Consider the following 57,142-nt stretch of genomic DNA (forward strand, 5'->3'; position numbering starts at 1 on the left):
CCGCTGATCCTGCTGCCGCATACGCTGTCGGAGATTAGCGGTCCGGCGTTCGGTCATAGCGCCGTGCAAGCCGGCGATTCAGATCTGACCTTGCGGCATGAGGGCGAGCCGCTCGGCGAGCGGATCATCGTGACGGGCCGGGTGCTCGACGAGGATGGCAGGCCGGTGCCGCATACCCTGATCGAGATCTGGCAAGCCAACGCGGCCGGGCGCTACGTCCATCTGCGCGATCAGCATCCCGCCCCGCTCGATCCGAATTTCACGGGGGCCGGCCGGGCACTGACCGATGCGGAGGGGCGCTATCGCTTCGTCACGATCAAGCCCGGCGCCTATCCCTGGCGCAACCATCACAATGCCTGGCGCCCGGCCCATATCCATTTCTCGCTATTCGGGCCGAGCTTCCTCTCGCGCGTGATCACCCAGATGTATTTCCCGGGCGATCCGCTCTTCGCCTATGACCCGATCTTCCAGTCGATCCCGGATGCGAAGGCGCGCGAGCGCCTGATCTCGCGCTTCGATATCGACACGACCGAGCCGGAATGGGCGCTGGGCTACCAGTTCGACATCGTCCTGCGCGGTCGCAACGCGACGCCGCTCGAGGAGCCGCATGATGACTGAGCGCAGGGCCGCCTTGGGCCTCACCCCCTCGCAGACAGTCGGTCCCTTCTACGCCTATGCGCTGACGCCCCGCGCCTATGGCGGTTCGGAGCTGGTCAATGAGCGGGTCGCGACTGATGGCGTTCCGGGCGAGCGCATCACCATTCGTGGCCATGTCCTCGATGGTGATGGCGAGCCGGTTCCGGACGCCATGATCGAGATCTGGCAGGCGGATGCGGATGGACGTCATAATGCCGGTGGCAATGCCGGCTTCACGGGCTTCGGCCGGGCAGAAACGTCGCCGGAAGGCTTTTTCCACTTCGAGACGGTTCGGCCGGGCTCTGTGCAGGGCCCTGACGGCACGAAGCAGGCGCCGCATCTCGCCGTTTCGGTCTTCGCGCGCGGGCTCCTGCTCCGGCTGGTGACTCGCATCTATTTCTCGGACGACTCTGCCAATGCGGCCGATCCCGTGCTCGCGCTGGTCCCGCATGAGCGCCGTGAAACGCTAATCGCGCAACGCGGCCCGGACGGCGTCTTCCATTTCGACATCCGGCTGCAGGGCGAGGGCGAGACGGTCTTCTTCGACGTCTGAGCCTGTGCGACGCGCGCGGGCTTGACCCCGGCTTGCGGGCCAAGGAGATAGTCGGGTCAGTGCTTTGCTTCGCCCGCGCCTGACGCGGCAAGGCAGAGCTATCACTGACGCCGTGCCGGAGCCCGCCATGCCGAAACCCTTGATCGCGCTCGACTGGGGCACCACCCGCGCCCGCGCCTTCCTCATCGGCGAGGATGGCAGCGTGATGGATCGGCGGATTGCGGACCAGGGCATCCAATCAGTGCCGGCCGGCGGGTTCCCAGCGGCTTTCGAGGGGATCGCCGGTGATTTCCGCCGCAAGCGGCCGGATGCCGCGATCGTGCTCGCCGGGATGGTCGGCAGCCGTAATGGCTGGGTCGAGGCGCCTTACGTCGCGTGCCCGGCCTTGCCCGAGGCGCTGGCAGCTGCCGGCATCGCGGTGACGCTGGAGGACGGAACAGGCGCGACCGTGCTGCCCGGCCTTTCCTGGGACGATGGTGCCTTCGACGTGATGCGTGGCGAGGAAACGCTGATCGTCGGCCTTGGTCTCGATGACGGAATCGCCTGTCTTCCCGGCACCCATTCGAAATGGGCCGAAGTGCGGGCCGGACGGATCACGCGCTTTGCCAGCTTCATGACCGGCGAGATCTATGGCCTGCTGCGTCAGCATTCGATTCTGGCGCGCCTCGCCGAAGAGCCGTCGGGAGACGACGCAAGCACCGGTGCCGCGCGGGGCTCTGCTGCAGCGGCGCGGCCAGCCGGGTTGCTCAATGCAGCCTTTGCGGCGCGCACCGAGGTTTTGGCGGGGCGGATGAAGGGCGGCGCAGTCGGCCCCTATCTCTCGGCGCTGCTGGTCGGTCAGGAGATTGCCGGCGCACAGGCGCTGTTCGGACGGCCAGTCACCGTCGATCTGGTGGCCGATGGAGCGCTTGCCGCAAGCTATCGAGCGGCATTCGAGGCGGCGGGCCTGCCGTTCCGGATCACGACGCCGGAAGACGCCTTCATTGCGGGTGTGAAGCGCCTCGCTGCGAGGCTGCTGGCGTGATCACCGTCTTCGGGTCGCTGAATGTCGATCTTGTCACGCCGGTCGAGCGCCTGCCGGGCGCCGGCGAGACGGTGATGGGCCCGGGCTATGCGCTGCATCCCGGCGGCAAGGGGGGCAACCAGGCGCTTGCCGCCCGTAGGGCAGGCGCCGAGGTGGTGCTCGTCGGGGCTGTCGGGCGCGATGCCTTTGCCGAGATCGCCCTGTCGCTGCTGGCCGCCGACGGAATCGATCTCGCGCTGGTCGAGCGGGTCGAGGCGCCGACGGGCGCTGCCTTCATCGCGGTCGATCCGGCCGGTGCCAATCAGATTGTCGTGGCGGCCGGTGCGAATGCCCAAGCCAGGGCCGATGGCTTGCTTGACCTGCCACTTGGCCAGCGCAACATCCTGCTCTTGCAGCGAGAGGTTCCGGAGACGGAGTGCATCGCGGCGGCCCGGCTGGCGAAGCAGGCCGGCGGGCGCGTCATCCTGAATCTGGCGCCTGCCGGTTCGCCTGCTCCCGAACTGCTCGATTGCTTGGACATGCTGATCGTCAACGAGCACGAGGCGCTGGTGCTTGCCCGCGCATGGGACTGGGCTGAACGCGAGCCCGACGCCTTTGCGCAGCGCGTCGACGCCGAGCGTGGCATTGCCTGTGTCGTGACGCTCGGTGGCGAGGGCGTCGTCGGCTGGCATGGCGGCGTTCGCCGCCGCCTCGAAGCGCCGAAGGTCGAGGTCGTCGACACGGTTGCCGCCGGGGACAGCTTCGTCGGGGCCTTCGCGGCGGCGCTTGATGCCGGCTATGGTTTTTCCGGCGCGCTCCAGCGCGGGCTCGCGGCGGGCTCGCTCGCCTGCACGGTGCCGGGCGCACAGCCAAGCGTGCCGCGGCAGGCCGAGATCGAGGCCCTGGCTGGCGCCGAGTTCCTCTGAGATGTCCTCAATCCGGATGACGATACGTTAAGTCTGTTTGGATTCGTCACCCGCAAGCCCAGGCAAATCCGCCAATCCGTGTGTTCGCATTCATTCTTCCGCAGTGTCCTCGGGGCAGCATTCCGGGAACGTGGAGGAGGCTGGAAACAGATGGCGCAACGGCCCATCATCTGGGCGCTCGGGGTAGCCTTTGCCGTCGGTTACGGCGCGATGTCTTACGGCACGCGTCTGGCCGGGCATTTCGGGCATGATGACACGCCGGGCATGGCCGCCGTCGCGACCGGCCCGCAGCCTGGTTCGTCGCCAGCTCCCGCGGCCCGACCGAGCGAGCCTCCCACGGTCACCGTGGCCGCAGATTCTCGCGGCCATTACATGGTCCACCCGACTATCGATAACTACCGCGTCAGGATGCTGGTCGATACTGGCGCGAGTTTCATTGCGCTGACGGAGAGCGACGCTCTCGGGCTCGGCATCCGCCCCGCACCCTCCGACTACAAGATCACGCTGCGCACAGCCAACGGCGTCGTACGAGGCGCCCGGGTGAACCTGCGCGAGGTCAGGCTCGGCGCTATCATCGTGCGCAATGTCGAGGCCATGGTATTGCCCGCCGGGGCGCTGTCCGTCAGCCTGCTTGGAACCTCTTTTCTGAGCAAGCTCAAGGGCTACGAGGTCCAGACCGGCCGCATGATCCTGCGCGGCTAGGCGGTCTCCGGCGTTCCCTAATCCGCCGCGATCCGTTATGCCAAGGATCCGTCAAGACGGCGTCGCTGCCGTGTCACGGTCAGGCTGCATTCATGTGGCTTGATGCTTCGTTCGCCCTGCTTGTTCCCTTGCAATGGATGACTTGATGTTCCCGAAGCCGCTGCCTGAGCTGTTCCCGAATACCTTCGAGTATGAATCCCTGCCGATGGTGAAGCCGACGGGGTTCCGCGAATATGACGCGCGCTGGTTCTTCGGCAAGGAACTGAACCTGATGGGCGTGCAGGCCGTCGGCATGGGGCTGGGCACGCTGATCAAGCGCATGGGCATCAAGCCCGAGATCGTCACCGGCCATGATTTCCGCGGCTACTCGTCATCGATCAAGATGGCGCTGGTCACCGGCCTGATGGCGGCGGGCTGCAAGGTCCATGATATCGGCCTCGCCATGTCTCCGATGGCCTATTTCGCCCAGTTCGCGCTCGACGTCCCCTGCGTCGCGATGGTCACGGCTTCGCATAACGACAATGGCTGGACCGGCGTGAAGATGGGCGCGCAGCGCCCCGTCACCTTCGGTCCCGACGAGATGGGCCAGCTCCGCGATATTGTGCTGGCGGCCGATTTCGAGCTTTCGGGCGGCGGTTCCTATGTCTTCGTTCCGGATTTTCCGGCCGTCTACATCAAGGACCTAACCAACCGACCGAAGATCACGCGCAAGCTCAAGGTCATCGCGGCTTGCGGCAACGGCACGGCCGGCGCCTTCGCCCCGCAGGTTCTGGAGGCGATCGGTTGCGAGGTCATCCCGATGGATGCCGAGCTCGACCACTCCTTCCCGCGTTACAATCCCAACCCTGAAGACATGAAGATGCTGCATGCCATGGCGGATGCCGTGAAGCAGCACGGCGCCGACGTTGCGCTCGGCTTCGACGGCGACGGCGACCGCTGCGGCGTGGTCGACAATCACGGCGAGGAAATCTTCGCCGACAAGATCGGCGTGATGCTGGCGCGCGACCTCGGCAGGCTGCATCCCGGTGCCCAGTTCGTCGTCGACGTGAAATCGACCGGCCTCTTCAGCACCGACCCCGAACTGCAGAAGCTCGGCGTGAAGACGGACTACTGGAAGACCGGCCATTCCTACATCAAGCGTCGTGTCCGCGATCTCAACGCGCTGGCGGGTTTCGAGAAGTCGGGCCATTTCTTCTTCAACGCGCCGGTCGGGCGCGGCTATGACGATGGTGTCGTCACGGCGCTGGCGGTCATCGACATGCTCGACCGCAACCCGGATAAGTCGATGGCGGAACTCTATGCTGCCGTTCCCAAGACCTGGGGCACGCCGACCATGGCCGCCAAATGCGCCGACGAGATCAAGTACGAGGTCAGCGATCGCGTGACGAAGCGCATCGAGGCGATGCAGACCAAGGGCGAAACTATCGCCGGCCAGAAGATCCGCGACGTGATCACCGTCAACGGCGTCCGCGTCGTCAACGAGGATGGCACCTGGGGCCTGGTCCGCGCCTCCTCAAACAAGCCGGAGCTTGTCGTCGTCTGCGAAAGCCCGGTCTCGGAAGCACGCATGCGCGAGATGTTTGCAGCCATCGACGGCGTGCTGCGCGAGAACCCGGAAGTCGGCGCGTATAATCAGACGATCTGAGGCTGGCGAGCCCGGGCAAGGGCCGTCCCGGAGCGAGCGACCTCGTATCGGGACACCCCACTTGCCGCAGAGCTTTTCAGCGGCGAGTGCCCGCAACAGCTCAGGGGCAGGCGGTTGTCGTGGCGGCGCTGCCAGTCCCCTTGATTCGCACGACCTGCTCGATGTTGAGCGTGCCTGTTTTCGCGGCCATGCGTGGGCGCATGTAGATCCTGTTGCCACCCAAGGTGAGGGCGCTTTTGACCACCAGGTCGCCGAGCAAGGGTTCATAGACGTAGCTGGCTTCGGCCATGATCACAGAGGTCTTGGGAATGAGCAGTCCGTCCGGCAATGTGATGTTTGCCGGCGGAGCGGTCGTGTTTTTCTGTGCGCTCCAACACAGCTTTGCCACACCCTTGTCGTCCACGACGACACTGGCGATGGTCATCTTTAGCGTCGTTGGCGTGGAGATGGCGCCCATGATCATTTGCCCGACCGCAAAGGCCAGGTCGGCATCGTTATCGTCCAGTGCGGTCTTCCGTGAGGCGAGATCGACGAGGGACCGGTTCAGTTGGGTCACGCGGCGATCGGCCATGGCGGCCTGCCCGAGCTCGACAACGCCATAATACAGCACGAGCATCACGGGCAGGATGAGAGCGAACTCGACAGCGGCGACGCCCCTTCCATCCCTTTGGAGGCGACGCCTGAGGCGGCGAAGCGCGACCCTGTTGCGGCGGATCGAGACGAACGGCCTCATGGTGTCTCACCTGCCTTAGGGTTCGTTTCGGAACGTCGCGATAGCCATGATGGCGCGTTCACCACCATCGATATTGGCAAGCGAGTTTGACCAGCCGCTCAGGTAGAGCGAATAGCGTAACGCCGCCCATACGACGACGACCTGGTTTGTTCCAGGCTGATTGTAGCTGAAGCCGCTGGTGTCCAGCGTCCTCCCGCTGAGCGGATTGCGCTTGGCCATATCGGCCAGAGCCTCCGCGGGTGTTGCATAGCCCCGCACGTCGACACGCAGCTTCTCGCAATCGACGAGTGCCGGAGCCTGTGCACAGACCTCGAGCCTGAACGCTTCCGTGGACGTCTTGGCGGCGTGCGGCAAGGGGTTGGAGGGGGTGCTGTAGATTGCAACTGACTCTCCAGTCAGGAGCGTCCGCGACGCCTGCGTTACGGCATCTTGGAGCACCTGGTTTGTCCATAGCATCAGCGCCGTTTCGATGATCGTGAACACGACCAGAAGGAACGGCATCGCGACGAGGCCGAATTCGACGGCAGTTGCACCATTCTGGTTGCTGGAAAAGCCGTTGGATCCCAACGGTGGGTTCCTGAGGAGGCGTCGGGCGACGCGTCCGCGCGATCTGGAAAGAGATGTGACCATGACCAGTTAAGCCAACCATCCGGATACGGATGCCGCGAGGGGGCTCCGCTCTTCAGTGGGAATACCCTAGCGGGAAAGCATTGCCGACTTGTTAGGGCTTTGCTCAGCGAGGCCGCACCGGCGTTAGCGAAACTTTCACCTTGAGCGGCGCGACCGCTATTTATCGCTGCCGCTGGCGAGAGCATTGCGTCTGGTCGTCTGCCCGCCGACGTCCCCGAAATATTTGGTTGCGTCTCCGAGTTGCACGGTCGGTTGGCAGGTCGGCGTGCAGGAATAGCTTTCCCGTTCCATGCCGCGCTGGACCGTGAGAATCGAATCCGCGGCCGCGCTGACGCGCACGAGCGATTCAGCCAGCAGGCTGCCGCCGGCATCGAGCGCGATGAGATTGGTGACGCCGAAGCTCTTGCCCGTCACCACCATCACCCCGTTCCTCTGCACGGAAACATCGGCTATCGCCGGATTGCCGACGATCACGGTCTGGGCCTTTTCCGGCAACCTGACGAGCTTGGCGTGATCGACCGTAACGGCGACCGTCTCGGGCCTGGCTGGCTCTGGCGCGGATCGGGCCGCGGGCACGTTTCCCAACAGGATCGCGCCGGACGCGGCCATGGCCAGCGCTCCGCGGCGCAGGCGGAGGGCACAGCTGAGGACAGTCGACATGGTGGCGCCCTAGGTTTCCGACATCTGGAATTAAGCCGAAAATGATGAACCGAATCCTAACACTGCCTCACAGGCACGTTTATCGAGGCGGTGATTCCCAAAGGGTGAGATGCACTCTCGTCTCAGGTCATGCTTCTCTGCGAGGTAAACATCAGCCGAACTGCTGAATTCAATTATGTGGATACGTATAGTCGCCGTTAAATTCAACTATGAATTGATATTTAACATGGTGACGGCTTTTGAGTTCAATAAATCTGGCGTTAACCATCCAGGAAATGTATGCAAAGAACATCGAATGCTTTGTTTCGTTTAACTGATCCGCAAGAGCTTCTGGGTAGTGTCCGTCTTGTCGCTGACCGAAGCCGTTCAGAGCGAAGGCAGCAGTCAAACCGTGGTGCAATAGGAGTTCCGTCATGAAGAATCTGTTCGCTCGCTTTGCCAAGGACGAATCCGGCGCGACCGCCATCGAATACGGCCTGATCGCGGGCCTGATCGCCGTCGTCATCATCGGCGCCGCCACGATTCTCGGCACGCAGCTCGCCCTGCTGTTCGGCCGGATCAGCACCGCGCTGATGACCATCGCCTGAATCCCTTTCTGCCTTACGCAGCGAACGCCCCGGCTCGTCCGGGGCGTTTTGCGTCCCGGTTCCCGCTCGACCGCCCAGATACTGCTTTTACAGGGTTGGGTGCGATGCTGACGCATCGTTCGTGAAGCTGCATTGCCAGGAGACCATTCGATGTCGCTCCCGTTGCTGTTCCTCCTCGTCCTCTTTCCGGCGGCGATGGTCTATGCCGCTGCGAGCGACCTGCTGTCGATGACGATTTCGAACCGGCTTTGCCTCGGCCTCGCCGTGCTTTTCGTGCCCAGTGCTCTCGTCATCGGCCTGCCCTGGCTTCAGATTGCCTGGCATTTTGCCGCAGGGGGCCTTGTTCTTGCGATATGCTTCGGCCTGTTCGCCGCGGGCTGGATCGGCGGCGGGGATGCCAAACTGGCTGCCGCCACGGCGCTCTGGTTCGGCTTTGGGCAGTTGATGCCCTATCTGTTTGTGGCTGCCATGTTCGGCGCCGTGCTGACACTCATCGTGATCAAGCTGCGTACAGTACCCTTGCCGGCGCTGGGGGAGAACTGGCCATGGTTGCGCCGGCTTCATGAGACTAATCAGGGCGTGCCCTATGGAATCGCCCTTGCCTGCTCGGCGCTCTTCGTGTTGCCGGACACGGCGATCTGGCGTGCTGCCATCGGCCTCTAGGTTCTGAACCCATAAAGGTTGTAATGGTGGGTTTGGGTTGGTTCAACGTTTCCGAGAGGAGGCGTTGATGGCGCGATACGATCTGAGTGAGATGGAGTGGCGATTGATCGAGCCGCTTCTGCCGAACAAGCCGCGCGGCATCGCCCAGGTGGGCGACCGACGTGTCAGTATCGGCGTTTTCGTCCTTGGCTTCGGCTAGCGGCCCCCGTTTTCGACACAGGAATTGGGAATGCCAGCGGCGCGGGCGATCTCGTGCCAGTTCCGAGCATAGGCAAACCCGGCATGGGGTCTCGCCGATGATCAGCGGGCCAATGCGGCGCTTGGCCGGAATCTGCTGCGACTTCGGCTTTGAGTGCGGCGACGGCGGCCTCTCCCCGAACGCTTTGGAAATCCTTCGCTTTCGCGATCGACGGCGCCTGGAATGCCGTCGAGAAGCTCCGCTCGCTGCGGCTCCGGCATGGTCATGCTCGCGCAAGGGATCTCAAGTCGGCTGCGCCGGCCGATTTTGCCGGGGCTGGGCAACGACCGGGGACATCTCGCGCCCCCAAAAAAATTTAACCATCGCGATTGAGTTCGGCTTAAATCTTCAGCTGCATAGTGCCACCGCAACGTAAGGTGACACTATGACGGCGGCGGATACGACACTGGCGCGGCGATCCAATCAGCTTGTCCGGTCTATCATCATCGGACTTCTGCTGATCGACTTGGCCTGGCTACCCTTCTCGGCTATCCGCCTCAATGCCGTTTCACTCTTGGTGCCGCTTGTCGCGGCCCTCGTTCTGACATTCGTCGCCCATCTCTACCGCGAGCGGAGGGCGGAGCATAAGCTCGCCGATGGCTTGGATTGCTCTGCTCAGATCGTCGGCTTCTTCGCCGTCGGGGCATTATTCTCCTATCTGCTCGCCTCTCTCGGTTTTCCCCTGCAGGATTCGGTCCTGTATGAAGTCGACCGTACTCTTGGGCTCGACTGGATGGCCTATCTCAAGGCCGTTAATCAGCGTCCGCTGCTCGGCCTGCTGTTTCAATTGGCCTATGACAGTTTCATCCCACAAGTCTTGATCTTGATCGTGACACTGTCGTTCACCGGGCGGGGTAGCGCCGCGCGTGCGATGATCCTGGCAATGATCCTCGCCGGGTTTGTGACGATCCTGATCTCGGGCTTCTTTCCAGCGATGGCGATGTTCGTCCATCTGAACCTGAGTCCCGCCGACTTCCCCCATCTGTCGCCGTCCGCAGCCTTCGTGCATGTGCATGATATGCAGGCCTTGCGGTCGGGCGCTCCCTTCGATCTCGACCTGGCGAAGGCTCAGGGAATCATCACCTTTCCATCTTACCATGCGGCGCTCGGGCTCCTGATGCTGCTCGGCGGGCTCGCACACCCGGTGCTGCGCTGGCCAGTCGCCGCTGTGAACCTGACGATGATCGCGGCGACACCGATCGATGGCGGCCACTACTTTGTCGATGTCGGCGCAGGTCTGATCATCGCCGGGGCCTGCTACCTGTTGGCGCACCGCCTCCTGCAACCCGCATCCGGTGATGCGACCCGGTTCGTTCCGGTGGTCACGACTGCGGAAGTCGCAGAATCCTGAAGCGCGATTCGCGCGCGCCCCGATCCAGTACTCTATCTCATTCCGAGCTGAATTCGGGGAGGAAATGATGAAAGTTACGCCGGGTTAACCATAATTTGACGAATCCCCGGTCACGATCCCCTCCGAGAGCCAACGCAGCTTGGCTGAGGATCGGCGTACATGAGTCCTGCCCGCATCATCATCCTGGTCGTCGCGCTCATTGCGGGGCTTGGCGCAGCGTTGCTGATCCAACGCCCCAAGGCGCCACCGGCACCGGTGACACGCTATGAGCCGGCGCCGACCGTTCCGGTGCTGGTTGCGGCAGCCGATATCCCGGTTGGCAACACGCTGGCCGCTGGCGACATGCGCTGGATCGACTGGCCTGCAGACAGTGTTCCGGCCGGGGTCATCCGCAAGAGCGAGGCACCCGAGGCCGAAACGGAATTGGCCGGACAATTGGCGCGCTTCGCGGTGTCGGGCGGAGAACCGATCCGTCGCGAGAAGCTGATCAAGACCGACGGCACCGGTTTTCTCTCGGCGGTTCTGCCGGCCGGCAAGAGGGCAACCGCGATCGGCACCGACAGCCGTGGAGCCAATACGGCGGGTGGCTTCATCCTGCCGAACGACCGGGTCGACGTCATCCGGACCTATCAGGAAGCGGGGGGCGGCAACGCGAATAGCGGCGGCGAGAGCTTCATCAGTGAAACGATCCTGACCAATGTCCGGGTGCTGGCGATTGGTCAGAACATTCAGGAACGCAATGGCGAGAAGGTCGTCATCGGCGAGACGGCGACGCTCGAGCTCGAGCCGCGCCAGGTGGAGATCGTCGCTCAGGCGCAGCGCAACGGCACACTTTCGCTCGCATTGCGCAGCCTCAAGGACGCCGGCGATGCGGGGCGCCCCGACACCGAAGGCGGCCTGACCCTCGTCCGCTACGGCGTCACCAGCAAGAGCGTGAAGCCATGATCCCGAAACGCGTTCGCCTGTCCGTCGCGGGGTCGGTTCTGGCGCTGCTGCTCGGCATGCCGGCCATGGCTCAGTCGACGGAGCCCGCTCCGGTTCTGAATGTCGGTTCCAGCGAGCATGCCATAGCCCGCAAGCTCACGCTCTCGATCGGCCGTTCGTTGATCGTCGAATTGCCGCGTGACGCGAAGGAAGTCTTCGTCGCCAACCCCAAGGTCGCCAACGCGGTCGTCCGCTCGGCGCGCAAGCTCTTCATCATCGGCATCGCCGACGGTTCGACCTCGATGTTCGTGATCGATTCCGAAGGTCGTCAGATTTCGGCGCTCGAGATCGAAGTCGGGCGGGATCTCAACGTGCTGCGCCAGACGCTCCGTGCGGCCATGCCCAGAGCCCATATCGAGGTCAAGCCGGCGGGCAACTCCATCCTCCTGCTCGGCAATGTCGCCAATGCGTCGGAAGCAACCCAGGCGGTCGACATCGCGAACGCCTTCGTTGGAACGGCCTCCGGCATCTTCTCCTCGTCCAAGGGCGCCGTGATCAACTCGCTGACGATCCGCGATCGCGATCAGGTGATGGTCAAGGTTGTGATCTCCGAGGTTTCGCGCAAGGCGATCAAGCAGCTCGGCATCAACTCGTCCGGCGAGTGGAAGCTCGGCAATTTCTCGCTCACGCCGTCGATCGAGAATCCGCTTCCCCTGCAACCTCAATCCCTGGCCGCGACGGCGATCGGCGCGGGAATCGGAAACTCGACCAATTTCACCCTGCGTGCGCTTGAGCGGGCAGGCCTCGCTCGCGTTCTGGCGGAGCCGATGGTCACTGCGATCTCCGGGGAAAGCGCCAAATTCACGGCCGGTGGCGATGTCCCCGTGCCCAACGGCTATTCCTGCGACTCGTCGGGGATCTGCACGCTTGGCATCAGCTATAAGCCGGTCGGCGTTTCCCTGAACTTCACCCCGATTGTCCTGTCCGACAACAAGATCAGCATGCGGATTGCGACCGAAGTGACGGAGCTCGATTTCGAGAACCAGCTCCGGCTGAGCAATACGAGCAATATTCAGCGCGGCACCAATACCCGGGAATCCGTGAATGCCCCCGCCTTCCGCGTGCGCAAGTCCGACACCACTGTCGAACTGCCGTCGGGCGGGACTCTGGCGACGGCCGGGCTGATCCAGCGCGTCTCGAAGCAGTCGATCAACGGTTTCCCGGGGCTGATGAACCTGCCGGTGATCGGCGTGCTCTTCCGCTCGCGCGACTATCAGCGCGAGGAGACCGAATTGATGATCACGGTCACGCCCTACATCGCCAAGCCGATGGAGCCGAACCAGGTCCAGCGCCCGGATGACGGCTTCGTCGATGCCCATGATGCGCAGGCCGTCCTGCTCGGCCGGCTGAACAAGATATATGGCACCAATAGCGGGCCGTTGCCCCAGGCCTACAGGGGTCGGGTCGGCTTTATTGCCGACTAAGGGTGCTCTCATGAACGTGCAAGGGGTGGCTCGGGCCATGACAGATCAGGGACAGCAGAGGACAGGCCACTGGCCTCTTGCCGCCGTTCTGGCCGCCGGCGTCGCTCTTGGCGCCTGCGCGACGAAGACCGATGTGACTGGGTCGATCAGTGCCAGCGATCTGCGCGAGCGGCATCCGATCGTGCTGCGTGACGCTCCACGTTCGCTTGATGTCTTCATCGTGCGGGCCGGTGCAGGCCTCGACAGGCGCCAGGCCGAAGACGTCGCCAGTTTCGCGGCAGATTACCGGCGCGGCGGGCGCGGAGGAATCGTTGCCCAGGTGCCAACCGGCGGCGGCCGGGAGATGGCAACCCATGGCACGCTCGAATCGATACGCGGAGCCCTGGCGCGTGGCGGCGTGTCGCCCGCCTCGCTCTCGGTCAGGACCTATCCGATCGTAGACCCCAATCTCGCCTCGCCCATTCGCCTGACATTCGCCTCGCTGCAGGCGGGCCTGCCGCATTCCTGCGGACAATGGACCCAGGACGCGGGCGTCTCCGACTGGAAACTGGACATGGCGAACGAGCCGCTCTGGAATTTCGGCTGCTCCAGCCAGGCGACGCTGGCAGCGCAGGTCGCCGATCCCATCGATCTCGTCCGCAGCCGCACGGAGGGCCGCGCCGACATCGTCAAGCGCATGAACGCGATCGGCAAACTGCGTGAGGGCAAGGACCCCTCGACCCAGTACCGGCAGGAAACGCCTCAGATCAACCAGTCGGTCGGAGGCCGCTGATGGATCCGGCGCAGAATTTCGAAGCCCAGGTCGCGAGCGCTGCCAGCGACGAGGTCATCGCACCGCTGCCCCGCATCACGCTGCAGGCCTTTTGCGAAACGCCTGCCATTGCTGCTGCCATGCAGACCGCGACCACAGACCGGCGCATGGAGAAGACGCATTCGCGTGTCCAGATGGGAGGACCCGCGGCCGCAGTCGAGGCGTTCCGCACCGCACCCACGCCCAATGTCATTGTGCTGGAAACGGTGTCCGATGGTGGAACGCTCGTCAGCCATCTCGATGCCCTGGCCCAGAGCTGTGATGCCGGCACGAAGGTCGTCGTCATCGGTCATGTCAACGACGTCCAGCTCTACCGTGACCTGATCCGCCGCGGTGTCAGCGATTATCTGATCGCTCCGCTCGAGCCGCTCGATATCCTGCGCACCCTGTCCGAGCTCTACGTCGCGCCTGGGGCTCGCAATCTCGGGCGCATTGTCGCCGTGATGGGCGCCAAGGGCGGGGTCGGCGCCTCGACCGTGGCGCATAACGTCGCCTGGGCGATGGCGCGCAATCTCGATGCATCGACCGTGATCGTCGATCTCGATATCGCCTTCGGCACGGCGGGGCTCGATTTCAACCAGGATCCGCCGCAGGGCATCGCGGAGGCGGTGTTCGCGCCCGAGCGGCTTGATGCCAATATGCTTGATCGCCTGCTCTCGCGCTGCAGCGACAATCTCGCCTTGCTGGCGGCGCCGGCAATGCTGGACCGGACACTCGACCTGCAGGAGGACGCGTTCGAGCAGCTCTTCGATCTGTTGCGCGCCAGCGTGCCCTGCGTGGTTCTCGATGTGCCGCATCTCTGGAGCGGCTGGGTCAGGCGCTGCCTGATCGGTGCGGACGAGGTCATGATCGTCGCCGGGCCCGAGCTCGCCTCGCTGCGGAACGCCAAGAACCTGATCGATCTGGCACGAGCCAGCCGCCCGAATGATTCGCCACCGCGTCTGGTGCTCAATCAGGTCGGCCTGCCCAAGCGGCCCGAGATCGACGCCGGGGAATTCGCCAAGGCTCTGGGTGTCGAGGTGCTCGTCGCGATTCCCTTCGACGCCCAAGTCTTCGGTACGGCTGCAAATAACGGGCAGATGGTTGCGGAAGTCCAGTCCGGCGGCAAGATCAACGAGGCCTTCGTTCAGATCGCAAGCACCCTGACGGGGCGCGGTGAGGCCAGGCGCGGAAAGCGAAGCCTGCTGGAGCCGTTGGTCGCCAAGCTCAAGCGGCGCAGGGCCTGAGCCGTGAAGTTTTGTTCGCCACTGCCTGCTCGCTCCGACTGTCCGGCCGGCCGTTTCTCGGCGTGAAAGGGGGGGAGATGTTCGGAAAACGATCCTCGAACGCTGTGTCGACGCAACCGCTGAGTCCGAAGGCTCCCGGCCCGACCTCGGCCGCGCGTCTGCGCGAATCGTCCGCGCCCCTACCCGATATGCGTCGTCAGGTGCCGGCGGCGCCCATGGCTTCGGTCGAAACACCGAAGTCCGACGACTATTACCAGATGAAGAGCATGATCTTCGGGGCGCTGATCGAGGCGATCGACCTCTCTCAGCTCGCGAAGCTCGACGGTGAATCGGCACGGGAGGAAATCCGCGACATCATCAACGAGATCATCTCGCTGAAGAACGTCGTGCTCTCCATCGCCGAGCAGGAGGAACTGCTCGACGACATCTGCAACGACGTGCTCGGCTACGGACCCCTGGAGCCGCTGCTGGCGCGGGATGATATCGCCGACATCATGGTCAACGGGGCCTCACGCACCTTCATCGAGACCGGCGGCAAGATCCAGCTGACCAATATCCGCTTTCGCGACAACGCGCAGCTGATGAACATCTGCCAGCGCATCGTCAGCCAGGTTGGCCGGCGCGTCGACGATTCCTCGCCGATCTGCGACGCTCGGCTTGCCGACGGTTCCCGCGTCAACGTCATCGCGCCGCCGCTGGCGATCGACGGGCCGGCGCTCACCATCCGCAAGTTCAAGAAGGACAAGCTGACGCTGGATCAGCTCGTCCGCTTTGGCGCGATCTCGCCGCCCGGCGCGGAAATCCTCAAGATCATCGGCAAGGTGCGCTGCAACATCGTGATCTCCGGCGGTACAGGTTCCGGCAAGACGACTCTGCTGAACTGCCTGACCAACTATATCGAGCATGACGAGCGGGTCATCACCTGCGAGGACGCGGCCGAATTGCAGCTCCAGCAACCCCATGTCGTGCGCCTCGAAACGCGCCCGCCCAATCTCGAGGGCACCGGTGCGATCACCATGCGCGACCTCGTCAAGAACTGCCTGCGCATGCGGCCCGAGCGGATCATCGTCGGTGAGGTGCGTGGCCCGGAAGCCTTCGACCTGTTGCAGGCGATGAACACCGGCCATGACGGATCGATGGGGACGCTGCACGCCAACACGCCGCGCGAATGCCTCAGCCGTATCGAATCCATGATCACCATGGGCGGGTTCAGCCTGCCTTCGAAGACATTGCGGGAGATGATCTGCTCCTCGGTCGATGTCGTCATCCAGGCCCAGCGCATGCGCGACGGCTCGCGCCGGATCACGCATATCACCGAGGTGATGGGCATGGAGGGCGATGTCATCATCACCCAGGATCTGATGAACTATGAGGTCCTCGGCGAGGATGCCGCAGGCAAGCTGATCGGCCGCCACCGCTCGACCGGCATTGGTCGACCGCGCTTCTGGGAGCGTGCCCGCTATTTCGGCGAAGAGCAGCGGCTTGCCACGGCGATCGATCAACTCGCGGTCCAGGATGAAGCGAATGCCGCGTGATCGCAGCTATGGACGGCACTGAGCCATGGACCTGAGTGTCATTGCCGTTGTCGTGCTGGCGACCCTCGCGGCAGGTGGCGTGGTCTACGCTCTGTTCTATCCGTCTCTGAGCGGGCAGGCACGGGTGGAGAAGCGCCGCAAGGAATTCGCAGCCCCGGTCGCTGTCCGGACGGTCGATCGCGAAGTCCAGGCGCGGCAGAAGCGCGGCCAGATCGCCCAGAGCCTCAAGGATATCGAAACCCGGGAGAACGCTCGCAACAAGCTCACGCTCGAGCTCCTGCTGCTGCAGGCGGGGCTGAGTTGGGACCGCCGCAAGTTCTACCTCATCAGCGCCGTTTCGAGCGTGGTCGTCGGCTTCCTGTTTTTCCTGGCAACAGCCAACCTGCTGCTTCTTCTGGTGGGGCTGTTCATTGGCGGCTTCGGCCTGCCGCGTTGGCTTCTGTCACGGGCCCGGACGAAGCGGCTGAAGAAGTTCGGCAACGAATTTCCGAATGCGCTCGACATCATCGTACGCGGCATCAAGTCAGGCTTGCCGCTCAACGACTGCCTGCGGATCATCGCTGCCGAAGCGGTCGAGCCCGTCCGGACGGAGTTTCGGCTGATCATCGAGAGTCAGACCTTGGGGCTTCCGCTGACCGAGGCGGCCGCCAAGCTCTTCGAGCGCATGCCCTGCGCCGAGGCCAATTTCTTCGGCATCGTGCTGGCGATCCAACAGAAGACAGGCGGCAATCTCGCGGAGACCCTCGGCAATCTGTCGAAGGTCCTTCGCGAACGTCGCAAGATGCGCGACAAGATCCAGGCGGTTTCGATGGAGGCAAAGGCTTCGGCAGGGATCATTGGCGCCTTGCCCCCGGTTGTTGCGACCCTCGTATACCTGACCGCCCCGAGATATATCGAGCTTCTTTGGCTCACCCAGATTGGCAAGGTCGCGCTCGTCGCCTGCGGAGTCTGGATGTTGATCGGCATCATGACGATGCGCAAGATGATCAATTTCAACATCTGAGGCTGCGGGAATGATTGCCGTCATCGCCGACAAGCTCGCCGACAGCCAGTTCCTGGTCGCGCTGCTCGCCGCCGTGGCTGCCGCTGCTACGGTTCTGACCTTGGCGATGCCATTGGTCGAAGGCAACGACCTCAACAAGCGCATGAAGAATGTGGCGATCGAACGCGACAAGATCCGTGCGCGCGAGCGGGACCGCCTGAACCGGCAGAAGGACAAGGTCTCGCTGCGCCAGGAACCAAAGGCGTTCATGCGGCGCATTGTCGATCAGTTCAAACTGGGCGACTGGCTCGGCACTGAAACGGCGAAGAAGCAGCTCGCAATGGCGGGTTATCGCGGCCCACAGGCCGAGATCGGCTTCCTGTTCTTCCGTCTGGTGACGCCGATCGGTCTCTTTCTGTTCACGCTCTTCTACGTCTTCTTCATCAAGGACTTTGGGCTGCCGCCCTTGATCCGGTTCGGCATGGCCATCGGCGGAGCCTATCTCGGCATCAAGGCGCCCGAGATATTCCTGTCGAACCAGATCTCGAAGCGCCAGGCGTCGATGCAGCAGGCCTTTCCCGATGCGCTCGACCTCTTGCTGATCTGTGTCGAGGCGGGCATGTCGATCGAACATGCTTTCCGCAAGGTCTCGACCGAGATTGGCGGTCAGTCGGTTCCTCTCGCCGAGGAGTTTGCGCTTTGCACGGCCGAGCTTTCCTACCTCGCTGAACGACGCCAGGCCTATGAGAACCTTGCGATCCGCACCGGGCTGGAAGGGGTGAAATCCGTCTCCACCGCACTGGTTCAGGCCGAACGCTATGGCACGCCGCTCGGCAGTGCGCTGCGTACGCTGGCACAGGAAAGTCGGGACCAGCGCATGATGGCAGCGGAGAAGAAGGCTGCGGCCCTGCCGCCAATGCTGACGGTGCCGATGATCCTGTTCTTCCTGCCGGTGCTCTTCGTCGTCATCATGACACCGGCGATCATTCAGGTGATGAGGCTGAAATAGCCTCGTCGGCAGCCGACCTTCTTGTCGGATCTCTCACTCGGAATGAGACTGCCTCACTCAACTTGAGACTACACGCGCAAAAAAACTCGCGAGAATGAGACCGACAGCACTTCGTGCTGATCGAAATGAGCAACAATATCAAGGATGTATACCGAACAGAAGCCCCTGGAAGTGCTGGCTGGTGTCCGGCGATTGCCATCCAGGCACTTCGGGTAGCGACGCCAGGTGCGTGGCCGCTCTAACCACGGTATTCTTTGGTCGCCCTCCTGTTTCGTCGCCTCATGCGGCGGTGCGCCGCTCAGCATCGTCGCAGAATTCGTCAAAGTCCTCCACGAGAGCCGCCCTTCGGCCGGCCTCACCTCCCTCCCAGCCCTCGAGGGCTGGGTTTTTCGCGAGGTATTCGATGAAGCTGCGACCCATCATGATTGCTGCATCATCGGTCCTCCTGGCGGCCTGCAATTCGGCTGGCTATTCGACTGGGCCGTGGGGGCCACGCAGCGCGTACGGCCCAGCGCCTGGTTACCCGGCGCCTTGGGATGCTCCGCCGTATGTCGTTGTTGAAACAGAACCCTACATCGATAACGGCGGCATGGATCCCTTCCCGAGCGATGTCGCGCCGCCCGCTGGACGTGTCGTGGTTGGCTTGCCGCCAGATCCTATTCCCACTGGCCCAGGTTCCGCGCCGGAACCGTATGAGGACGGCGAGTTTCCTCAGCCGGGAGAGGTGATCGAAGAGCAACCGCAGCCTGCTCGAAGGCTTGCGACAAACCAGCCCTCTGCTGTGCAGGCAATTCCACCTGCATCCAGCCCATCAGCATACGCCGGAGCCTGGAGAGCTGTGGATGCCAGCGGAAAAGCCTGCAGGGTTCAACTCTCCACCACGTCCTCGATCGACCTCTATAAGGCCTCCGTGAGTGGTTGTGCCGGATCTCCGCTGCAATCCGTCAACCTCTGGAGTTTCTCGGGAGGCAATGTCGCGCTGTACTCGCGTGAGCGGGTCGTTGCCCGCCTTTCGGGGCAGGAGGCAAGTCTTTCAGGCTCGGTTGAATCAGGTGGTGGCTCGCTTCGCATGACGCGTTGAAGTACTGCCGATCGCTTTTTATCGCGTTGCTCGAAAGCCAACGTGGACCGGCCATGTCATGGTCTTTGATCTGGAGGTCCGCGACCGCGCATCCGCCACCAGAACAAGCGATACTTCGTCTAGGCCCGGCCGGAGTTCTATGCCGATCTGCCCCCGGCACCGCGTCGGACGCAGCTCTTCGTGCGGTTTGATACCCGCAAGCGATCCGATTATGGTCTCGGCCGAGGCATGTTCACACCCAGAGGAAGCAGCATGATGCGCGCCTTGGGGATGGTTCTATTCGCCGTCGCTATTTCGAATGGAATGGTTGCAGCTCCTGCAAGAGCTGCCGGCGATTTCCCACTTGCCTCTTGCGCTTCTTGGAATGGAACCATCATCGAGCGAGAGGGCATCGACACCAGAACCGCAATGATGAAGGGCATCGTCACGAAAGCCGATCTTCAGGACTACTGCGAGCGTGACCCCGGGGGCGAGGTCAAGCCGCCCGGCAGCAAGTCAGGCATCAGCCAGTGCGTGGCGCGCCATCTCAAGACCGAAAGCGACGCGGAACTTCTTGCGATGGCGAACTGCCCTGCTGGCTTGCTTGAATTCCAGTACGGTTCCAACGCGCCACGCCGTCTGAAATTTCCGCTTCGATCAAATGCCGACGTTTCATGCGCTTCTGGTAATCCGCCATTGATCGCGCAATTCAAGAAACTTTGCCCGAAAGCTGCCAGTCGAATGCGGTTGAACTAAAGAGAGCGAGTATTTGCACCAAGTTTCCGGGCGTTGGGGAGGTTTAAGCCAATGACCGGAGCGCCATGGGCGTCGAGCTCTCGATTGGGGCGGTCCACTGATCATCTCACCAAACGCATGTTCAGCCGGCGCGAGGCGAGGCACTCGCTCCCGCGATCGCCGGCGAGGCTCTGGCGTGCTCTTGCGGGCAGGGCGGGCCGCTCGCCCGCGGACGAGCCTCGCGCATCATTGGCGCAACGTCCTCGGGCGGAACTGGCGCGATACGGGCACCAGCTCCGGGAGACCTCCGTCCGTCACCGCTGCGCCAGGCGCCCTTCGGCAAGGTCGCGCGCCTGCGCTTCCGGATCGCGCTCCGCCGGCGGACCGTAGCCGCCGGCACCCGGCGTGATGATCTCGACGATCTGTCCGGGTTCGAGCGCGCCATCGCCCCTTATGAAAGGAGCGACGCCCTCGCTGAAGGAGAAGGAGCCGCCCTGTCCTGGCTCGCCGCCGGCGATGCCCCAGGGCCGCGACTTCAGGCGCGAATTATCGACGTTGAGCCGGCACGGAGCCTCGGCCCGGTAGACGCGGCGCAGGCCCATGCCACCGCGCTGGCGGCCGCGCCCACCCGAGCCATCGACCAGTTCATAGCGCAGCAGCGTCAGGGGGTATTCGACCTCCAGCGCCTCGACCGGCAGGTTCGAGGTATTGGTCATGTGGACATGCACGCCGTCGAGACCGTCCTTGCGGGCGCGTGCGCCGGAACCGCCTCCGATCGTCTCAAGATAAACCCAGAGATCACCGCTATCGGGCATCGCCCCCATGAAGGTCGCGGATGCCACGGCCCCGGAGCAGGCCGCGATGACACGCTCGGGCACCGCCTGGGCGAGCGCGCCATGGATCAGGTCGACGACACGCTGGCAGGGCGCGATGCGCCCGTTCACCGCCGCCGGATGCAGGCAGTTCAGCACCGTGCCTTCCTTTGCGGCCACCGTGAGTGGCCGGGCGAGGCCGGCATTGGGCGGGATGGTCGGGTCGGCCACCGTCTTGACAGCGTAATAGACGGTCGAGAGTAGCGCGGTATAGACCATGTTGAAGCCGGCGCGCGCCTGTGGCGGGCTGTCGAAGGCGAGTGTCATCTCCTCGCCCGCGACCGTGATCGCGACCGAGAACTCCATCTCGTCATCGAGCTCGGGATTGTCGAAACGATCGCTGAACCGATAGACGCCGTCGAGTATCGAGGCGATGCCGGCGCGCATCTTGCGCTCGGCATAGTCCTGCAGCGCCTTGCCGGCCGTGAGCACGGTGGTGCGGCCATATTTGTCGCATAACGCCCTGACGCGCTCGACGCCAAGGCGGTTCGCCGCCATCTGGGCGCGCAGATCCGAGAGCCGCTCGCGAGGAACCTGGCAGTTGAGCAGGATCAGCTCCTGCACATCCTTCATCAGCGTGCCGCCGTCATAGAGCCGGATCGGCGGGATACGCAGGCCCTCCTGATAGATATGGGCGTGGCCGCGATCGGCGAAATCGGAATGATGCGCCGTGTTGACGGCCCAGGCGACCATCTTGCCGTCGTGGAAGACCGGCTCGGCCAGCACGATGTCGGGAAGGTGGGTGCCTCCGCCCTCATAGGCGTCGTTGCCGATGAAGACATCGCCCGGCTTCATCTCCGAGGTGGCATGGCGCTTCAGGATATGCGGGATGATGCCGATGAAGGAGCCGAGGTGCATCGGGATGTGCTCGGCCTGGCAAAGCGTGTTGCCTTCAATGTCGAAGAGCGCAGTCGAGCAGTCGCGGCGTTCCTTGATATTGGTCGAGTAACTCGCCTTGACCAGCGCCTCGCCCATTTCCTCGGTGATGGAGGCGAAGGCGCTGCCAATGACCTCGACGGTGATCGGATCGACGGTGACGGGTGCGGGCGCGTTCATCACGGCGTCTCCAGGATCAGGTTGAGATAGGGTTCGACGCGGGCGGTCATGCCGGGCAGCAGCACCGTGGTCGCATCCATCTGCTCGATGATCGCCGGCCCCTCGATCAGATTGCCCGATTTGAGCTTGTCGCGGTCGTAGAGCGCACAATCGACGAAGCCTCCGGCTTCCGGGAACCAGACCTCGCGCCGCCCCATGATGGCCGCGGAAGCGTCCGGTCCGGCGTCAGGCTCGGGCCGGAACTCGGCCTTGGGCACGAAGCCGATCGCCTCGACGCGGTAGGTCACGAGCTGCACCGGTTCGCCTTCGGCCACGAATCCGTAAAGGCGCTTGTGGGCCTCGGCAAAGCCGTCCGCCAAAGCCCTGATGGTTGTAGGTGTGATCGGCCCGTCCGGGACGTCGATGGCGAGCTCGTAGTTCTGGCCGTGATAGCGCAGATCGGCCGTGCGCTTCAGCTCGCGATCGGCAGGCGCGACAGTCTCCTCGGCAAACCAGTGCTCGGCCTGGGCTTCAAGGCCTGCGAAAATCTCGGCCATGTCGGGGACGAGCCCATCCCCCAGCGTCGCGAGCCGGGTGGTGGCGAAATTGGCGCGCAGGTCGGTCAGAAGCAGGCCGAGTGCACAGCCGATTCCGGGATTGCGCGGCACGACGATGCGCTTCATCTCCAGCTCGCGCGCCAGCCGCGCGGCATGGAGCGGCCCGGCGCCGCCGAAGGCGACAAGCGCGTAGTCGCGCGGATCATGGCCGCGCTGCACGGAGATGACGCGGATCGCCTTGGCCATATTGGCGGTCACCACCGAGACGATGCCCTGCGCCGTCGCCATCAGGTCGAGGCCGAGCTGGTCCGCAATCCGGCCGATCGCCTGTTTGGAGAGCGCCTGGTCGATCGGCATGCGGCCACCGAGCAGATGGGTCGGGTTCAGCGTCTGGAGCACGACATTGGCGTCGGTGACCGCCGGTTCGGTCGAGCCGCGGGCATAGCAGACCGGCCCGGGATCGGCGCCGGCACTGCGCGGGCCTACCTTGAGCAGGCCGCCGGAGTCGATCGCCGCAATCGAGCCGCCGCCGGCGCCGACGGTGTGGATGTCGAGCATCGGCGCCTTGATCGGGTAGCCATGGACATTGGCCTCGCTGGCGAGCTTGGCCTCGCCGCCGCGAAGCAGCGCGACATCGGACGAGGTGCCGCCCATGTCGAAGGTGATCAGGTTCTCGATGCCGGTCATCCGGCCGATCGCCTGCGCAGCAACCACGCCGGTCGAGGGGCCCGAAAGCACGGTCCGCACCGGCAGGCGTGCCGCCATGTCGAACCCGATGACGCCGCCATTGGACTGCGTCAGATGCGGCGTGGTGGTGACGCCGAGTTCCTTGAGCCGCTCGGCGAGGCGTTGGATATAGCCCTGCATCACGGGGCCGAGATAGGCGTTCACCACCGCCGTCGAGATGCGCTCATACTCCCGGAACTCGGGCGCGACCTCATGCGAGGCGCAAATAAAAGCCTCCGGAAACTCCTCCGCGACGATGCGCCTTGCCGTTTCCTCGTGTTCGGGCCTGACGAAACCGTAGAGGAAGCCAATGGCGACCGCCTTGACGCCCGCCTCCCTCAGTTCTCGCGCGGCCTGACGCACGCCATCCTCGTCGAGCGGCGTCTCGACGGAACCGTCATGGCGCAGCCGTTCCGCGACGCCGAAGCGCAGGTCGCGGGTGACCAGCGGCGCCGCCTTGTCGACCTGAAGATCATAGAGATCCGGCCGCTTTTGCCGGCCGATCTCGATCAGATCGCGAAAGCCGTCGGTCGTGATCAGCCCGGTCCTGACGCCGCGGTGCTGGATCAGGGCATTGGTGCCCACCGTCGTGCCGTGGCCGAAATAGGCGACATCTCCGGGCTTGGCGCCGACGCGCTCTGTCCCTTCCTGGGTGCCGCGCGCGATGGCGCGGGAGGGATCGTCCGGGGTCGAGGGGACTTTCCAGACGGCGACCTGACCACTCGCATCATCGAAAAGGCAGACATCGGTGAAGGTGCCTCCGGAGTCGATCCCGATACGCCAGGCCATGAGCTCAAACCCTCCCCATCAACAGGCCGCGATCTCCGCAGCCGCGGACCATGGCGTGCCATGGCCAAAACCACCCTGATAGGCGCAGACCGCCGCTGCATGGGCAGCGCCCGCCGTCAGGGCCTCCGGAACCTCTCGCCCCTCCAGCACCGCCAGAAGGAACGCGGCGATGAAACCGTCTCCCGCGCCCAGCGTATCGACGATTTGGGCGGGGGTGATCCCATGGCGATGGAATACCCCACCTGCCAGGGCGAGCGAGCCGCGCTCGCCGCGCGTCACCACCACGAGACCCGGACCGGCCTCGGAGCAGCGTCGGGCGAGGTCGCGGCATTCCGCGTCGGAGCCCGTGGGGAAGGACAGGAAGGCGATGTCGAGATGGGGGAGCGTGGCCGCCAGATTGGCATCGGTCCAGTGCTCGGAGAAATCGTAGGAGAAGCGGCGCACCGAGGGGCGCAGCGCCGCGAGATCGGCATCCAGTTCGCTGTAGATGCTCGAGTGGACCAGATCGAAGCCGGCGATATAGGCAAGATCCTCGGGCAGGAAACCGCCCCATTGTCCGCGGACGCCGCGCTGCGAGCGCAGGAAATAGCGGTCATTGCCGTCATGGCCAATGAAGGCACGGGCATTGTCGCCGGCGAGCACCCGGCAGCGGCGGGTATCGACCCCCTCCTGGTGCAAGGCCTTGGCGATCAGTTTCCCGGCTTCGTCGGAGCCCAGGCATCCCATGTATCCCGTCTCGGCGCCGAGACGATGCGCCAGCACCGCGACATTGACCGCATTGCCGCCCGGAAACTGCAGCGCGCGATCGACATAGGTGTCGACCGTGTTATCGCCGAGTCCGAGCAGCCTGCAGGTCATGGACGTTTTCCTGGACGTTTTCCTGGACGTGTTCCTGGCCGTTTTCCCAAGCGACTGATCAGCAGGCCGCCTGATCAGTAGGCGACCTTCCACATGTAGCGGCGGGTCGAGAGCGGCTGGTTGTGGAGCACCGAGAGATGCGCCGCCATCCGCTTCAGCGCCGATTGCAGGATATAGGGCGCGACGATGGGGCGGATTTCCGGCGCGACACCCGCCATCGCGAAATCGCGGGAATCATATTTCATGACGCGCTCCGCATAGATGTCGCAGAAGCTTGAGACCCGCTCCATCAGCGGGCGGCTCGGGTCCTCTCCGGTGATCAGGATCAGTGGTGTCTCGCGATCGATGATCTCGAACGGGCCGTGGAAGAACTCTGCCGCCTCGATCGGATAGCTGTGCAGCCAGAGCATCTCCATCAGGATGCAGACGCCGAAGACATAGGCCGTGGTGAAGCCCGGCCCCGAAGCGACATGGTAGAAGTTGCGCTCCTTGGCATAGAGGTGAGCATCGGCCGCTGCCCGCTCCTCGTTTTGCTCGGCAGCATCACAGATGGCCGCCGGGAGCGCGTCCAGCGAGGCAATGAGCTTGTCACCGAGCGGCCAGCCTTCCTTCGCGCTCATGATGCCGCCGACCAGCGCCTGCATCAGCATGAACATGGCGGCGAAGGACTCGCTGGTATCGCCCACCACGAAGCTTTCGGGCGCGGCGGCAGCAAGCGGCTTGTCGGCATATTGGCTGAAGGCCACGACCTTGCAGGGCTTCCCCATCAGGGTCGCCGCGGCGGCGACTGTCTCGGGTGTGGTGCCGGACTTGGAGGCGAGCAGAACCAGCGTGCGCTCGTCGAGCCGCGGCGGATTGATCGCCATGAACTCGGCCGGAAAATAGCGGCGCACTTCGATCCCCAGGGAATAATGCTCGAGCCAGTACTTGATGCCGAGCATGGCGCGGTTCGCCGACCCGCAGGCGACGAGGTAGATCCGGTCGATCTGCGGGGCGAGGCGGCGGCCGAGCGCGTAAGCCTCGGGCACGGCGGCGCGAGTCTGGGCGAAGCCCTCATAAACGCGGGTGCGGTCAAAGGCGATTGACATGGGAGGAACCGATTCCAGACGGCGGAGAATTGCGGGGTTCAAAGAATTGGTATACACCAATCACCTATACCAATTTGTGTCAAGCATAGTCCAGCTGACTGATGACCGCCTTCGCCAACAACGGATTCCCGTGTTTCTGCGCCTCCGGGGATGTGGAGCCGGCGCAATCCCCGCTATATGCGGAAACGGGAGAGGTCCGAGAGACACCAGCCATGCGCGAACCCGAGAAGCGGGCGAAGCCGATCTATGTCGAGGTTCAGGACTACCTGCTCGACCTCATCAGCGGACCGGATTACGGCCCCGGCGACCGCGTGCCGTCCGAGCGCGCGCTGGCCGACACGCTCGGCATCAACCGGATGACCGTGCGCAAGGCGATCGACAAGCTGGTCGACCGCAATGTGCTGGAGCGCAACGGCACCAGCGGCACGCGCGTTCCGCTGGTCCAGGTGACGCGCCCGATCGAGGTGCAATCGACGCTCGGAATCACCCGGATCATCCGCAACGCCGGCGGCAACCCGGGCAGCAAGCTGCTGCATTTCGGAGAGGAGAAGGCGACCGAGAGCATCGCGCGCCGGCTCGATATCCCGGTCGGCGCCGAGTTGATCATGTTTCGCCGGCTGCGCAGCGTGAACGACGAGCCCTTCTGCATCGAGACCAGCCACCTGCCGGCTTCGCGCTTCGCCGGGCTGCTTGCGGAAGACCTCGTCGGAGGACAATCGCTCTATGAGCTGCTGCGGGAACGCTACGGCGTCGAGGCCAGCGCCCGCGACCGCGAGATCGGGGTCGGCATCGCGACCGATCTCGAAGCCCGGTTGCTGCAGCTCAAACCCGGCTCGCCGACGCTCGTCCTGCGGCTGATCGCCCGCGATGGCGAAGGCAAGCCGATCGAATACATGAAATCGGTCAACCACCCGCATCACGTCGTCTTCCGCAGTTCAACGCCGGCCTCACAGGACTGACCATGCCGCTGCCCGCCTCCCGTTCCCGGCCGGAGGCCGGGCCAAAAGCATCGGCCCGAAAAGTGGATTGCGGTTTTCGGGAAAGCCGATGCAAACACAAAGGGTTAGATCATCGGACCGGATACGATTTCCGGTCCGATGATCTGTCGACTCCGAGCGCGGAACAGGCCTGATGGGCATCACCATCGAGACCATTGACCCGGATGCTGGTCTCCCGGCGCGCAGCGATGTCGTCATTATTGGTGGTGGCATCATCGGCATCACGACCGCACTCTTCCTGGCCAGGGACGGGATTTCCGTCACGGTCTGCGAGAAGGGCGAGGTCGGTCATGAGCAATCCGGCCGCAATTGGGGCTGGGTCCGGATCATGGGCCGCGACCCTGGCGAGATCCCGCTCGGGCTGGAAAGCATGCGGCTCTGGTCGGAGATGGACAAGCTTGTCGGCGGCGATACCGGCTTCACCCGCTCCGGCATCGTCTATGTCGCCGATACGCCATCCGCCCTCGCCCAGCATGAGGCCTGGCTCGACCATGCCAGGCAATACCAGCTGGACTCCCGGTTGTTGAGCTCGCGCGAGATCGCGACCGTTCTGCCCGGCTGCAAGCGCAGCTTTGCCGGTGCCTTGTTCACACCGAGCGATGCTCGGGCCGAGCCGCAAAAGGCGGTGCCTGCCATGGCGCGTGCGCTGCGCCGGCATGGTGGCACCGTCCTGACACGTTGCGCGGTGCGCGGTATCGAGACCAAGGCTGGCCGGGTCAGCGCCGTGGTGACGGAGCGCGGCACGATCGCCTGCTCACAGGTCGTGCTGGCCGGCGGTGCGTGGTCGCGGCTCTTCCTTGGCAATCTCGGCATCGACTTTCCGCAGCTCAAGGTGCTCGGTTCGGTGCTGCGCACCGAACCGCTGGACGGTCCGCCGCCCTATGCCGTCGGCGCCTCCGATTTCGCCTTCCGCAAGCGCCAGGACGGCGGCTACACGGTCGCTCATCGCGGCGCGAGCACGGCCGAGATCGTGCCCGACTCCTTCCGACTCTTTGCCGATTTCCTGCCCTCGCTGGTGAAGCAGCGGCAGGAGCTCCGACTGCGTCTGAGCCGGCGCTTCCTGGACGAAGCGCGGACGCCGCGAGGCTGGGGCCTCGACGATGTAACGCCTTTCGAGCGCATGCGCGTGCTTGATCCGACCCCGTCGGCGGCGATCCTGGACGAGGCGAAGGCCAACCTGATCAAGGCGTTTCCGGCCTTCGCAGGCATGAGGATCGCGCAGGCCTGGGGCGGCTTCATCGATGCGACGCCTGACGCTGTCCCGGTGATCGGCGAAGTGCCGCGCCTGCCGGGCTTCTTCATCGCCAGCGGCTTCTCCGGCCATGGTTTCGGCATCGGCCCCGGTGCGGGTCGGCTGGTTGCCGATCTCGTCAGGGGGGCGACGCCGATGATCGACACCAAACCCTTCCGGCTCGAGCGCTTCGCCCGCCTGGAGCGCACGACGCGCGTGGCGTGAGTCCGTCGTCAGACGTCATTCCGGCCCTTCCCGGAATGACCGAACTTGGCTGAGGCAATGCGCGGCCCCGTCGCTTAGAGCATCGGACCGAAAAGTGGAGTCCATTTTTCGGAGAAATCCGATGCTCAAACAAAGAGATAGATCGCCCCTCCTGCGTCCGAATGGACGCACGGCGATCTAGCCCAGTGCCGTCTCTTCCATCGAATAGGCCGAGAAGAAGTTCGTACCGCCGGGCAGACCCTTGAAGCCGGTGACGCTCTTGACCATGCCATAGCCCTGCGAGCGCCAGGCCAGGCCGACGAGCGGCGCCTGCTCGAGCGCAAGCCTTTCGAGCTCGGCATAGATCGCCTTGCGCTTGGCGACATCGAACTCGGCACGGCCCTTGGCAAAGAGCGCGTGAATCTCCGGTGTCGGCAGGCCGAAGCTGCGCGAGATATTGGCCGGCAATTCGCCGTCGAGCAGCGGGGCGAGCCCGTCGGGGTCATTATTGTCGGCGGTCGTGCCCTGGACGCAGAATTCGTAGCGCCCCTTACCGCCGAGATCGACGCGCTGCGCCCAGTCCGGCAGGTTGAGCTTCACGTCGATGCCGATCTCGCCGAGCTGAGCCTGCACCACCTCCGCCGTCGATTTGTGCATGCCATATTGCGCGGTCGAGAGCAGCGTACAGGAAAAGCCCTTCGGCACGCCGGCTTCCGCCATCAGCTTCTTTGCCCGGTCGGGATCATAGCTCCAGAACTTCGCGCGGCCGGTATCGTAGTAGGGACTCGTCTCCGGAATCGGGATCCCCTGCAGCGGCGTGCCGCGCCCGTAGAAGGCGGCCTGGACGATCTCCTCGCGGCGAATCGCGAAACCCACGGCCTGACGCAGTCGCGCGTCCTTGAAGGGTCCGGTCGTGCCGTTGAAATTCAGCCCCATGAAGGGGCCATTGGCGGCGTCGAGCTTGAGGCGTGGATCCTTCTCGATCGCCGCCATGTGCTGCCAGGGCACATATTCGATCAGGTCGATATCGCCGGCCTGAAGCCCCGCCACCCGGAGATTCTCGTCGGCATAGGCGGTCAGCTTGATGCCGGCGAGCTTGGGCAAGCCGGGCTTGTAGTACTTGTCGAAGGCTGCGACCTCGATCGAGACCCCACGCTCCTGATCCTTGATCATGAAGGGGCCGGCCCCGATGCCGAGCCCGCGCCCTTCGATCGAATCCTTGGCGATGATGGGCGCATGGGGGCTGGCGAGCCAGATCGGCAAGGTCACCGTAGGCTGCTTCATCACGATGCGGACGGTGCGTGGATCGGGCGTCTCGATTTTCTCGATACCGCCGAACTCGGACTTCAGGAACGCTGTCGAATTCGGCAGGGCGATCTGTTCGAGCGTCCATTTCACATCTTCGGCCGTGACCGGCTTGCCGTTGTGGAAGCTCGCCTGCCTGAGCTTGAAGACCCAGCCGGTGTCACCATCCTGCGTCCAGGTTTCCGCCAGTTCGGGCCGAACCTCGCCCTTTTCGTCGAACCCGGTGAGACCGCGGAAGATCAGCAGCTTGACCGTCAGCGCGGCGGTTCCGGTATGAACCCATGGCTGCAGGCTTGGCGGGAAGCTCGACAGGCCGAAGCGCAGGATCTTCTTTGGCGATGCTTGCGAGAAGGCGGAGCCTTGCAGCAGCGGCAGGCTCGCTCCAGCGGCAAGAAGGGCACGGCGCGAAATCATCGTCATCGGAGATCCCCTAATTATCGGCCTTCGGGGCAGCATGGATTGGTGTATACCAATCTGTCAATTCATGATTTGCGAGCTGTTCGGGTGTCATGTCCGGCCTGTTCTGACGATGCCTGGCCGGAGGAACGAGGCAAGAGGCAAGAGGCGAGGGATCATAACGCGTCCCTGAAATCTGCTGGAAGAGAATGATTGCCTCGGCAACCAACGGCCTCGAGCAAGATTATTTCTCCGCCCAGACTCCGCGGTGTTCCCGGCCCGGGAGCGAAGCCGGCTGAGGGCAGGGACGGCCACTCTCCCATCCCACCCTCCAATCCTCCTCCCGAGACATCCTTGACAGCGCTGCATCACTTGAATGGTATATACCAATCTTGCTGGCTTTGAGCCGGCGAGGTGAGTGACCGACCTGCGGCGAGCCCCGTCGCCTTCCCACCGACTGCGCCTTCAAGGAGAAGCCCTGTGAGCGAGATCATCAAAGTCAAATCCGGGAGCAAATACGAGGAGCTGAACAGCTATTCGCGCGTGGTGGTCGCCGGCGACATGATCTTCGTCTCCAATACGGCCGGACGGAATTACAAGACGCGCGCCATCGCCAGTGATGCCCGGGGCCAGGCCGAGCAGGCCTTCAGCAATATCGAGGGCGCGCTCGCGGCGGTCGACGCCGCGCTGAAGGACGTGGTCGCAATCAAGGTGTTCGTGCCGAACATCGCCGACATGGAAGAAGTCAACGAAGTGGTCGGCCGCAAGTTCAGGGGTATCGACCCCGCCAATACCACGACCTGCACGCCGCTCGGCCAGCCCGAATTGAAGGTCGAGTTCGAGGTCACCGCCTATAAGCGCCGCAACCCCGGCGAAGCCGAAAAGCGGATCAGCGTCGACCTCTCCTGAGCCGAGGCGCTGCCATGCCGGATGTCGTTATCGTCGGAGGCGGGATCAGCGGCGTCGCGGCCGCTTACGAGATCGCCCGCGCCGGCCATTCCGTGACGCTGGTCGAAGCGCGCCGCCTGGCGTCGATGGCCTCGGGCTGGACACTCGGCGGCGTCCGGCAATCCGGGCGCGACCCGGCCGAACTTCCGCTCGCCAAGGCCGCGGTTGAACGCTGGAGCGGGCTCGATACGGAACTCGATGCCGCGACGGGCTATCGCCGACGCGGCAATCTCCGCCTCGCCCGTACCGAGGCGGAAACCGAGACGATCCGCGAACTGGTGGCGCAGCAGCGGCAGCTCGGTCTCGAGATCGACTATCTGCCTGACAACGCTGCGATCCGTGCCATTGCGCCGGCGATCGGCCCGTCGATCCTTGCGGCCTCCTTCTGCCCCGGCGACGGCCATGCCGACCCGGTCCTGGCCGTGCGCGCCTTTGCGGCAGCGGCGTCCCGTCACGGCGCCATCATCCGCGAGGATGTGGCGGTCCGCGCATTGACGTGCTCAGGCTCCAGAGTCACCGGTGTCGAGACGATGAGCGGCGAGGTGGTTCCGGCCGACCGGGTGATCGTTGCAACCGGCATCCACGCGCCCGAATTGCTGCAGCCGCTCGGACTTGCATTACCGCTGATGGTGAAGCTCGTCTGCGTGATGCAGAGCGTGCCGCTGCCGCCGCTGTTCGAGCAGGTTTTCGGCGTCGCCAATGCCGATGCCGCGGGCCGGCAGGAGATCGACGGGCGCCTGCGCGTCACCACCGGCATCGGCGACTGGCCGCATGAGCCGCGCTCCTGGACGTCGGATGCCCTTGCGCCGCGCGCCTCCGATATCGCGACGCTGATCGCGCGGGTCACGCAGGTGCTGCCGGCGTTCGCCGATGCCGGGATCGCGCGGCTCTGGGGCGGACTGATCGACCTGACGCCCGATGCCCTGCCGGCAATCGACGCCCATACCGGCATCGAGGGGCTGATCATTGCCGCCGGCTTCTCCGGGCATGGGTTCGGCATCGGCCCGGTCACGGGCGAGATCCTGGCCGATCTCGCCCTGTCGCGGCAGCCGCGCTTCGATCTTGCGCCCTTCAGGCTGGATCGGTTTGCCGGCGCCACGAAACGCGATGCCGAACCGACCCTGCACGGCTAGAGGACGCCCGACATGCTTGCCCCCGATGGACGCGTGATCCTGATTTCCGGCGCCAATCGCGGGATCGGCCGCGCTATCGCCGAGGTGCTCCATGCGGAGGGCTACAGCCTGAGCCTGGGTGGGCGCGACCTCGCCTCGCTGAAGGCGATGAGTGCTGGCTGGGATGCCGCGCCTGTCCACATCGCCCGCTATGATGCGCGCGACTGGGCCAGCCAGCGCGCCTGGGTCGATGCCGCCGCTGCCCGCTTCGGGCGGATCGACGGGCTCGTCAACAATGCCGGCATGCATAGCGCGATGACGCTGCGCATGCCGGACGAGGCTGAGCTCGACGCGATCTGGGCGGTGAACTGCAAGGGGCCGCTCAACCTGATCCATTGTGCCTTGCCGCATCTGGAGGCGAGCGGGGCGGGGCGCATCGTCAATGTCTCCTCGATGTCGGGCAAGCGGGTGCGCAACGACCACATCGCCTACAACATGACCAAGCATGCGATGATCGCGCTGAACCATGCAGCGCGGCGCATCGCCTGGGACAAGGGCGTTCGCGCGACCGCGCTTTGCCCCTCCTTCGTGCGGACCGACATGACCGCAGCCAGCACGGCACTCCCGCCCGACGCAATGACGCAACCGGAGGATCTGGCACGGCTGGTTGCCACCATGATCGCGCTGCCCAACAATGCTGCCATCGCAGAATTGCTGGTCAATTGCAGGCTGGAGGATACGCTCTAGGCGCAGGTTCCAAGACAGGGACAGGACGGGCCAGGATCCCACGGGATCACCGCCCTGCCCCGATATCACCGGCGTGAAACCCGGGATCGTCGACATCCAAGAAAAGAAGGGAACAGCAATGAAACGAACCGGTTCAATCCTCGCCGCCATGCTGGCGAGCGCGCTCATGGCAAGCCCGGCGCTGGCCCAGAAGACGGTCCTGACCGTCGGCATGCAGAGCGCCGATGCCGGCGTGCTCGACCCGCATCTGAACTCCGGCACGCCTGGCAAGGCGATGCTGCAATGGATGTTCAACGGCCTGGTCCGCATCAAGCCGGGCGAGCTCTCGCCCGAATTCATGGAGCCCGATCTCGCGGAGAGCTGGACCGCCTCGGCCGACGGCAAGGAATGGACGTTCAAGCTGCGCCAGGGCGTGCAGTGCCACCACGGTTATGGCGAATTCACCTCCGAGGACGCGGTCTATTCGCTGAACCGCGCCGCGACCAAGGAAAGCTCCGCCTTCTCGTCGGATTACGGCGCCTTCGACAAGGTCGAGGCCCCCGACAAATACACGGTGAAGATCACGCTGAAACAGGCAGTCCCGAGCCTGCTCGGCATCGTCATGAACTACCATGGCGGCAACATGATCTGTAAGAAGGCGGCCGAGGAACTGGGCAAGGACGGCTTCGCCAAGAAGCCGGTCGGCACCGGCCCGTTCATGTTCTCCGAATATGTCCCGCAGCAATACGCCAAGCTCGTCGCCAACCCGAACTATTTCCGCGGCAAGCCGAAGCTGACCGAGATCCTCTACCGCTTCATCCCCTCCGATTCCTCGCGCGACCTCGCCTTCCAGTCCGGCGAACTCGACATGATGCTCGGCCGGCAGGAGCAGGCCTGGGTCGACCGCATGAACGCCTTGCCCGGCGTCAAGGTCGTGGCAATGGGGCCGGCCGAGATGTCGGTGCTCCACCTCAACACCAGTCAGCCGCCGCTCGACAATCTCAAGGTCCGCCAGGCAATCGCGCATGCCATCGACCGCAATGCGATCTGGCAGTTCCGCGGCAAGAACATTTCGCGCCCGAGCGTCTCGGTGGTGCCGTCAGGCTATCTCGGCACTGACGAGAAGGCCCCGCTGCTGCCCTTCGATCTGGCAAAGTCAAAGGCCTTGCTGGCCGAGGCCGGGTTCCCGAACGGCGTGACGATCAAGGCGATCAACACCACGCTGCCTTCGATGCTGAGCTTCACTGAGGCTGTGCAGGCGCTGCTGAAGCGCGCGGGTATCACACTCGAGATCCAGCCGGTCGAGCACGCGACCTTCCACCAGCAGATCCGCCAGGATCTGTCGCAGGTGGTACATTTCCAGGCCGCGCGCTTCCCGGTTGCCGACGTCTATCTCTCGCAGTTCTTCCACTCGCGCGCGATCGTGAAGACGCCGACGGCAGTGACCAATTTCTCGCATTGCAAGGTTGCCGATGCCGAGATCGACCAGGCCCGCTCCGAGACCGACAAGGCAAAGCAGCTGGCGCTCTGGAAGACGGCACAGGGGAAGATCATCGCGGAGGTCTGCGCCGTGCCGGTCAACGAGATGATGCAGCTCTGGGCCTATAAGGACAGCCTCGATCTCGGCTACGAGCTCAGGGCCTCGCTCAATCTCGGCCCGCCGGTCCTGGAAACCACGCGTTTCACCAAGTGATCGTCTCGGTCCGGGGATGCGGATCTTCGTCTCCCCGGATACATCGAAGCGCAGAGCCCGGCACCAGCAGAGGCCTCGGCGCTCGATACTGCATCCCGCTGCTTCTGTCGGGATGATGGTTGTGGTTCCGCGCGAGGCAATCCAGCCTCCCGCTTCCGGGATCTTCCTTATGTCAGGCATGGCGGCAGCATGAGCGCCTTCCTCGTCAAACGCCTCGGCTTCGCAGTCGTCACGCTCTGGGCCGTACTCTCACTCGTCTTCGTCGTTGTCCGGATCGTGCCGGGCGATCCGGCGCAGGTCATCCTCGGCGACCAGGCGGACGCGACCGCGATCGCCGCGATGCGCACACGGCTCGGGCTCGATGCGCCGATCGCCGTGCAATACTGGACCTTCCTGTCCGGCGCACTCAGGGGCGATTGGGGCGTTTCGCTCGTGACCGGCCGTCCGGTGATCCAGGAGATCCTCGCCGTCCTGCCCTGGACGATCGAGCTGACCATCGTCTCGATGGCGATCGGCATCGTCATCGGGGTGCCGCTCGGCGTCTGGGCGGCGATCAACCGCAACCGGATGCCTGACTATGTCACCCGGATCGCCTCGCTGCTCGGCCTATCCTTCCCGCCCTTCGTCTCGGCGATCATCCTGCTGATCGTCTTCGCGATCATGCTGCGCTGGTTCCCGGTGATCAGCGCCGGCCAGGGCTCTGCCTCCGCCTGGTTCCAGGCCATGGCGTTGCCGGCGCTCAATCTCGGCCTGATCATGGCCGCCTACATCACCCGCGTCGCCCGCTCCGCGATGCTTGAAGTGATGCAGGAGGATTATGTCCGCAGCGCCCGCGCCAAGGGTGTGCCCTGGCGCGTCGTCGTCTGGCGGCATGCCCTGCGCAACGCGCTGATCCCGATCATCACCATCGTCGGGCTCTATCTCGGCATCCTGATCGGCAATTCGGTGCTGACCGAGATCGTCTTCAACCGGCCCGGGCTGGGCAAGCTCATTGTCGGAGCGCTGAACCAGCGCGACTACACGATGCTGCAGGGCATGATGGTGATCTACACGTTGATCGTCGTGCTGGTGAACATCGCGACCGACCTGACCTATGCCCTCGCCGACCCCAGGGTGAAGCTGTCATGAGCGCCTCCGTCCATGATGCCGCGCCGGTGGCCCCGCCGCGGTTGCGCTGGCTCAAGGCGACGATCAGCGCCTTCAATGCCAACAAGACCTCCTGGGTCGGGCTCGTCATCGTCGTTGCGGTGATCCTTGCCGCCGTGCTGGCGCCGGTGATCGCGCCGCATGATCCGCTGGAGCAGAACATCCTGTCGCGGCTGCAGCCGCCGCATGAGAACTACTATCTTGGCACCGATTATTTCGGGCGCGACATCCTCTCGCGCCTGCTCTACGGCGCCCGGATCTCGCTGGTGATCGGCATTGCGTCGACCGTCATCGCGATGCTTGCCGGTTCGCTGATCGGCATCCTCGCGGGCTGGTATGGCGGACGTTTCGACGTGGTCGTGATGCAGGCAATGGATATCCTGCTCGCTTTCCCCTCGCTGATCCTCGGGCTGATCCTGGTCGCCATGCTCGGCCCCTCGATGGAGAACATCACCATCGCGATCGCGCTGACGTCGATCCCCTCCTTTGCACGGATCGCCCGCGCGCCGACCATCTCGGTAAAGGAGCGCGACTATATCGAAGCTGGCCGCGCGCTCGCCTTCTCCGATGCGCGGATCATGGCCCGGCACATCCTGCCCAATATCTTCCCCGAAATCCTGGTGATGGCCTCGCTCTGGCTCGCCAACGCGATCCGGACCGAAGCCTCGCTCGCCTTCATCGGGCTTGGCGTCAAACCGCCGGTTGCGACCTGGGGCGGCATGATCCGCGAGGGCTTCGAGAACATCCTCGACAGCTACTGGCTGGTGCTGGCGCCGAGCCTCGCCATCCTGATCATCGTCTTCGCACTCAACATCCTCGGCGACGGTCTGCGCGATGCCATCGATCCCAAGCTGAAGGGCGAGCGATGAGCGCACCGGTCCTTTCCGTCCAGAACCTGCAGACCGCCTTCCGCATTGGCGGGCAATGGCGCTGGGCCGTCGAAGATCTCAGCTTCGACGTCGCACCGGGGCAGACGGTTGCGATCGTCGGCGAATCCGGCTCCGGCAAGAGCGTCACCGCGCTTTCGATCATGCGGCTGGTCTCGGCTGCCAACGGCCGGATCGAAGGCAGGATCGCGCTTGAGGGGCGCGACCTGCTGGCGCTGCCGGAAGAGGAGATGCGCAAGGTTCGCGGCAATGATGTCGCGATGATCTTCCAGGAACCGATGACGAGCCTGAACCCGGTGCTCACCGTCGGATTCCAGATTGCCGAGGTGCTGCGCTACCATCGTGGGCTCGACAGGGCGGCAGCCGAGGCCGAGGCGTTGCGGATGCTGGAACGGGTGCGGATCCCCTCCGCGAAGGCCCGCTTCAGCAATTACCCGCACCAGCTCTCCGGTGGCATGCGCCAGCGCGTGATGATCGCGACGGCGCTCGCCTGCAAGCCAAAGCTCCTGATCGCCGACGAGCCGACGACGGCGCTCGACGTCACGATCCAGGCGCAGATCCTTGAGCTGATCAAGACGCTGCAGGACGAAGAGGGCATGTCCGTTCTGTTCATCACCCATGACATGGGCGTCGTCGCCGAGATTGCCGACCGAGTCGTGGTGATGTGGAAGGGCCGCAAGCTCGAGGACGCGCCCTCGGCGCAGGTCTTCAATTCGCCCGTCCACGGCTACACCAAGGCGTTGCTCGCCGCCGTGCCCAGGCTCGGCGACATGCTGGGGCACGGTCTCCCGTTGCGCTTTCCCCGGATCGACCCGGACAATGGCGAGGTGCGTGGCCAGCCGGTCGAAGCGGCGGATACGGTCAAGGCAGGTGAGGCGCCGCTGCTCGAGGTCTCAGGGCTGACGACGCGCTTCGGCATTCGCGGCGGCGTGCTCGGGCGGCTGCGTGGCCGGGTGCATGCGGTCGAGGATGTCTCCTTCACCTTGCAGCGTGGCGAAACGCTCGCCCTGGTCGGTGAATCCGGCTGCGGCAAGTCGACGACCGGCCGTTCGATCCTGCGGCTGATCGAGCCTTCGGCGGGCACGGTGCGCTTCGGTGGCCGCGACGTCACCAAGCTCGGCAAGGCCGATCTGCTCGATGTTCGCCGCAGCATGCAGATGATCTTCCAGGACCCCTTCGCCAGCCTGAACCCACGCAAGAGCGTCGGCAGCGCGCTGGCGGAGCCGATCCTGGTCCATGGCCTCGCCAAGGGCACTGAAGCGCAGGAGCGCGTCGCGGACCTCTTGCGCCGGGTCGGGTTGGCGCCCGAGATGGGGGTGCGCTTCCCGCATGAATTCTCCGGTGGCCAGCGCCAGCGTATCGCGATTGCACGCGCGCTGGCACTCTCGCCCAAGCTGGTTGTGGCGGATGAGGCGGTCTCGGCGCTCGACGTCTCGGTGAAGGCGCAGGTGCTCAATCTGATGCTCGACCTGCAGGCCGAGTTCGGCCTCGCCTACCTCTTCATTTCGCATGACATGGCCGTGGTCGAACGCGTCAGCCACCGGGTCGCGGTGATGTATCTCGGCGAGATCGTCGAGCTCGGCCCACGCGAAGCCGTGTTCTCCGACCCGCAGCATCCCTACACACGCAAGCTGCTCTCGGCGGTGCCGGTGCCGGATCCGGCCCGGCGCAGCCTGCGCCGCGAACTTGCGGTGGACGAGATCCCCAGCCCGATCCGCACCCTGGACTGGTCTGCGCCAAGGCAAACGCTGGTGGAGACGGCTCCCGGCCATTTCGTCAGGCAGGCATTGTGAAGCGATTCGTGCGCGGCAGGCGCGCCAATTGGCGTTGCGGAGAAGGCCCTGGGTGAGCGGACAGCGGGCCTAACGCATCGGCCCGAAAAGTGCATTGCGGTTTTCGGGCCGATGCAAACACAAAAAGGTTAGCTCATCCGGTCCGATGAGCTAGCCCTGTGGGCTAGGGTTATGCCGACCTGCGCGTTCGGTCTGTGCTGATGCCGCGGTCTTTGCCTTGCTGCCGCCCTTGAGCATGTTCCAGCTGTTGGGCTGGCTGACGCTGCGCTTGAGATAAGCGATCGTTGCCGCCGCTTCTGTCGGACTCTGGTCCTGTTGCGCCAGCGCTTCCGCTTCGCCAAATCTGCCCTGCAGCCCGAGCACCAGAACGAGGTTCTGCCGGATTCGTGCGTCAGCCCGGTTGGAGTTCGCAGCCTCGCGCAGCACGCGCTCGGCCTCCGGCAAGCGCTTGGACAGCGCGAGCGACAGGCCGAGATTGGACATCACCGTGGGCTCGCCGGGAGCGAGCTTGAGGGCAGTCTCATAGATCTGCTGGGCGCGGGCATGTTCGCCAAGCTGGTCGGCGACGGTGCCTTGTGCCGACAGGATGCGCCAGTCGGGCCGTTCCGGCGAATGGGCACGCGAGAGCACCTCGTCCGCTTCCTTGTAGCGGCCGTTATCGGCCAGCGAACGACCATAGGCACCGAGCATTTCGCGATCGTCGCTGTGCACGAGCACCGCGTTCTGCAGAACGGCGAGGGCCTGTGCGTTCTGGTCGAGCGCCCGCAGCGCGCGGGCATAATAGAAAGCGGAATTCCGGTCCTTCTGGTTCGCGTCGTAGCGCTTGCCCCATTGGTCGGCCTCGGCGCGCCATTCGGCGGGCCCGCGTGGCTGGGTCGGAGCGGACCTGCCGATGGAGCCGGTAACGTCGCCGATCCCGCCGCGGCCCTGGCAGCCGGCCAGCGCGAGCGAGGCGAGGCACAGCACTGCCAACAGGCCGCCGCGGGAGGCCGCAGCCGAACGATACGTGACTGCTGGGAAGCAGCGGGACATGGGCCGGATTGCCTTGCCACGAGAGAGAACTGGTCGTTCTGGTGGTAAAACGTTAACCCTAATGCTTCCTTAACTGGCCTCGCCGATTACCCTCTCCAACAGGTCCCTTCAGCCGTGCACAGCCTGCTCCTTGCCTCTGCGCCTTTCGCCGTCCCGGTCCATCTCGTCTCGAAGGCGGGGTGGCCGGCACTGCTCGAGCGCCTTGCGCCCGAGGCGGCGCGCTTCGCGAAGGCCCATGGCTTCGCAGCGCGCCCTGGGCAGCATGTTGTGCTGCCGGACGGAGCGGGTGCCGTCAGCGCGGTGCTCCTTGGTGTCGAGGGGGCATCGGCGCGGCGGCGCGACCCGTTTGCTCCCGGACGGCTCGCCGCGATGCTGCCGGAGGGCGATTATCGTCTGGAGGGCGAGGTCGATGATTCCGGCCTTGCGGCGCTCGGCTGGCTGCTCCAGTCCTATCGTTTCGAGCGCTATCGCAAGCCGCAGCCGGCCCGCGCCCGGTTGGTGTTGCCAGAGGGCGTCGATGGTGTGGAGCTGAGCGCGCTCGCCGCGGCGGTCGCCATCGCGCGCGATCTCGTCAATACGCCGGCGAGCGATATGGGGCCCGCCGAGATCGAGGCTGCGATCCGCCAGCTCGGGCAAGATTTTGGTGCGAGCGTAAGCAGCGTCGTCGGGGATGATCTGCTCGAGCACAACTTCCCGATGATCCACGCCGTCGGTCGGGCGTCGCCGCGCGCTCCGCGCCTGATCGACCTTGCGTGGGGCAACGCGGCCGATCCCAAGGTGACACTCGTCGGCAAAGGCGTGGCTTTCGATACCGGGGGGCTCAACCTCAAGACAGATGCCGGCATGCTGCTGATGAAGAAGGACATGGGTGGGGCCGCGGCCGCAGTCGCCGCTGCGCGCATGATCATGCAGGCGAGACTTCCGGTACGGCTGCGCCTGCTGGTGCCCGCCGTCGAGAATGCCGTTTCCGGCGCATCCTTCCGCCCGGGCGATGTGCTCCGCAGCCGCAAGGGGCTGACGGTCGAGATCGGCAACACCGACGCCGAGGGCCGGCTCATCCTGGCCGATGCGCTGGCCTTGGCGGATGAGGAGGCCCCGGAACTGCTAATCGACTATGCGACGCTGACTGGCGCCGCCCGTGTCGCGCTCGGTCCTGATCTGCCACCCTTCTACACCCATGACGAAGGGCTCGCGGTCGAGATTTCTCGGCTGGGGCAGGCGGTGAACGACCCGGTCTGGCGCATGCCGCTCTGGCCGCCCTATGACGGGCTGCTCGACTCCAAGATCGCCGACGTCAACCACGTTTCCGGGGGCTCGTTTGCCGGCTCCGTCACTGCTGCGCTCTTCCTCAATCGTTTCGTCGAGAAGACACAGTCCTACGCGCATTTCGATATCTATGCCTGGAACCCGTCGTCGAAGCCCGGTCGCCCCGAGGGCGGCGAATGTCAGGCCGCGCGCCTGACCTATGCGCTGGTCAAGCAGCTCTATCCGAAGGCTCGGTGATGAGGCCCGGCGATCTCCGCGCGGCATGCCATTGATAGTCGGCGATTAAGTCTGTTCGACGAGAGCGATTGCAGCCGTGGCTTGGCGCGATAATGATACGGACCCGTAACGATCGGGGGTCGTATCAGTCATGGCGTTGGAGATCAGGCCTTCGCAGGCGCTCAGGCTCTGGCGGCAGGTGCATCTCGATCTGGTGCATGACGGTCAGGCAGACCTCTCGGCCCGCCAGACCGCGATCCTGCTGACGATCTATCTCGAGTTGCCACCGCATACCGTGCGCGGGCTTGCCCAGCAGCTCGGCGTCACCAAGCCTGTGATCACCCGCGCGCTCGACACGATGGGCAAGCTCGGCCTCGTCACCCGCAGGCGCGACGAGTTCGACCGGCGCAATGTCGTGATCCAGCGCACGGTGGCCGGGGCCCTTGCCGTCGAGCGGCTGGCCGATCTGGTGGTGCAACGGGCGCGCGAGCTCGGGCCGGGTTGAGTAAAGGCGTCTTCGCGCATCAACAGGCTCCGGCTATGGTGCCCGCATGAACACGATTCTCGATCGCCGACTGACACCGGTCCGTCCCGACCTTGCCGCCCGGCACCTGATGGGCCAGGTCGAAGCGCGCGCCTATGCCGACCCCGTCACCATGCGCGTCGTCGCCCCCTTCGCGCCGGTTCGGCGCGAGCCGCGCCCCGACGCTCCTCTCGATACGGAGGCGCTCGCGGGCGAAGTCGTGCAGGTCTATGAGCAGCATGAGGGCTGGGCCTGGGGCCAGCTCGGCGCCGACGGCTATGTCGGCTATTTGCCGGACGATGCGTTGCGTGCCGATGTGCCCGCGCCGACGCACCGCGTTCGTGCACTGCGGACCTTCGTCTATCCCGGCGCTTCGATCAAACTGCCGCCGCTTGCCGCGCTGTCACTGGGCGCCGGCCTGGCCGTCGCTGGTGAGAGCGGCAATTTTCTTGTGCTCGCCGATGGCGGCCATGTCTGGCGCGCGCATCTCGCGGAACTCGGCGAGGGCGAGGCCGATTTCGTCGCCGTTGCCGAGCGCTTCGAGCATGTCCCCTATCTCTGGGGCGGCAAGACCAGCCTCGGCCTCGATTGCTCCGGCCTCACCCAATTGGCTCTGGCCGCGGCAAAGATCGCTTCGCCGCGCGATTCCGACATGCTGGAAGCGGCGATCGGCGAGCCAATCGCCTTCGATGACAGCCTCGTCGGCTTAAAACGCGGGGACCTCGTTTTCTGGAAGGGGCATGTCGGCATCATGACCGACGCCGAGACGCTGCTGCATGCCAATGGCTATACGATGACGGTCTATCGGGAGCCGCTGCGCACGGCTCGCGACCGGATCCTGGTCAAGAGCTTCGGCGCCATCACCAGCATCCGGCGGATAACTGGCACCTAATCCAGCGCTTTCAGCCGATAGAGGGCGTCAAGCGCAGCTCGCGGCGTCATCTCGTCGAGGTCGAGCGCTGCGAGGGCTTCGCGCAGCGCGTCCGGGGCAGCCTCGGCCGCAGCAATGGGCGCAGGTCGCCTCGCCGGCGCAGCAAAGAGCGGCAGATCATCGACCAACGAGGCGACAGGCTTCTCGCGCTCCGTCTTCTCCAGTTCTCCGAGAATGGCGCGGGCCCGCTCGACCACGGCCGGCGGCAGGCCGGCGAGCTTGGCGACCTGGATACCGTAGGAGCGGTCGGCGGCACCGGGTACGACCTCGTGCAGAAAAACGACCTCGCCATTCCACTCGGTCACCCGCACCGTGGCATTGGTGACGCGCGCCAGCCGGTCTCCGAGTGCTGTCAGCTCGTGATAATGCGTCGCGAACAGCGACCGGCAGCGATTGATCTCGTGCAGGTGCTCGATTGCAGCCCAGGCGATCGACAGACCGTCGAAGGTCGCCGTGCCACGGCCGATCTCGTCGAGGATGACGAGCGCGCGCGGCCCGGCCTGGTTCAGGATCGCGGCGGTCTCGACCATCTCGACCATGAAGGTCGAGCGTCCCCTGGCGAGATCGTCGGCGGCGCCGACGCGTGAGAACAGCCGGTCGACGATGCCGATATGGGCGCTCGCAGCGGGCACATAGGAGCCCATCTGCGCCAGCACGGCGATCAACGCGTTCTGCCGCAGGAAGGTCGATTTACCGGCCATGTTCGGGCCGGTGATGAGGCAGATGCGACCGCCGGTGTCGGCTGCGCCAAGAGCCGAGAGCTCGCTGTCATTGGCGACGAAGGGTTTTCCATCGCGCTTCAATGCCGCTTCGACCACCGGGTGGCGCCCCCCCTTGATGGTGAAGTCGGCGCCGTCATCGACGAGGGGCCTCGTCCAACCTTCGCTGGCCGCGAGTGCCGCGAGGCCTGCTGCGACATCGATCTCGGCGAGCGCGAGCGCTGCGGCCTTGATTGGCTCGGCTTCGTCCAGAACGGCGGTATTGAGCGAGGCGAAGACCGAGAGTTCGAGCTTCAGTGCGCGGTCGGCGGCGGAGGCGATCTTGGATTCGAGCTCGCCGAGTTCGACCGAGGAGAAGCGCATCGCGTCCGACATGGTCTGGCGGTGGACGAAGGTGGCGCGCCAGGGCTCCTTCAGGAAGTCCTCGCCAACGGCCTGCGGCACCTCGACGAAATAGCCGAGCATGGAGTTATGCTTGATGCGCAAGGTGCGGCTGCCGGTCTCGGCCGCATAGCGCGCCTGGAGCTGCGCAATGACCTTTCGCGAATCGACCTGAAGCAGACGGAGTTCGTCGAGTGCCGCGTCGTAGCCGTCACGCACGAAGCGTCCGTCGCGACGGTTGAGCGGCAGATCGTCGGCCAGGGTCTCGGTCAGCCGGGCGGGCAGGGCCGGGTCGGTTGCGGCCAGCGTTCGGGCGGCTATCGTCAGTGCTTCCGGCAGATTGTCGTGGCCACCGAGCGACTGGGCGATCGCTCGTGCCGCGCTCAGGCCTGCGCCCAGCGCCGCAAGGTCGCGCGGACCGCCGCGATCGAGCGAGAGCCGGGCCAGGGCGCGGGCGATATCCGGCACATGGTCGAGCTCTCGGCGCAGGGTCTCGCGCAGCGGAGCGTCGTTCAGCAACGCTTCGACGGCGTCGTGCCGCATGGCGATCGCTGCCGGCTCGGTCAGCGGGCCGGCAAGCCGTTCGGCCAGCAACCGCGCGCCGCCGGGCGTCACCGTCCGGTCGATGCTGGAGAGAAGGCTCCCGGTGCGTTCGCCCGAAAGCGTGCGCGTCAGCTCGAGATTGGCGCGTGTCGCAGCGTCGATCAGCATGGTCGCGCTGCCGGAATCACGGACGGGTGGTGACAGCGGCGGGCGGGCGCCGAACTGGGTCCGTTCGACATAGGCCAGCGCCGCGCCGGCGGCCGCGATCTCGGCGCGGCTGAAGGCGCCGAAGGCATCCAGCGTGGCCACGCCGAAGAACTCCTTGAGCCGGCGCTCGGCCGAAGCCGCGTCGAGGCCCTCGCGAGCCAGAGGGGTCACCGGCACGGTGAGCTCGCGCCAGAATTCCTTCAGTTCGGGGTCGTCGTGGATCGCTTCCGGGCAAACGATCTCGCGGGGCTCGAGCCGGGCGAACTCGACGGCGAGCCGCTCCGGCGGGGTCTCCATGACCGAGAAGCGTCCTGTGGAGATGTCAACCGACGCGAGGCCGTAGAGTGCGCTCGAATCGCTGAGCTTGCGGCGAGCAACCGCAACCAGAAGGCTGGCGCGGCCGGGCTCGAGCAATCGCTCCTCGGTAATGGTGCCGGGCGTCACCAGGCGCACGACGTCGCGCTGGACCACCGATTTTCCGCCGCGCTTCTTCGCTTCCGCGGGGTCTTCGGTCTGCTCGCAAACAGCGACGCGGTGTCCGGCGGCGATCAGGCGCTGCAGATAGTCGTCGGCGCGCTCGACCGGTACGCCGCACATCGGGATATCCTCGCCGAGATGCTTGCCGCGCTTGGTCAGCACGATGCCGAGCGTGCGCGAGGCGATCTCGGCGTCCCGGAAGAACAGCTCGTAGAAATCGCCCATCCGGTAGAACAGCAGGCAGTCGGGATTGGCCGCTTTGATCTCGACATACTGCGCCATCATCGGCGTGACGCGGCCGGCGTCGACCGCGACCGCAGCCTTCGGGACGGAACGCGTTGCTTCGGGAAGGCTCGGGGATTCAGGAATGTCGCGGCGCATGGCCGGCGGACGCTATCAAAAACCACGCGCGCCGCCATCCGTTAGCGAGACTTTCAACAATTGAAAGCACGGTCATTTCGTCATTCCGGCCCAAGGCCCGTTCATGCTGCTTCTGATCAGTCTCGTCGAAAGTCTTTCTTTCCTGCTGCTTGCAGCGTTGATCCTGACCATAGCGGCCCCGTTGATCGAGGGGCGGCCATGGCTGCGCCAATGCTGTGTCGGCGTCCTGTTTTCGATTGGCGGCCTGCTCAGCATGGCGCATCCCTTCGTGCTCCAGCCCGGCATCGCCATTGATTCCCGCAATGTCTTCGCCATCCTGGCCGGGCCGGTTGGAGGACCCCTGGCAGCGGCTTTGACGGCTGTTCCGCTTGTGGTCATGCGTTACGCCAGTGGCGGAGCCGGCATGCCGACCGGGGTGGCGGGAATCGTGCTGCACGCTCTTGCCGGCGTCGCCTACGCCGCCTGGCTGGGGCGGCGCAGGAGCCCGCTGGCCTTCCGCGATCTTGCGGCTCTGAGCCTGGTCGGGGCCGGCTGCCTGCTTGCCTCCGTGGCCTTCATGCCGGGCTGGGCAGTCGCCGAGCGGTTTCTGCGCGAGGCTGTGCCGGTCATGATTGCGGTCAGTGCTGCAGGCACAATGCTCGTTGGCCTCGTCATCAATAATGACCGTGAGCGGCGCGAGAACTCCTACAGGCTGCGGACATTGATCCAGCGGGCGCCGGGCACGCTCTACCAGCGCACCCTCCATCCCGAGGGTTTGACGAGCTATCGGTTCGCCTCCTTCTCCATCGACAAGTCGCTCGGCATTACCAGGGAAGAGGTCGAGCGCGACCCCGAAATCTGGCTCGGCAAGATGCTGCCCGAGGATCGGGAGCGCTTCGAGCGGTTGCGGGCGGCGCCGGAGGGGGCAGCCACGCTCTGGCGTTTCGAGGCGCGCTACCACGGCACCGACGGAGCAATCGTTTGGCTGCGCAGCGAATCGACGCGGCGCAAGATGGCGGACGGCTCGGTGGTCTGGGATGGCATCCTGCTCGACATCACCGACGAGAAAACCCTGGAAGCGCGTCAGCAGACCCTGGAGGAGCAGCGCAAGGCAGCATTGACCGAACTTGCCGGCGATCTCGAAGTCACGGTGGGGCAAGCCTTGCGGCAGGTTGGCTCTTCGGTGCGCGATATGCACCGGGCCGCGAGCCAGATGGCCGAGAACGCCAATAGCACGGCGCTGCGCGCAGTCGACGTCACACGCCAGGCCGAGAACGCCTCCCAGCGCGTCGGCAGTGTTGCAGTGGCTGCTGAGGAGATCGATGCCTCGATCCGCGAGCTGACGCGCCAGACCTTGCACGCCGACGATACCGCGCGCGAGGCGGCGAGCTATGTCCGCTCCACACGCCGCGATGTTTCGGGTCTCACCGAGGCTGCCGACAAGGTCAGCTCCGTGCTCGCCTTCATCGAGGATATCGCCTCCCGTACCAATCTGCTCGCACTCAATGCCACGATCGAGGCGGCGCGTGCCGGCGCGGCAGGGCGCGGATTTGCCGTCGTTGCCGGAGAGGTCAAGAACCTGGCGGAGCAAACGCAGAAGGCGACGCGCGACATCGCCGACACGCTGCAGGATATCCGCTCCGCCGCCTCCACCGCTTCAGACGCGATCGCGCGGATCGAAGGCACGATGGGCGCGATCGAGCAGACCTCCAGCGCCATTGCCGAGGTCGTCGGCCGCCAGGCCGGGATCGTCTCCAGCATTGCCACGGACGCCGTGCTCGTCGCCGGCAGCACCAATGCGGTCAGTGAAAGTGTCGGAAGCGTCGGTGGCGAGGCCCGAATGACCGGCGAGAGTGCCATTCAGGTGGTGGAAGCCGCGCGCCAGGTCAGCGAGCAGACGGTCGCGCTCGATCGTTATGTCGGCGATTTCGTCCGCAGCGTCCGCGGCAGGCTCTGAACCCGGCGACCGTCTTCCATTCTTGCCTCATCGTCATCACGCCTGATCCGCAATCGCTCCTTGTGGTGCGGCTGGGGGCTGACCTAATGTCGATACCCTTCAGGAAACGCTCACAAAAAGAACAGTCGCATGAACGATAGCCCGCCGACCAAACGCGCCCGCCCGACCTTCACCGATCAGGAGGCGCTGCTGTTTCATTCGCAAGGGCGGCCGGGCAAGCTCGAGATCGTACCGACCAAGCCGATGGCGACGCAGCGCGACCTCTCGCTGGCCTATTCGCCGGGCGTTGCGGTGCCGGTGCTGGCGATCGCCGAAGATCCGTCGCGCGCCTATGACTACACCACCCGCTCGAACCTCGTGGCGGTGATCACCAACGGTACGGCCATCCTCGGGCTCGGCAATCTCGGCGCGCTCGCCTCCAAGCCGGTGATGGAAGGCAAGTCGGTGCTGTTCAAGCGCTTCGCCGACGTCGACTCGATCGATCTCGAGGTCGACACCGAGGATGCCGACGCCTTCATCAATGCGGTGCGCTATCTCGGTCCGTCCTTCGGCGGCATCAATCTCGAGGATATCAAGGCGCCGGAATGCTTCATCATCGAGGAGCGCCTGCGCGAATTGATGGACATTCCGGTTTTCCATGACGACCAGCACGGCACCGCGATCATCGCCGCCGCCGGCCTGATCAACGCGCTCGATCTGACGGATCGCGACGTCAAGACGACCAGGCTCGTCGTCAATGGCGCGGGCGCTGCGGCCATCGCCTGTACCGAACTGCTCAAGGCGATGGGCTTCAAGCCGGACAACGTCATCCTCTGCGACACCAAGGGCGTGATCTATCAGGGCCGCACCGAGGGCATGAACCAGTGGAAGTCGGCCCATGCTGCCGTCACCGACCGGCGCACGCTCGCCCAGGCGATGGAGGGCGCGGATGCCTTCTTCGGCCTCAGCCAGAAAGGTGCGGTGACGTCGGACATGGTTCGCTCCATGGCTCCGAACCCGATCATCTTCGCCATGGCCAATCCCGACCCGGAGATCACGCCGGAAGAGGTCGCTGCGGTGCGTGACGACGCCATCATGGCGACGGGCCGCTCGGATTATCCGAACCAGGTCAACAACGTCCTCGGCTTCCCCTTCATCTTCCGTGGCGCGCTCGATGTCCGCGCGACCACGATCAACATGGAGATGAAGATTGCTGCTGCCGAGGCTCTTGCCTCGCTCGCACGCGAGGATGTGCCGGACGAGGTGGCCGCCGCCTATCAGGGCGCGCGCCCGCGCTACGGCAAGGACTACATCATCCCTGTCCCATTCGACCCCCGGCTGATTCATGTCGTGCCCATGGCGGTCGCCAAGGCGGCGATGGAAACGGGCGTTGCCGGCAAACCGATCGTCGATACCGGAGCCTACAAGGCGCAGCTCTCGGCGCGGCGCGATCCCGTCGCCGGCACGCTGAACCGCATCTTCGAGCGGGTTCGCCGCTACCCTAAGCGGGTCGTCTTCGCCGAGGGCGAGGAGGAGCAGGTCATTCGCGCCGCGACGTCCTTCGTCAATCAGGGGCTGGGTCACGCCATTCTGGTCGGTCGCGAGGATCGGATCAGCGAAACCGCGACCTTCCTCGGCGTCGATCTGGAAGCCAAGGGCATCGAGATCCAGAACGCCCGGCTCTCGCATCGCAACTCGGCCTATGCCCAGTATGTCTATGAGCGCCTGCAGCGGCATGGCTACCTGTTCCGCGACTGCCAGCGCCTGATCAACCAGGACCGCAACCATTTCGCCGCCGCGATGGTGGCGCTCGGCGATGCCGATGCGATGGTGACCGGTGTCACCCGCAACTACTCGATCGCCCTGGAGGAAGTCCGGCGCGTCATCGACGACAAGCCGGGGCACCGGCTGATCGGGGTCTCCGTGGTGATCTCGCGCGGCCGCACCGTGCTCGTCGCCGACACGGCGATCACGGAGATGCCCTCGGCGCGGGACCTGTCCGAGATCGCCATCGAGGCGGCAGGCGTTGCACGCCGTCTCGGCTACGAGCCAAAGGTTGCGATGCTGGCCTTCTCGACCTTCGGTCATCCGGCCGGTGAGCGCTCCGAGAAGGTCCGTGAAGCGGTCAAGATCCTCGATGGGCAGCGCGTCGATTTCGAGTATGACGGCGAGATGGCGGCCGATGTCGCGCTCAACCGCGACGTGATGAGCCAGTACCCGTTCTGTCGTCTCACCGGACCGGCCAATGTGCTTGTCATGCCGGCGTTCCACTCGGCGTCGATCTCGACCAAGATGCTGCAGGAACTCGGGGGGTCGACCGTGATCGGTCCGCTGATCGTCGGTCTCGACAAGCCGGTGCAGATCGTGCCGCTCGGCGCCAAGGATTCCGACATCGTCAACATGGCAGCGCTCGCCGCCTTCAATATCGGGGGCTGAACGCACGGGTCGTCATTGCGACTGCAATGGCGGGCCGGGTGCTCAAGACGCCTTCTTCCTGCAGGTCTCGGCCGCCTTCCTGGCCGAGACCTTTGTATCCGGTATGCCGCGGCCCGAACCGCTTGTTGCCGCCGCCGCTTTCCTTGTCGACGGTGGCCCGGGTACGTCGTTCGCCTCCTCATGCGGGACGCCGCGGTCCTCATAAAGCATCGGCCCGAAAAGTGGATTGCGGTTTTCGGGGCAAAGCCGATGCGAACACAGAAGGTTAGATCATCGGACCGGATACGATATCCGGTCCGATGATCTAGCTCTCCTCGATATGCCAGCCTTGCGCTTTTGCTTGTCGGTGCAGGCGGATTTGTCGCCACGCGACATGGTTCCTACCTGTTGCAGGGTTCTCCGCTCTGGTTTCAGCCCGGCGCCGGCTCAGTGCGAAGGCTGGACCAGTCCTGAAATTGCCACGGAGCGGGCGGACCCTGCGCTCTCGGGCCTTCTTCTGCACAATCCAACTTGAAACGGGACTTGTCCGTCGACGCCGGATGAGTTCGCTCGATCGGGAGGACATGATGCGCGAACCCGATATGCAGAAACTCGATGCCCTGATCGGCAATCTCGTTGGCGATGTCGGCGCCTCCGTTTCGGGCGCCCTGGTTGTGCTCGGCGACAGACTTGGGCTCTTCAAGGCGATGGCGGACGGGGAGCCCGTCAGCCCTCAGATGCTCGCGCAGAAGACCGGCTTGAAGGAACGCTATTTGCGGGAGTGGCTGTCAGCGCAGGCGGCCGCCGGCTATGTGACCTATGACGAGGGCGAAGACCGCTTCAGCCTGACCCCCGAACAGGCCATGGTCTTCGCAGAGGACGACAGCCCCGCCTTTTTCGCGGGCGCCTTTGAAATCGTCCAGTCGATGTGGATCGACGAACCCAAGGTCGCGGAAGCGTTTCGGACCGGCAAGGGCTTGGGCTGGCATGAGCACAGCAACTGCCTGTTTCGCGGCACCGAACGTTTCTTCCGGCCCGGGTACAACAGCCATCTTGTGGCAGACTGGATTCCGGCATTGGACGGCATGCAGGAGCGTCTGGAGGAGGGGGCCGTCGTCGCCGATGTCGGCTGCGGCCATGGCGCCTCGACCATTCTGATGGCCCGGGCCTATCCCAGGTCTACCTTCACGGGCTTCGACTATCACGGGCCCTCGATCGAACGTGCGCGTGTTGCGGCGGAGGAAGCTGGTGTCGCCGACCGCGTGACATTCGCGCAGGCCAGCGCGAAGGACTTTCCGGGCCGGTCCTGGGATCTCGTCGCCATGTTCGACTGCCTGCACGACATGGGCGACCCGGTCGGCGCAGGCAGGCACGTCAAGGAGACCTTGGGCCCGAACGGCACGTGGATGATCGTCGAACCCTTCGCGCATGATCGTTTGAAGGACAATCTCAACCCGGTCGGCCGAATCTACTACGGCGCCTCGACCTTGATCTGCACGCCGGCATCCCTGTCTCAGGAGGTTGGCCTCGGGCTTGGCGCCCAGGCCGGTGAGATGCGTCTTCGCAAAGTTGTGCTCGATGCCGGCTTCTCGCATTTCCGCCGTGCGACCGAGACTCCGTTCAACATGATCTTCGAAGTTCGGGCCTGAAAGTGACCCCACCCGGCGTTTCAGCCGGTGGTCGTCGCCGCGTCATAGGCATCCTGCAGCATCAAGCGGCAGGCCTCCGCCTGTTCCCGTGCCGAGGGCAGGGTGATGTACTGCGTGACCTCGGCGAGGTCGCGCAGCGCGACGTCGACGGCTGTCAGAAGGTCGATATCCAGCGGTTCCGGGATGGTGAGCGGCTGTACGGGTAAGCGGAACTGCAGGATCTGGCCCATTGGGAACTCTAACTGACGGCGAATCGTGTCGTCAGTTTCGTTCCGCAGGGTCAGTAAGACGTTAACGCCGAAGCGGAATGTGACGGGAACACAGTCCTGCCCGACAGCCGCAGCGGGGTGCGCCTTCCTCAAGTTCAATCATGATTGAACTATTTGCAAAGGTACCGAAGTATCCAGGCGCTGTGCTGGACTACTTGAAATGCTGCAATTGCGCAGAAATGCTCGCCGGGAAGTGAACTCGAGCACTCTGCTTAAAGCGTTCTTTACAGATTCTGGGGATTTGATGGGAAACGCGCGGCCTTGCCGTGCTGCCTGTCCGCCAGCCCTTGCCTGCAAGGGCTCCCTCTTCTTGGCCGCAGCCACGCGCGAGCGTGTCGCGTTGATAACAAAAAAAGACAATGCGTCGGGGCGCAGTTCGATGAAGTCCATCCGTATCAAGATCCTGACCATGCTGGTCATTGTTGCAGCGGCCGCGGTCATTTCGGCAGTGCTGAGTTTCTACGCACTCTCAAAGGCGGATAGTCTGAACGAACGCGCAAGCAACCAGGGCGACATCGCCTTGCTGACCGAGCGGCTCAACGGGCACGTGACCGGCATCGTGATGGAGTCGCGCGGCATCTACATGGCCAAGAATGCGCAGGAGATCGAGCAATACGGCAAGGGTTTGGAGGATCGCTTTCCGCAGATGCGGCAGCTCGTCGAACGGCTGAAGGCGCTCTCACCGGCCAGCGAGCGGGAGCGTGTCTCCCAGATCGAGAAGGCCGTCGCGGATTTCATTACCTATCGAACTGAAACCGTTCGGATCGGACGGCAGGTTTCGGCTGCTGCGGCCAATGCGCAGGGCAATACCGATCTGAACCGGGCGAACCGGAAGGCCGTGAACGATCTCCTGGTCGCATTCAGCAAGCGCAACGAGGATGTCGGAAACGCGCTCGGCGATGAGGCGGCTGCCTTCACCAAGCAAGCCAGGCTGGTCCTGCCGCTGGTGCTGCTGGTGACCTTGCTGGGCGCGCTCGCTGCGGCGTTGATCTTCGCGCAGCGCTCGATCACCTCGCCGATCCTCGCCCTCAGCGCTGTCATGGAGCGCCTGACTGCCGGCGATACCAAGATCGATGTGCCGCATGTCGCCCGTCAGGACGAGATCGGCACCATGGCCCGCGCCGTCGCGGTGCTGCGTGAGAGCACCGAGCAGGTCGCCGCGCTGCAGGCGGAAGAGCGTGCAAGTGCGGAGCGTCGCCTGCGTCAGGCCGAGTCGATGGCCTCTGTGGTGTCGGATGTCGGCGAGGTCGTTGCCGCCGCTGCGTCCGGTGACTTCTCGGCGCGGCTCGCCATCGATGGCGCTGACGAACAGATGCAGAAGCTGATCAGCGGCATCAACGAGATCAACGCGGTGGTCGATTCTGCCACGACCGAGTTCGCGAAGGTGCTGCAGGCCGTTGCCTCCGGTGACCTGACGAACCGGGTCGATACCACCTATCGCGGCCGCTTCGCCGATCTCAAGGGCGCGATCAACGAGACGGTCGATCGGCTGTCCTCGACCGTGCGAGCAATCCAGGTGACCGCCGGCGATGTCGGTCTGGCGTCCCGCGAGATCAACACGGGCGCCGACGACCTGTCGAAGCGCACCGAGGAGCAGGCGTCCTCGCTCGAGGAGACCGCCGCAACGACGGAGGAGCTTGCTGCTTCGGTCAAGGCTTCGGCGCAGTCTTCGAAACAGGCCGCGACGATCGCCGGGGACGCGATGCGCGCTGCGCAGTCGGGCGGCGAGATTGCCGGCAGGGCTGTCGAGGCCATGGCGCGCATCGAAAGCGCCTCGAAGAAGATTTCCGACATTATCCGCGTGATCGACGATATCGCCTTCCAGACCAATCTGCTCGCGCTCAACGCGGCGGTCGAGGCAGCCCGCGCCGGCGATGCCGGCAAGGGGTTTGCGGTCGTTGCTTCTGAGGTGCGTACCCTGGCGCAGCGCTCGGGCGCCGCCGCCAAGGACATCTCGGGGCTGATCTCCTCCTCGAATGCAGAGGTCACCGAGGGCGTCGAACTCGTGCGTCAGGCCGGTGCGGCCCTGACCGAAATCCTCGACGCCTCGCAGAAGGTCGCAGCCACCATCGCCGAGATCTCGACCGCATCCGGCGAACAGGCCAATGGCATCGACGAGATGAGTCAGGCCGTCGCGCATCTCGACGAAATGACTCAGCAGAACGCGGCCCTGGCCGAACAGAGTGCTGCCTCCGCCGCGTCGCTGACGCAGCGGATTGGCCAGCTCAATGACCTCGTAGCGGCCTTCCGGACCGGGCCGGATCAGGCGCGGCAGATGGCTGCCCCGGTCGCGACCGCGGCCGTCACCCAGATGGCGCTCCGCCCCGCGCGTCTTGCGACCAAGGCGGCGCCCTACGCGCCGCCGGCGTTGCGTGCCTCCGATATCGAGGCGATCGATGCAGGCGGGGCCGAGCCCGAGCGCCTGCGCCAGCTTGCGGAGGCGGCCTTCGCGCAGACCAAGGCTGCGCCGAAGCGCCCCGTCATGCCGGCCAAGAAGGTCGTCAACGGCCGCGCATCCGATGCAGGCTGGGAAGAGTTCTGAGCCTTCCGCCCTGGGGCACGGTTCACATCGAATTGAGGGCCGCCGGGTTCGCCCGGTGGCCTTTTCGTGTCAGCAGAGAGGCGTCGCCTGATGTGAGGGTGTTCAGGCCCATTCGCCCTTGCGGAAGACTGCGACGCGGCTGCCATCGGCGTGCACGCCGTCGATGTCGACCTGGTTCGAGCCGATCATCCAGTCGATATGGATGAAGCTCTTGTTGCCGCCTTGCGCCGCGATCTGCTCGGGTGTGAGCCTGGCGCCATCGACGAAACATTTCGAATAGCATTGGCCGAGCGCGATATGGCACGAGGCGTTCTCGTCGAAGAGCGTATTGTAGAACAGGATACCGCTCTGCGAGATCGGCGAGGAATGCGGCACCAGTGCCACTTCGCCGAGGCGGCGCGCGCCCTCGTCGGTGTCGAGAACCTTGTTCAGCACCTCCTCGCCACGCGTGGCCTTGGCCTCGACGATGCGCCCCTCCTCGAAGCGCACCGAAATGCCATCGATCAGCGTGCCCTGATGCGAGAGCGGCTTGGTGCTGACGACATGGCCGGAGACCCGCCTTGCATGCGGCGTGGTGAATACCTCTTCGGTCGGGATGTTGGCATTGCAGGTCACGCCGTTCTTGGCAGTCGAGGCGCCGCCCTGCCATTCATGGCCGTCCGCAAGCCCGATCGTCAGGTCGGTGCCCGGCCCGGAAAAGTGCAGTGAGTGGAAGTTCTGCGCGTTCAGCCACAATGTCCGGCTGCGGAGTGCCGCATTATGCGTAGCCCAGGCTGAAATGGGGTCGGCAACGTCGGCCCGCGAGGCAGAGAAAATCGCCTCGGCCAGCTTTGCGACGGCGATGTCCTCTGCCTCATCCGGGAAAACCTGGCGAGCCCAGGACGCGGTCGGGTAGGCCAGGATGTTCCAGTTGATATCGAAGCCCGCGATCTTCTCGAGAGCGGGCTGATAGGCGATCGAGTTGGCCTTGTTGGCGCGCGCCACCTTGGCCGGATCCTGCCCTGACAGCAGCATCGGGTTGTCGCCAACGATGGCGAGGCGCGCGGTGTTGGCGGCGAAGGCTTTGCCGACACCTTCATAGAGCCAGCCTGGCGCCCGGTCGAAGCTCGCATCCGGGGCATGGCGATAGCGCGAAAGCGTTACCTCCTCATCCGACAGCATCGGCGTCACGAGCCCGGCGCCGGCCTTGTAGGCATGCTCGGCGATCCGCCGCACCAGCGGCAGGGCGGCGACCGGCGCGGTCAGGAACAGATCCTGCCCGGCCTGCAGATTCAGACCGACCCTGACGGCAACTTCGGCGAGCCGGTCGAGCTTGGCGGGATCGATCGATGCCAGGATTTTTGGCTGATGCGTGGTCATGGAATGCGGCCTCTCATGCTGGCAAGTCCCTGATCGGCATCATGCGCAGCCGATCAGGGCGTCTTTGCGGTTTGGCAACAAGAACTCGCCCGCTTGGGCAGGCGCAAGGCGCTAATGCATCGGCCCGAAAAGTGGATTGCGGTTTTCGGGAAAGCCGATGCAAACACAAAAAGGCTGGATCATCGGACCGGATACGATATCCGGCCCGATGATCTAGCCGAGCATATTGCGCAGCGTGCGCATGAAGGCGCGCGAACCGGGCTCGATCAGGGCATCGGGGAAATCGAAATCCGGGTTGTGCAATTGCGGCGAGGTTTCGCCCGAGCCGAGGATGAACATCGCCGATTTCGCCTGCCGGCCGAACAGGCCGAAATCCTCGGAGCCGCGCGAGGGCGACCCCAGGCCATGTCGCAGCCTCTCGTCGTCGAAGGCCTTGCGCAGGAGCGCCACCGCCTCGGCGTCGTTTTCGCAATGATGGAAGACGTCGTGATAGCTTAGTTCGACGCCAAGACCCGATGCTTCAGCGGCTTCGCGCACCAGTGCTTCGGCCCGTGTGCAAAGCGCGCCCATTTGCGCATCGTTCAGCGTGCGCAGCGTCGCCCAGATCTCGGCCCGGCCGGGAGCGATCCCAAAGGCAGCTTCGCCGATGGCGGCATGTGTCACGGTGACGAGCGCATAGGCGGCATCGAGCGGGCCGCCAGGGCCGAGCGCCGTCAATGCCGGCATCAGCCGGGCTACCGCTGTAACCGGGGAGATGCCGTGTTCCGGCATGGAGGCATGCGAGGTCTTGCCGGTCAGCACGACCTGCAGACCGCGCGAGGCGCAGTTTGCCGGGCCTTCGGAGAGGGTGATGTAGCCGAGCGGCAGGCCGGGTTTATTGTGTAGCGAGAAGGCGTAATCCGGCGCGATCTCCGCGAATTTCGGGTCGGCGATGACGGCGGCGGCACCTGCGCCGTTCTCCTCTGCCGGCTGGAACAACAGCACTGCGCGGCCGCGCTGCGGTCGCTGGCGGCCGAGCCCGCGCGAGAGCGCCGCGACCATGGTCATGTGCCCGTCATGGCCGCAGGCATGGGATTTGCCGGGCACCTGCGAGCGATGGGCGCTCTCGGAGATTTCCTCGATCGGCAGGGCGTCGAGCTCGCAGCGAACCATCACCGTCGGTCCCGGCTCGCGCCCTTCATAAATCGCTGCGACGCCGTGGCCGCCGAGTCCCGTCACGATACGGTCCGGCTCGCTCGGGGCAAGAAAGGCAACGACTGCCTTCGCCGTCTCCTGCTCCTCGCCCGATATCTCGGGGGAGCGGTGCAATTGCTGCCGCCAGGCGACGAGCTCGACCATGTCGGAGTTGGTGAGAAACATACCGCTATCCCCTGAGCGCCGGCTGAATCAGACCTGATGCCGGTTTCGCACGGCCAGAGAATTATCAACTTGCGTGGAGCGGCAAGCGCCATTCTTGCCTGCGGGGGGCGCGCTGTGCTCATCCGTGGCCGGGAAATCGGAGGGTTTACCGCCGAAGAAGCCTCACCACACGGGACTCACCGGCTGCCTTCGAAACCCGCCAGGTACTTGCCCAGCAGGGCGTTGAGGGCCGCGTTCTCATCCGGGGAGAGCATGGCACTCAGCCGCGCCTGGGTCGCGACATGCGCCGTGACAGCAGCTTCGATTGTCGCAAAGCCGCGCTCGGTCAGTGAAATGATGAAACTGCGGCGATCCTCGGGGTTATGGGTGCGCTCGACAAGGTCTGCCTTCTCAAGTTGGTCGATGCGGTTCGTCAGCGTGCCCGAGGTGATCATCATCGTCGCCAGCAGATCACCCGGCGACAGGCTATAGGGGGCGCCGGAGCGCCGCAATGTCGCCAGA

50 protein-coding genes and 1 pseudogene (2 of these 51 cut by a window edge) are annotated in these 57,142 nt (G+C 64.7%); 35 read left to right on the top strand and 16 right to left on the bottom strand.

The features are described 5' to 3' along the window. The 6 genes from pcaH to FG93_RS13280 all read left to right on the top strand — a co-directional run. Positions 1 to 618, top strand: the 3' portion of a protein-coding gene (pcaH, locus tag FG93_RS13255; protein ID WP_043234991.1) for a protocatechuate 3,4-dioxygenase subunit beta. The gene continues 93 nt to the left of window position 1, outside the view; 618 of the gene's 711 nt are visible here — the last part of the coding sequence; the start codon falls outside the window, past its left edge; its stop codon occupies positions 616 to 618. After that, positions 611 to 1,189 carry a protocatechuate 3,4-dioxygenase subunit alpha gene (gene pcaG, locus FG93_RS13260; RefSeq protein WP_043234993.1) on the top strand — a complete coding sequence of 193 codons (579 nt, stop codon included), beginning with the start codon at positions 611 to 613 and terminating at the stop codon, positions 1,187 to 1,189. Before pcaH ends, pcaG begins: the two co-directional genes overlap by 8 nt. A gap of 127 nt (positions 1,190 to 1,316) precedes the next feature. Then, positions 1,317 to 2,213: a 2-dehydro-3-deoxygalactonokinase gene (locus tag FG93_RS13265; protein WP_052513710.1), complete on the top strand. Its 897-nt coding sequence runs from the start codon at positions 1,317 to 1,319 to the stop codon at positions 2,211 to 2,213. After that, positions 2,210 to 3,118: a ribokinase gene (locus FG93_RS13270; protein ID WP_043234995.1), complete on the top strand. Its 909-nt coding sequence runs from the start codon at positions 2,210 to 2,212 to the stop codon at positions 3,116 to 3,118. Before FG93_RS13265 ends, FG93_RS13270 begins: the two co-directional genes overlap by 4 nt. Positions 3,119 to 3,268: 150 nt before the next feature. Then, entirely contained in the window at positions 3,269 to 3,820 is a 552-nt protein-coding gene (locus FG93_RS13275) for a TIGR02281 family clan AA aspartic protease (protein ID WP_043234996.1), read from the top strand. A 145-nt stretch (positions 3,821 to 3,965) separates the two neighbouring features. Then, positions 3,966 to 5,465, top strand: coding sequence for a phosphomannomutase/phosphoglucomutase (locus FG93_RS13280; RefSeq protein ID WP_043235142.1), 1,500 nt, complete (start codon positions 3,966 to 3,968; stop codon positions 5,463 to 5,465). 100 nt (positions 5,466 to 5,565) lie between these two features. Here FG93_RS13280 and FG93_RS13285 read toward each other — a convergent pair whose 3' ends face one another. The 4 genes from FG93_RS13285 to FG93_RS32385 form a co-directional block, all read right to left on the bottom strand. Beyond that, complete coding sequence (locus FG93_RS13285; protein WP_052513711.1) at positions 5,566 to 6,198, bottom strand: TadE/TadG family type IV pilus assembly protein; 633 nt, start codon at positions 6,196 to 6,198, stop codon at positions 5,566 to 5,568. A gap of 15 nt (positions 6,199 to 6,213) precedes the next feature. Then, positions 6,214 to 6,765 carry a TadE/TadG family type IV pilus assembly protein gene (locus FG93_RS31210; protein ID WP_052513712.1) on the bottom strand — a complete coding sequence of 184 codons (552 nt, stop codon included), beginning with the start codon at positions 6,763 to 6,765 and terminating at the stop codon, positions 6,214 to 6,216. Between the two features lie 219 nt (positions 6,766 to 6,984). Then, positions 6,985 to 7,437 (bottom strand): pilus assembly protein N-terminal domain-containing protein, encoded by a 453-nt coding sequence (locus tag FG93_RS13295; RefSeq protein WP_043235146.1) that lies wholly within the window; start codon positions 7,435 to 7,437, stop codon positions 6,985 to 6,987. A gap of 220 nt (positions 7,438 to 7,657) precedes the next feature. Continuing rightward, positions 7,658 to 7,903 carry a hypothetical protein gene (locus FG93_RS32385; protein ID WP_152579424.1) on the bottom strand — a complete coding sequence of 82 codons (246 nt, stop codon included), beginning with the start codon at positions 7,901 to 7,903 and terminating at the stop codon, positions 7,658 to 7,660. Here FG93_RS32385 and FG93_RS13300 point away from each other — a divergent pair. From FG93_RS13300 to FG93_RS13350, 13 genes and pseudogenes are all read left to right on the top strand, one after another. Further along, entirely contained in the window at positions 7,902 to 8,075 is a 174-nt protein-coding gene (locus FG93_RS13300; protein WP_043234997.1) for a Flp family type IVb pilin, read from the top strand. The genes FG93_RS32385 and FG93_RS13300 overlap by 2 nt on opposite strands. A 150-nt stretch (positions 8,076 to 8,225) precedes the next feature. Continuing rightward, positions 8,226 to 8,738, top strand: a complete 513-nt coding sequence (locus tag FG93_RS13305) for a prepilin peptidase (RefSeq protein WP_043234999.1) — start codon at positions 8,226 to 8,228, stop codon at positions 8,736 to 8,738. A 67-nt stretch (positions 8,739 to 8,805) separates the two neighbouring features. Continuing rightward, a pseudogene (locus FG93_RS32875) lies at positions 8,806 to 8,916 on the top strand (IS5/IS1182 family transposase); the annotation flags it as partial. 445 nt (positions 8,917 to 9,361) lie between these two features. After that, positions 9,362 to 10,327 carry a phosphatase PAP2 family protein gene (locus tag FG93_RS33845; RefSeq protein ID WP_052513714.1) on the top strand — a complete coding sequence of 322 codons (966 nt, stop codon included), beginning with the start codon at positions 9,362 to 9,364 and terminating at the stop codon, positions 10,325 to 10,327. Between the two features lie 159 nt (positions 10,328 to 10,486). Continuing rightward, positions 10,487 to 11,272, top strand: coding sequence for a Flp pilus assembly protein CpaB (gene cpaB, locus FG93_RS13315; RefSeq protein WP_043235000.1), 786 nt, complete (start codon positions 10,487 to 10,489; stop codon positions 11,270 to 11,272). Beyond that, positions 11,269 to 12,735, top strand: coding sequence for a type II and III secretion system protein family protein (locus FG93_RS13320; protein ID WP_043235001.1), 1,467 nt, complete (start codon positions 11,269 to 11,271; stop codon positions 12,733 to 12,735). The genes cpaB and FG93_RS13320 overlap by 4 nt, the downstream gene beginning before the upstream one ends. 37 nt (positions 12,736 to 12,772) lie before the next feature. Next, a complete protein-coding gene (locus tag FG93_RS13325) occupies positions 12,773 to 13,507 on the top strand; it encodes a CpaD family pilus assembly protein (RefSeq protein WP_052513715.1) in 735 nt (244 codons plus the stop codon). Beyond that, positions 13,507 to 14,772 carry a P-loop NTPase gene (locus FG93_RS13330; RefSeq protein WP_052513716.1) on the top strand — a complete coding sequence of 422 codons (1,266 nt, stop codon included), beginning with the start codon at positions 13,507 to 13,509 and terminating at the stop codon, positions 14,770 to 14,772. Before FG93_RS13325 ends, FG93_RS13330 begins: the two co-directional genes overlap by 1 nt. 77 nt (positions 14,773 to 14,849) lie before the next feature. Then, positions 14,850 to 16,307: a CpaF family protein gene (locus FG93_RS13335; RefSeq protein WP_043235003.1), complete on the top strand. Its 1,458-nt coding sequence runs from the start codon at positions 14,850 to 14,852 to the stop codon at positions 16,305 to 16,307. A gap of 25 nt (positions 16,308 to 16,332) precedes the next feature. Continuing rightward, positions 16,333 to 17,310, top strand: coding sequence for a type II secretion system F family protein (locus FG93_RS13340; RefSeq protein WP_043235004.1), 978 nt, complete (start codon positions 16,333 to 16,335; stop codon positions 17,308 to 17,310). A gap of 10 nt (positions 17,311 to 17,320) precedes the next feature. After that, on the top strand, positions 17,321 to 18,298 hold the full coding sequence (locus FG93_RS13345; RefSeq protein WP_043235005.1) for a type II secretion system F family protein: 978 nt from the start codon (positions 17,321 to 17,323) through the stop codon (positions 18,296 to 18,298). A 589-nt stretch (positions 18,299 to 18,887) separates the two neighbouring features. Further along, the gene (locus FG93_RS34025) at positions 18,888 to 19,379 is read left to right on the top strand and encodes an AprI/Inh family metalloprotease inhibitor (protein ID WP_369347056.1); all 492 of its coding nucleotides are present in this window, start codon (positions 18,888 to 18,890) and stop codon (positions 19,377 to 19,379) included. 252 nt (positions 19,380 to 19,631) lie between these two features. Next, entirely contained in the window at positions 19,632 to 20,114 is a 483-nt protein-coding gene (locus FG93_RS13350) for a hypothetical protein (RefSeq protein ID WP_348270478.1), read from the top strand. Positions 20,115 to 20,407: 293 nt separating this feature from the next. Here the strand turns inward: FG93_RS13350 and FG93_RS13355 are convergent, their stop codons facing one another. The 4 genes from FG93_RS13355 to FG93_RS13370 all read right to left on the bottom strand — a co-directional run bounded on the left by FG93_RS13355 (position 20,408) and on the right by FG93_RS13370 (position 26,018). Beyond that, a complete protein-coding gene (locus FG93_RS13355; protein ID WP_043235007.1) occupies positions 20,408 to 22,021 on the bottom strand; it encodes a hydantoinase B/oxoprolinase family protein in 1,614 nt (537 codons plus the stop codon). Then, positions 22,021 to 24,072, bottom strand: coding sequence for a hydantoinase/oxoprolinase family protein (locus tag FG93_RS13360; protein WP_043235008.1), 2,052 nt, complete (start codon positions 24,070 to 24,072; stop codon positions 22,021 to 22,023). Before FG93_RS13360 ends, FG93_RS13355 begins: the two co-directional genes overlap by 1 nt. Positions 24,073 to 24,090: 18 nt before the next feature. Then, a complete protein-coding gene (locus tag FG93_RS13365; protein ID WP_043235009.1) occupies positions 24,091 to 24,930 on the bottom strand; it encodes a PfkB family carbohydrate kinase in 840 nt (279 codons plus the stop codon). Positions 24,931 to 25,004: 74 nt separating this feature from the next. Next, on the bottom strand, positions 25,005 to 26,018 hold the full coding sequence (locus FG93_RS13370) for an SIS domain-containing protein (RefSeq protein WP_043235010.1): 1,014 nt from the start codon (positions 26,016 to 26,018) through the stop codon (positions 25,005 to 25,007). Between the two features lie 212 nt (positions 26,019 to 26,230). Between FG93_RS13370 and FG93_RS13375 the strand changes: the two genes are divergently transcribed. Next, positions 26,231 to 26,977, top strand: coding sequence for a GntR family transcriptional regulator (locus FG93_RS13375; protein ID WP_161783818.1), 747 nt, complete (start codon positions 26,231 to 26,233; stop codon positions 26,975 to 26,977). 172 nt (positions 26,978 to 27,149) lie between these two features. Continuing rightward, positions 27,150 to 28,472 carry an FAD-binding oxidoreductase gene (locus FG93_RS13380; RefSeq protein ID WP_043235011.1) on the top strand — a complete coding sequence of 441 codons (1,323 nt, stop codon included), beginning with the start codon at positions 27,150 to 27,152 and terminating at the stop codon, positions 28,470 to 28,472. A 177-nt stretch (positions 28,473 to 28,649) separates the two neighbouring features. Here FG93_RS13380 and FG93_RS13385 read toward each other — a convergent pair whose 3' ends face one another. Further along, positions 28,650 to 30,176, bottom strand: a complete 1,527-nt coding sequence (locus FG93_RS13385) for an ABC transporter substrate-binding protein (RefSeq protein WP_043235012.1) — start codon at positions 30,174 to 30,176, stop codon at positions 28,650 to 28,652. Between the two features lie 456 nt (positions 30,177 to 30,632). Between FG93_RS13385 and FG93_RS13390 the strand changes: the two genes are divergently transcribed. The 7 genes from FG93_RS13390 (at position 30,633) to FG93_RS13420 (ending at position 38,457) form a co-directional block, all read left to right on the top strand. After that, positions 30,633 to 31,061 carry a RidA family protein gene (locus tag FG93_RS13390; protein ID WP_043235013.1) on the top strand — a complete coding sequence of 143 codons (429 nt, stop codon included), beginning with the start codon at positions 30,633 to 30,635 and terminating at the stop codon, positions 31,059 to 31,061. Between the two features lie 14 nt (positions 31,062 to 31,075). Beyond that, complete coding sequence (locus tag FG93_RS13395; RefSeq protein WP_043235014.1) at positions 31,076 to 32,233, top strand: FAD-binding oxidoreductase; 1,158 nt, start codon at positions 31,076 to 31,078, stop codon at positions 32,231 to 32,233. A gap of 12 nt (positions 32,234 to 32,245) precedes the next feature. Then, positions 32,246 to 32,959 carry an SDR family NAD(P)-dependent oxidoreductase gene (locus FG93_RS13400; RefSeq protein ID WP_043235015.1) on the top strand — a complete coding sequence of 238 codons (714 nt, stop codon included), beginning with the start codon at positions 32,246 to 32,248 and terminating at the stop codon, positions 32,957 to 32,959. Between the two features lie 118 nt (positions 32,960 to 33,077). After that, positions 33,078 to 34,631: an ABC transporter substrate-binding protein gene (locus FG93_RS13405; RefSeq protein WP_043235017.1), complete on the top strand. Its 1,554-nt coding sequence runs from the start codon at positions 33,078 to 33,080 to the stop codon at positions 34,629 to 34,631. Between the two features lie 189 nt (positions 34,632 to 34,820). After that, on the top strand, positions 34,821 to 35,759 hold the full coding sequence (locus FG93_RS13410; RefSeq protein WP_043235018.1) for an ABC transporter permease: 939 nt from the start codon (positions 34,821 to 34,823) through the stop codon (positions 35,757 to 35,759). Continuing rightward, positions 35,756 to 36,646 (top strand): ABC transporter permease, encoded by an 891-nt coding sequence (locus tag FG93_RS13415; RefSeq protein ID WP_043235020.1) that lies wholly within the window; start codon positions 35,756 to 35,758, stop codon positions 36,644 to 36,646. Before FG93_RS13410 ends, FG93_RS13415 begins: the two co-directional genes overlap by 4 nt. Further along, positions 36,643 to 38,457 (top strand): ABC transporter ATP-binding protein, encoded by a 1,815-nt coding sequence (locus FG93_RS13420; RefSeq protein ID WP_043235021.1) that lies wholly within the window; start codon positions 36,643 to 36,645, stop codon positions 38,455 to 38,457. The genes FG93_RS13415 and FG93_RS13420 overlap by 4 nt, the downstream gene beginning before the upstream one ends. A gap of 150 nt (positions 38,458 to 38,607) precedes the next feature. On the opposite strand, the gene FG93_RS13425 is transcribed toward FG93_RS13420, so the two are convergent. After that, positions 38,608 to 39,489 carry a tetratricopeptide repeat protein gene (locus tag FG93_RS13425; RefSeq protein WP_081881520.1) on the bottom strand — a complete coding sequence of 294 codons (882 nt, stop codon included), beginning with the start codon at positions 39,487 to 39,489 and terminating at the stop codon, positions 38,608 to 38,610. Between the two features lie 114 nt (positions 39,490 to 39,603). Between FG93_RS13425 and FG93_RS13430 the strand changes: the two genes are divergently transcribed. From FG93_RS13430 to FG93_RS13440, 3 genes are all read left to right on the top strand, one after another. Next, positions 39,604 to 40,992 carry a M17 family metallopeptidase gene (locus tag FG93_RS13430; protein WP_043235022.1) on the top strand — a complete coding sequence of 463 codons (1,389 nt, stop codon included), beginning with the start codon at positions 39,604 to 39,606 and terminating at the stop codon, positions 40,990 to 40,992. Positions 40,993 to 41,122: 130 nt separating this feature from the next. Beyond that, entirely contained in the window at positions 41,123 to 41,476 is a 354-nt protein-coding gene (locus tag FG93_RS13435) for a MarR family transcriptional regulator (protein WP_043235024.1), read from the top strand. A 46-nt stretch (positions 41,477 to 41,522) separates the two neighbouring features. After that, positions 41,523 to 42,386 (top strand): C40 family peptidase, encoded by an 864-nt coding sequence (locus tag FG93_RS13440; RefSeq protein ID WP_043235025.1) that lies wholly within the window; start codon positions 41,523 to 41,525, stop codon positions 42,384 to 42,386. On the opposite strand, the gene mutS is transcribed toward FG93_RS13440, so the two are convergent. Further along, the gene (gene mutS / locus FG93_RS13445) at positions 42,383 to 45,037 is read right to left on the bottom strand and encodes a DNA mismatch repair protein MutS (RefSeq protein ID WP_244448610.1); all 2,655 of its coding nucleotides are present in this window, start codon (positions 45,035 to 45,037) and stop codon (positions 42,383 to 42,385) included. The genes FG93_RS13440 and mutS overlap by 4 nt on opposite strands. Before the next feature lie 199 nt (positions 45,038 to 45,236). Here mutS and FG93_RS31215 point away from each other — a divergent pair, with 199 nt between their 5' ends. From FG93_RS31215 to FG93_RS13460, 3 genes are all read left to right on the top strand, one after another. Further along, positions 45,237 to 47,069, top strand: a complete 1,833-nt coding sequence (locus tag FG93_RS31215; RefSeq protein WP_052513718.1) for a methyl-accepting chemotaxis protein — start codon at positions 45,237 to 45,239, stop codon at positions 47,067 to 47,069. Between the two features lie 129 nt (positions 47,070 to 47,198). Further along, on the top strand, positions 47,199 to 49,484 hold the full coding sequence (locus tag FG93_RS13455; protein ID WP_043235028.1) for an NADP-dependent malic enzyme: 2,286 nt from the start codon (positions 47,199 to 47,201) through the stop codon (positions 49,482 to 49,484). A 566-nt stretch (positions 49,485 to 50,050) separates the two neighbouring features. Beyond that, positions 50,051 to 51,112, top strand: a complete 1,062-nt coding sequence (locus FG93_RS13460; RefSeq protein ID WP_043235155.1) for a class I SAM-dependent methyltransferase — start codon at positions 50,051 to 50,053, stop codon at positions 51,110 to 51,112. Positions 51,113 to 51,132: 20 nt separating this feature from the next. Here the strand turns inward: FG93_RS13460 and FG93_RS13465 are convergent, their stop codons facing one another. Together FG93_RS13465 and FG93_RS32885 are read right to left on the bottom strand one after the other, a co-directional pair. After that, the gene (locus FG93_RS13465; protein ID WP_043235029.1) at positions 51,133 to 51,342 is read right to left on the bottom strand and encodes a hypothetical protein; all 210 of its coding nucleotides are present in this window, start codon (positions 51,340 to 51,342) and stop codon (positions 51,133 to 51,135) included. Positions 51,343 to 51,480: 138 nt separating this feature from the next. Continuing rightward, the gene (locus tag FG93_RS32885) at positions 51,481 to 51,771 is read right to left on the bottom strand and encodes a hypothetical protein (RefSeq protein ID WP_161783819.1); all 291 of its coding nucleotides are present in this window, start codon (positions 51,769 to 51,771) and stop codon (positions 51,481 to 51,483) included. Between FG93_RS32885 and FG93_RS13470 the strand changes: the two genes are divergently transcribed. Beyond that, complete coding sequence (locus FG93_RS13470) at positions 51,761 to 53,923, top strand: methyl-accepting chemotaxis protein (RefSeq protein WP_052513719.1); 2,163 nt, start codon at positions 51,761 to 51,763, stop codon at positions 53,921 to 53,923. The two genes, FG93_RS32885 and FG93_RS13470, sit on opposite strands and share 11 nt — an antisense overlap. A gap of 102 nt (positions 53,924 to 54,025) precedes the next feature. Here the strand turns inward: FG93_RS13470 and FG93_RS13475 are convergent, their stop codons facing one another. The 3 genes from FG93_RS13475 to FG93_RS13485 all read right to left on the bottom strand — a co-directional run. Next, positions 54,026 to 55,282, bottom strand: a complete 1,257-nt coding sequence (locus tag FG93_RS13475) for an aminopeptidase (protein WP_043235031.1) — start codon at positions 55,280 to 55,282, stop codon at positions 54,026 to 54,028. Positions 55,283 to 55,495: 213 nt separating this feature from the next. Continuing rightward, the gene (locus FG93_RS13480) at positions 55,496 to 56,641 is read right to left on the bottom strand and encodes an amidohydrolase (RefSeq protein ID WP_043235032.1); all 1,146 of its coding nucleotides are present in this window, start codon (positions 56,639 to 56,641) and stop codon (positions 55,496 to 55,498) included. 176 nt (positions 56,642 to 56,817) lie between these two features. Beyond that, positions 56,818 to 57,142 carry the 3' portion of a MarR family winged helix-turn-helix transcriptional regulator gene (locus FG93_RS13485; RefSeq protein WP_043235034.1) on the bottom strand. 167 nt of this gene lie beyond the right edge of the window, so only the last 325 of its 492 coding nucleotides appear in the window; the start codon falls outside the window, past its right edge; its stop codon occupies positions 56,818 to 56,820.

The sequence above is a fragment of the Allobosea sp. LC85 genome, assembly GCF_000735605.1.
Classification (GTDB): Bacteria; Pseudomonadota; Alphaproteobacteria; order Rhizobiales; family Beijerinckiaceae; genus Allobosea.

Coding starts and splice junctions, on each gene's coding strand:
- FG93_RS13460 (WP_043235155.1), top strand. CDS start 50,051: ATGCGCGAACCCGATATGCAGAAACTCGATGCCCTGATCGGCAATCTC.
- FG93_RS13405 (WP_043235017.1), top strand. CDS start 33,078: ATGAAACGAACCGGTTCAATCCTCGCCGCCATGCTGGCGAGCGCGCTC.
- FG93_RS13470 (WP_052513719.1), top strand. CDS start 51,761: ATGAAGTCCATCCGTATCAAGATCCTGACCATGCTGGTCATTGTTGCA.
- FG93_RS13480 (WP_043235032.1), bottom strand. CDS start 56,641: ATGTTTCTCACCAACTCCGACATGGTCGAGCTCGTCGCCTGGCGGCAG.
- FG93_RS13365 (WP_043235009.1), bottom strand. CDS start 24,930: ATGACCTGCAGGCTGCTCGGACTCGGCGATAACACGGTCGACACCTAT.
- FG93_RS13320 (WP_043235001.1), top strand. CDS start 11,269: ATGATCCCGAAACGCGTTCGCCTGTCCGTCGCGGGGTCGGTTCTGGCG.
- FG93_RS13325 (WP_052513715.1), top strand. CDS start 12,773: ATGACAGATCAGGGACAGCAGAGGACAGGCCACTGGCCTCTTGCCGCC.
- FG93_RS32385 (WP_152579424.1), bottom strand. CDS start 7,903: ATGACGGAACTCCTATTGCACCACGGTTTGACTGCTGCCTTCGCTCTG.
- FG93_RS13285 (WP_052513711.1), bottom strand. CDS start 6,198: ATGAGGCCGTTCGTCTCGATCCGCCGCAACAGGGTCGCGCTTCGCCGC.
- FG93_RS13415 (WP_043235020.1), top strand. CDS start 35,756: ATGAGCGCCTCCGTCCATGATGCCGCGCCGGTGGCCCCGCCGCGGTTG.
- FG93_RS13400 (WP_043235015.1), top strand. CDS start 32,246: ATGCTTGCCCCCGATGGACGCGTGATCCTGATTTCCGGCGCCAATCGC.
- FG93_RS13435 (WP_043235024.1), top strand. CDS start 41,123: ATGGCGTTGGAGATCAGGCCTTCGCAGGCGCTCAGGCTCTGGCGGCAG.
- FG93_RS13455 (WP_043235028.1), top strand. CDS start 47,199: ATGAACGATAGCCCGCCGACCAAACGCGCCCGCCCGACCTTCACCGAT.
- FG93_RS33845 (WP_052513714.1), top strand. CDS start 9,362: ATGACGGCGGCGGATACGACACTGGCGCGGCGATCCAATCAGCTTGTC.
- FG93_RS13395 (WP_043235014.1), top strand. CDS start 31,076: ATGCCGGATGTCGTTATCGTCGGAGGCGGGATCAGCGGCGTCGCGGCC.
- FG93_RS13420 (WP_043235021.1), top strand. CDS start 36,643: ATGAGCGCACCGGTCCTTTCCGTCCAGAACCTGCAGACCGCCTTCCGC.
- FG93_RS13380 (WP_043235011.1), top strand. CDS start 27,150: ATGGGCATCACCATCGAGACCATTGACCCGGATGCTGGTCTCCCGGCG.
- FG93_RS31215 (WP_052513718.1), top strand. CDS start 45,237: ATGCTGCTTCTGATCAGTCTCGTCGAAAGTCTTTCTTTCCTGCTGCTT.
- FG93_RS13295 (WP_043235146.1), bottom strand. CDS start 7,437: ATGGCCGCGTCCGGCGCGATCCTGTTGGGAAACGTGCCCGCGGCCCGA.
- cpaB (WP_043235000.1), top strand. CDS start 10,487: ATGAGTCCTGCCCGCATCATCATCCTGGTCGTCGCGCTCATTGCGGGG.
- FG93_RS13275 (WP_043234996.1), top strand. CDS start 3,269: ATGGCGCAACGGCCCATCATCTGGGCGCTCGGGGTAGCCTTTGCCGTC.
- mutS (WP_244448610.1), bottom strand. CDS start 45,037: ATGATGGCGCAGTATGTCGAGATCAAAGCGGCCAATCCCGACTGCCTG.
- FG93_RS13265 (WP_052513710.1), top strand. CDS start 1,317: ATGCCGAAACCCTTGATCGCGCTCGACTGGGGCACCACCCGCGCCCGC.
- FG93_RS13425 (WP_081881520.1), bottom strand. CDS start 39,489: ATGTCCCGCTGCTTCCCAGCAGTCACGTATCGTTCGGCTGCGGCCTCC.
- FG93_RS13475 (WP_043235031.1), bottom strand. CDS start 55,282: ATGACCACGCATCAGCCAAAAATCCTGGCATCGATCGATCCCGCCAAG.
- FG93_RS13360 (WP_043235008.1), bottom strand. CDS start 24,072: ATGGCCTGGCGTATCGGGATCGACTCCGGAGGCACCTTCACCGATGTC.
- FG93_RS13375 (WP_161783818.1), top strand. CDS start 26,231: ATGCGCGAACCCGAGAAGCGGGCGAAGCCGATCTATGTCGAGGTTCAG.
- FG93_RS13345 (WP_043235005.1), top strand. CDS start 17,321: ATGATTGCCGTCATCGCCGACAAGCTCGCCGACAGCCAGTTCCTGGTC.
- FG93_RS13335 (WP_043235003.1), top strand. CDS start 14,850: ATGTTCGGAAAACGATCCTCGAACGCTGTGTCGACGCAACCGCTGAGT.
- FG93_RS13340 (WP_043235004.1), top strand. CDS start 16,333: ATGGACCTGAGTGTCATTGCCGTTGTCGTGCTGGCGACCCTCGCGGCA.
- FG93_RS13305 (WP_043234999.1), top strand. CDS start 8,226: ATGTCGCTCCCGTTGCTGTTCCTCCTCGTCCTCTTTCCGGCGGCGATG.
- FG93_RS13385 (WP_043235012.1), bottom strand. CDS start 30,176: ATGACGATGATTTCGCGCCGTGCCCTTCTTGCCGCTGGAGCGAGCCTG.
- FG93_RS34025 (WP_369347056.1), top strand. CDS start 18,888: ATGGATCCCTTCCCGAGCGATGTCGCGCCGCCCGCTGGACGTGTCGTG.
- FG93_RS13330 (WP_052513716.1), top strand. CDS start 13,507: ATGGATCCGGCGCAGAATTTCGAAGCCCAGGTCGCGAGCGCTGCCAGC.
- pcaG (WP_043234993.1), top strand. CDS start 611: ATGACTGAGCGCAGGGCCGCCTTGGGCCTCACCCCCTCGCAGACAGTC.
- FG93_RS13355 (WP_043235007.1), bottom strand. CDS start 22,021: ATGAACGCGCCCGCACCCGTCACCGTCGATCCGATCACCGTCGAGGTC.
- FG93_RS13280 (WP_043235142.1), top strand. CDS start 3,966: ATGTTCCCGAAGCCGCTGCCTGAGCTGTTCCCGAATACCTTCGAGTAT.
- FG93_RS32885 (WP_161783819.1), bottom strand. CDS start 51,771: ATGGACTTCATCGAACTGCGCCCCGACGCATTGTCTTTTTTTGTTATC.
- FG93_RS13300 (WP_043234997.1), top strand. CDS start 7,902: ATGAAGAATCTGTTCGCTCGCTTTGCCAAGGACGAATCCGGCGCGACC.
- FG93_RS13350 (WP_348270478.1), top strand. CDS start 19,632: ATGATGCGCGCCTTGGGGATGGTTCTATTCGCCGTCGCTATTTCGAAT.
- FG93_RS13410 (WP_043235018.1), top strand. CDS start 34,821: ATGAGCGCCTTCCTCGTCAAACGCCTCGGCTTCGCAGTCGTCACGCTC.
- FG93_RS13440 (WP_043235025.1), top strand. CDS start 41,523: ATGAACACGATTCTCGATCGCCGACTGACACCGGTCCGTCCCGACCTT.
- FG93_RS13370 (WP_043235010.1), bottom strand. CDS start 26,018: ATGTCAATCGCCTTTGACCGCACCCGCGTTTATGAGGGCTTCGCCCAG.
- FG93_RS13465 (WP_043235029.1), bottom strand. CDS start 51,342: ATGGGCCAGATCCTGCAGTTCCGCTTACCCGTACAGCCGCTCACCATC.